The sequence below is a fragment of the Aeromonas sp. 600724 genome, from assembly GCF_049175135.1.
GTDB classification, from domain to species: domain Bacteria; phylum Pseudomonadota; class Gammaproteobacteria; order Enterobacterales; family Aeromonadaceae; genus Aeromonas; species Aeromonas veronii_A.
Map to the genome: position 1 here is coordinate 1 of NZ_JAAKUM010000012.1, position 56,399 is coordinate 56,399.

Annotated in this window: 53 protein-coding genes and 4 tRNA genes (1 of these 57 running past the window's edge); 23 read left to right on the forward strand and 34 right to left on the reverse strand. The window is 59.4% G+C overall.

Annotated elements, in window-relative coordinates:
• The first annotated feature begins 404 nt into the window (after positions 1-404).
• Complete coding sequence (locus G5168_RS12245) at positions 405-1,601, forward strand: NnrS family protein (RefSeq protein ID WP_421252273.1); 1,197 nt, start codon at positions 405-407, stop codon at positions 1,599-1,601.
• A gap of 16 nt (positions 1,602-1,617) precedes the next feature.
• On the opposite strand, the gene G5168_RS12250 is transcribed toward G5168_RS12245, so the two are convergent.
• Positions 1,618-2,187 carry a helix-turn-helix domain-containing protein gene (locus G5168_RS12250; protein WP_421252274.1) on the reverse strand — a complete coding sequence of 190 codons (570 nt, stop codon included), beginning with the start codon at positions 2,185-2,187 and terminating at the stop codon, positions 1,618-1,620.
• Positions 2,188-2,306: 119 nt separating this feature from the next.
• Here G5168_RS12250 and G5168_RS12255 point away from each other — a divergent pair, with 119 nt between their 5' ends.
• Together G5168_RS12255 and G5168_RS12260 are read left to right on the forward strand one after the other, a co-directional pair.
• The gene (locus G5168_RS12255) at positions 2,307-3,482 is read left to right on the forward strand and encodes a benzoate/H(+) symporter BenE family transporter (RefSeq protein WP_227341861.1); all 1,176 of its coding nucleotides are present in this window, start codon (positions 2,307-2,309) and stop codon (positions 3,480-3,482) included.
• Positions 3,483-3,604: 122 nt separating this feature from the next.
• A complete protein-coding gene (locus G5168_RS12260) occupies positions 3,605-4,669 on the forward strand; it encodes a DUF3103 family protein (protein ID WP_227341860.1) in 1,065 nt (354 codons plus the stop codon).
• Positions 4,670-4,738: 69 nt separating this feature from the next.
• Here G5168_RS12260 and metF read toward each other — a convergent pair whose 3' ends face one another.
• Positions 4,739-5,629: a methylenetetrahydrofolate reductase gene (metF, locus tag G5168_RS12265; protein ID WP_005340191.1), complete on the reverse strand. Its 891-nt coding sequence runs from the start codon at positions 5,627-5,629 to the stop codon at positions 4,739-4,741.
• A 329-nt stretch (positions 5,630-5,958) separates the two neighbouring features.
• Here metF and G5168_RS12270 point away from each other — a divergent pair, with 329 nt between their 5' ends.
• A complete protein-coding gene (locus G5168_RS12270; protein ID WP_421172473.1) occupies positions 5,959-6,759 on the forward strand; it encodes a GNAT family N-acetyltransferase in 801 nt (266 codons plus the stop codon).
• 73 nt (positions 6,760-6,832) lie between these two features.
• Here the strand turns inward: G5168_RS12270 and G5168_RS12275 are convergent, their stop codons facing one another.
• The 12 genes from G5168_RS12275 to G5168_RS12330 all read right to left on the reverse strand — a co-directional run bounded on the left by G5168_RS12275 (position 6,833) and on the right by G5168_RS12330 (position 21,284).
• Complete coding sequence (locus G5168_RS12275) at positions 6,833-8,332, reverse strand: ABC transporter substrate-binding protein (protein WP_421252275.1); 1,500 nt, start codon at positions 8,330-8,332, stop codon at positions 6,833-6,835.
• An 8-nt stretch (positions 8,333-8,340) separates the two neighbouring features.
• Positions 8,341-10,320, reverse strand: coding sequence for a HAMP domain-containing methyl-accepting chemotaxis protein (locus G5168_RS12280; RefSeq protein WP_421231742.1), 1,980 nt, complete (start codon positions 10,318-10,320; stop codon positions 8,341-8,343).
• 222 nt (positions 10,321-10,542) lie between these two features.
• A complete protein-coding gene (locus tag G5168_RS12285; RefSeq protein ID WP_227342973.1) occupies positions 10,543-11,139 on the reverse strand; it encodes an OmpW family outer membrane protein in 597 nt (198 codons plus the stop codon).
• A 458-nt stretch (positions 11,140-11,597) separates the two neighbouring features.
• A complete protein-coding gene (locus G5168_RS12290; RefSeq protein WP_421252276.1) occupies positions 11,598-13,274 on the reverse strand; it encodes a sensor domain-containing diguanylate cyclase in 1,677 nt (558 codons plus the stop codon).
• Positions 13,275-13,395: 121 nt separating this feature from the next.
• Positions 13,396-16,224 carry an excinuclease ABC subunit UvrA gene (gene uvrA / locus G5168_RS12295; RefSeq protein WP_421252277.1) on the reverse strand — a complete coding sequence of 943 codons (2,829 nt, stop codon included), beginning with the start codon at positions 16,222-16,224 and terminating at the stop codon, positions 13,396-13,398.
• A gap of 89 nt (positions 16,225-16,313) precedes the next feature.
• Positions 16,314-16,739 (reverse strand): curli-like amyloid fiber formation chaperone CsgH, encoded by a 426-nt coding sequence (csgH, locus tag G5168_RS12300; RefSeq protein ID WP_421252278.1) that lies wholly within the window; start codon positions 16,737-16,739, stop codon positions 16,314-16,316.
• Positions 16,739-18,190 (reverse strand): curlin, encoded by a 1,452-nt coding sequence (locus G5168_RS12305; RefSeq protein ID WP_421252279.1) that lies wholly within the window; start codon positions 18,188-18,190, stop codon positions 16,739-16,741. Before G5168_RS12305 ends, csgH begins: the two co-directional genes overlap by 1 nt.
• 34 nt (positions 18,191-18,224) lie before the next feature.
• Entirely contained in the window at positions 18,225-18,746 is a 522-nt protein-coding gene (locus G5168_RS12310) for a curlin (protein ID WP_111901629.1), read from the reverse strand.
• Positions 18,747-18,933: 187 nt separating this feature from the next.
• The gene (locus tag G5168_RS12315; protein ID WP_005355003.1) at positions 18,934-19,773 is read right to left on the reverse strand and encodes a CsgG/HfaB family protein; all 840 of its coding nucleotides are present in this window, start codon (positions 19,771-19,773) and stop codon (positions 18,934-18,936) included.
• Between the two features lie 7 nt (positions 19,774-19,780).
• The gene (locus tag G5168_RS12320) at positions 19,781-20,182 is read right to left on the reverse strand and encodes a curli assembly protein CsgF (protein ID WP_019445195.1); all 402 of its coding nucleotides are present in this window, start codon (positions 20,180-20,182) and stop codon (positions 19,781-19,783) included.
• 11 nt (positions 20,183-20,193) lie between these two features.
• Positions 20,194-20,580, reverse strand: a complete 387-nt coding sequence (locus tag G5168_RS12325) for a curli production assembly/transport protein CsgE (RefSeq protein WP_258224409.1) — start codon at positions 20,578-20,580, stop codon at positions 20,194-20,196.
• A gap of 56 nt (positions 20,581-20,636) precedes the next feature.
• Positions 20,637-21,284 carry a LuxR C-terminal-related transcriptional regulator gene (locus G5168_RS12330; RefSeq protein ID WP_042080923.1) on the reverse strand — a complete coding sequence of 216 codons (648 nt, stop codon included), beginning with the start codon at positions 21,282-21,284 and terminating at the stop codon, positions 20,637-20,639.
• Positions 21,285-21,710: 426 nt separating this feature from the next.
• Between G5168_RS12330 and G5168_RS12335 the strand changes: the two genes are divergently transcribed.
• Positions 21,711-22,298 (forward strand): single-stranded DNA-binding protein, encoded by a 588-nt coding sequence (locus G5168_RS12335; RefSeq protein ID WP_005340181.1) that lies wholly within the window; start codon positions 21,711-21,713, stop codon positions 22,296-22,298.
• A gap of 149 nt (positions 22,299-22,447) precedes the next feature.
• Positions 22,448-23,191, forward strand: a complete 744-nt coding sequence (locus tag G5168_RS12340; RefSeq protein WP_421252309.1) for a substrate-binding periplasmic protein — start codon at positions 22,448-22,450, stop codon at positions 23,189-23,191.
• A 73-nt stretch (positions 23,192-23,264) separates the two neighbouring features.
• On the opposite strand, the gene G5168_RS12345 is transcribed toward G5168_RS12340, so the two are convergent.
• Complete coding sequence (locus G5168_RS12345) at positions 23,265-23,390, reverse strand: hypothetical protein (protein ID WP_019445191.1); 126 nt, start codon at positions 23,388-23,390, stop codon at positions 23,265-23,267.
• A 460-nt stretch (positions 23,391-23,850) separates the two neighbouring features.
• Here G5168_RS12345 and G5168_RS12350 point away from each other — a divergent pair, with 460 nt between their 5' ends.
• The 8 genes from G5168_RS12350 to G5168_RS12385 all read left to right on the forward strand — a co-directional run bounded on the left by G5168_RS12350 (position 23,851) and on the right by G5168_RS12385 (position 31,544).
• Entirely contained in the window at positions 23,851-24,753 is a 903-nt protein-coding gene (locus G5168_RS12350) for a cation diffusion facilitator family transporter (RefSeq protein ID WP_421252280.1), read from the forward strand.
• Between the two features lie 146 nt (positions 24,754-24,899).
• The gene (yjbD, locus tag G5168_RS12355) at positions 24,900-25,184 is read left to right on the forward strand and encodes a DUF3811 domain-containing protein (RefSeq protein WP_005340165.1); all 285 of its coding nucleotides are present in this window, start codon (positions 24,900-24,902) and stop codon (positions 25,182-25,184) included.
• Positions 25,185-25,779: 595 nt separating this feature from the next.
• Positions 25,780-25,992, forward strand: coding sequence for a transcription antiterminator/RNA stability regulator CspE (cspE, locus tag G5168_RS12360; protein WP_005316548.1), 213 nt, complete (start codon positions 25,780-25,782; stop codon positions 25,990-25,992).
• 306 nt (positions 25,993-26,298) lie between these two features.
• On the forward strand, positions 26,299-27,657 hold the full coding sequence (locus G5168_RS12365; RefSeq protein ID WP_005356503.1) for an NCS2 family permease: 1,359 nt from the start codon (positions 26,299-26,301) through the stop codon (positions 27,655-27,657).
• 238 nt (positions 27,658-27,895) lie between these two features.
• Positions 27,896-28,966 (forward strand): dihydroxyacetone kinase subunit DhaK, encoded by a 1,071-nt coding sequence (dhaK, locus tag G5168_RS12370; protein ID WP_064341830.1) that lies wholly within the window; start codon positions 27,896-27,898, stop codon positions 28,964-28,966.
• Between the two features lie 15 nt (positions 28,967-28,981).
• Entirely contained in the window at positions 28,982-29,611 is a 630-nt protein-coding gene (dhaL, locus tag G5168_RS12375) for a dihydroxyacetone kinase subunit DhaL (protein WP_421252281.1), read from the forward strand.
• Between the two features lies 1 nt (position 29,612).
• Positions 29,613-30,329, forward strand: a complete 717-nt coding sequence (gene dhaM, locus G5168_RS12380) for a dihydroxyacetone kinase phosphoryl donor subunit DhaM (RefSeq protein WP_421252282.1) — start codon at positions 29,613-29,615, stop codon at positions 30,327-30,329.
• A 132-nt stretch (positions 30,330-30,461) separates the two neighbouring features.
• Entirely contained in the window at positions 30,462-31,544 is a 1,083-nt protein-coding gene (locus G5168_RS12385; protein WP_421252283.1) for a glycerol dehydrogenase, read from the forward strand.
• A gap of 89 nt (positions 31,545-31,633) precedes the next feature.
• Here G5168_RS12385 and dhaR read toward each other — a convergent pair whose 3' ends face one another.
• From dhaR to G5168_RS12410, 5 genes are all read right to left on the reverse strand, one after another.
• Entirely contained in the window at positions 31,634-33,535 is a 1,902-nt protein-coding gene (dhaR, locus tag G5168_RS12390) for a dihydroxyacetone kinase operon transcriptional regulator DhaR (protein ID WP_421172480.1), read from the reverse strand.
• A gap of 122 nt (positions 33,536-33,657) precedes the next feature.
• Entirely contained in the window at positions 33,658-34,518 is an 861-nt protein-coding gene (locus G5168_RS12395; RefSeq protein ID WP_421172481.1) for a patatin-like phospholipase family protein, read from the reverse strand.
• 277 nt (positions 34,519-34,795) lie between these two features.
• Positions 34,796-35,695, reverse strand: coding sequence for a hypothetical protein (locus G5168_RS12400; RefSeq protein WP_421252284.1), 900 nt, complete (start codon positions 35,693-35,695; stop codon positions 34,796-34,798).
• Between the two features lie 74 nt (positions 35,696-35,769).
• Positions 35,770-36,459: an LrgB family protein gene (locus G5168_RS12405; protein WP_252656665.1), complete on the reverse strand. Its 690-nt coding sequence runs from the start codon at positions 36,457-36,459 to the stop codon at positions 35,770-35,772.
• Positions 36,452-36,853, reverse strand: coding sequence for a CidA/LrgA family protein (locus G5168_RS12410; protein ID WP_040069042.1), 402 nt, complete (start codon positions 36,851-36,853; stop codon positions 36,452-36,454). The genes G5168_RS12405 and G5168_RS12410 overlap by 8 nt, the downstream gene beginning before the upstream one ends.
• A 134-nt stretch (positions 36,854-36,987) precedes the next feature.
• Here G5168_RS12410 and G5168_RS12415 point away from each other — a divergent pair, with 134 nt between their 5' ends.
• Positions 36,988-37,872, forward strand: a complete 885-nt coding sequence (locus tag G5168_RS12415; protein ID WP_421252285.1) for a LysR substrate-binding domain-containing protein — start codon at positions 36,988-36,990, stop codon at positions 37,870-37,872.
• Here the strand turns inward: G5168_RS12415 and G5168_RS12420 are convergent.
• The 6 genes from G5168_RS12420 to argE form a co-directional block, all read right to left on the reverse strand.
• Positions 37,866-38,750, reverse strand: a complete 885-nt coding sequence (locus tag G5168_RS12420) for a hypothetical protein (RefSeq protein WP_421252286.1) — start codon at positions 38,748-38,750, stop codon at positions 37,866-37,868. The two genes, G5168_RS12415 and G5168_RS12420, sit on opposite strands and share 7 nt — an antisense overlap.
• 111 nt (positions 38,751-38,861) lie before the next feature.
• A complete protein-coding gene (locus G5168_RS12425; RefSeq protein ID WP_421252287.1) occupies positions 38,862-39,653 on the reverse strand; it encodes a substrate-binding periplasmic protein in 792 nt (263 codons plus the stop codon).
• Between the two features lie 67 nt (positions 39,654-39,720).
• Positions 39,721-40,614, reverse strand: coding sequence for a hypothetical protein (locus G5168_RS12430; RefSeq protein ID WP_421172486.1), 894 nt, complete (start codon positions 40,612-40,614; stop codon positions 39,721-39,723).
• Positions 40,615-40,761: 147 nt separating this feature from the next.
• Positions 40,762-41,226, reverse strand: a complete 465-nt coding sequence (gene ybaK, locus G5168_RS12435; protein ID WP_005336092.1) for a Cys-tRNA(Pro) deacylase — start codon at positions 41,224-41,226, stop codon at positions 40,762-40,764.
• A 351-nt stretch (positions 41,227-41,577) separates the two neighbouring features.
• A complete protein-coding gene (gene ppc / locus G5168_RS12440) occupies positions 41,578-44,211 on the reverse strand; it encodes a phosphoenolpyruvate carboxylase (RefSeq protein ID WP_115522987.1) in 2,634 nt (877 codons plus the stop codon).
• 231 nt (positions 44,212-44,442) lie between these two features.
• The gene (gene argE, locus G5168_RS12445; protein ID WP_421172487.1) at positions 44,443-45,588 is read right to left on the reverse strand and encodes an acetylornithine deacetylase; all 1,146 of its coding nucleotides are present in this window, start codon (positions 45,586-45,588) and stop codon (positions 44,443-44,445) included.
• A 271-nt stretch (positions 45,589-45,859) separates the two neighbouring features.
• On the opposite strand from argE, the gene argC reads away from it, so the two are divergent.
• From argC to argH, 5 genes are all read left to right on the forward strand, one after another.
• The gene (gene argC / locus G5168_RS12450; protein ID WP_421252288.1) at positions 45,860-46,867 is read left to right on the forward strand and encodes an N-acetyl-gamma-glutamyl-phosphate reductase; all 1,008 of its coding nucleotides are present in this window, start codon (positions 45,860-45,862) and stop codon (positions 46,865-46,867) included.
• 22 nt (positions 46,868-46,889) lie between these two features.
• Positions 46,890-47,669, forward strand: a complete 780-nt coding sequence (gene argB / locus G5168_RS12455; RefSeq protein WP_033115912.1) for an acetylglutamate kinase — start codon at positions 46,890-46,892, stop codon at positions 47,667-47,669.
• A gap of 25 nt (positions 47,670-47,694) precedes the next feature.
• Positions 47,695-48,606 carry an ornithine carbamoyltransferase gene (locus G5168_RS12460; protein WP_421252289.1) on the forward strand — a complete coding sequence of 304 codons (912 nt, stop codon included), beginning with the start codon at positions 47,695-47,697 and terminating at the stop codon, positions 48,604-48,606.
• Positions 48,607-48,674: 68 nt separating this feature from the next.
• Positions 48,675-49,910, forward strand: a complete 1,236-nt coding sequence (locus G5168_RS12465; protein WP_033115910.1) for an argininosuccinate synthase — start codon at positions 48,675-48,677, stop codon at positions 49,908-49,910.
• Positions 49,911-50,120: 210 nt separating this feature from the next.
• Positions 50,121-51,506, forward strand: a complete 1,386-nt coding sequence (gene argH / locus G5168_RS12470; RefSeq protein WP_421252290.1) for an argininosuccinate lyase — start codon at positions 50,121-50,123, stop codon at positions 51,504-51,506.
• Between the two features lie 75 nt (positions 51,507-51,581).
• Here argH and G5168_RS12475 read toward each other — a convergent pair whose 3' ends face one another.
• On the reverse strand, positions 51,582-52,037 hold the full coding sequence (locus G5168_RS12475; RefSeq protein WP_209297383.1) for a hypothetical protein: 456 nt from the start codon (positions 52,035-52,037) through the stop codon (positions 51,582-51,584).
• A gap of 66 nt (positions 52,038-52,103) precedes the next feature.
• On the reverse strand, positions 52,104-52,385 hold the full coding sequence (locus G5168_RS12480; RefSeq protein ID WP_421252291.1) for a hypothetical protein: 282 nt from the start codon (positions 52,383-52,385) through the stop codon (positions 52,104-52,106).
• 94 nt (positions 52,386-52,479) lie between these two features.
• Between G5168_RS12480 and G5168_RS12485 the strand changes: the two genes are divergently transcribed.
• Positions 52,480-53,172 (forward strand): B3/4 domain-containing protein, encoded by a 693-nt coding sequence (locus tag G5168_RS12485; protein WP_421252292.1) that lies wholly within the window; start codon positions 52,480-52,482, stop codon positions 53,170-53,172.
• 63 nt (positions 53,173-53,235) lie between these two features.
• On the opposite strand, the gene G5168_RS12490 is transcribed toward G5168_RS12485, so the two are convergent.
• The 6 genes from G5168_RS12490 to plsY all read right to left on the reverse strand — a co-directional run bounded on the left by G5168_RS12490 (position 53,236) and on the right by plsY (position 55,591).
• Positions 53,236-54,408, reverse strand: coding sequence for a nucleoside recognition domain-containing protein (locus G5168_RS12490; protein ID WP_421252293.1), 1,173 nt, complete (start codon positions 54,406-54,408; stop codon positions 53,236-53,238).
• 106 nt (positions 54,409-54,514) lie between these two features.
• Positions 54,515-54,590: transfer RNA gene (locus G5168_RS12495), tRNA-Asn, on the reverse strand.
• A gap of 8 nt (positions 54,591-54,598) precedes the next feature.
• A tRNA-Phe gene (locus G5168_RS12500) sits at positions 54,599-54,674 on the reverse strand.
• 3 nt (positions 54,675-54,677) lie between these two features.
• Positions 54,678-54,753 (reverse strand) — tRNA-Thr (locus tag G5168_RS12505).
• A gap of 52 nt (positions 54,754-54,805) precedes the next feature.
• Positions 54,806-54,881 (reverse strand) — tRNA-Phe (locus tag G5168_RS12510).
• A 47-nt stretch (positions 54,882-54,928) separates the two neighbouring features.
• Positions 54,929-55,591 carry a glycerol-3-phosphate 1-O-acyltransferase PlsY gene (gene plsY, locus G5168_RS12515; protein ID WP_148089926.1) on the reverse strand — a complete coding sequence of 221 codons (663 nt, stop codon included), beginning with the start codon at positions 55,589-55,591 and terminating at the stop codon, positions 54,929-54,931.
• 157 nt (positions 55,592-55,748) lie between these two features.
• On the opposite strand from plsY, the gene folB reads away from it, so the two are divergent.
• Complete coding sequence (gene folB, locus G5168_RS12520) at positions 55,749-56,120, forward strand: dihydroneopterin aldolase (RefSeq protein ID WP_005356584.1); 372 nt, start codon at positions 55,749-55,751, stop codon at positions 56,118-56,120.
• Positions 56,120-56,399 carry the 5' portion of a 2-amino-4-hydroxy-6-hydroxymethyldihydropteridine diphosphokinase gene (gene folK / locus G5168_RS12525; RefSeq protein ID WP_107684303.1) on the forward strand. Its footprint extends 230 nt past the window's final position, so 280 of the gene's 510 nt are visible here — the first part of the coding sequence; the start codon lies at positions 56,120-56,122; its stop codon lies off the right edge, out of view. The genes folB and folK overlap by 1 nt, the downstream gene beginning before the upstream one ends.

Consider the following 56,399-nt stretch of genomic DNA (forward strand, 5'->3'; position numbering starts at 1 on the left):
GAAAATCAAAAATTGTTTTGATGTTCGATGCTGTGAGTGCCCACACAGATTGCTTGATTCAAATTGTTAAAGAGCGTCACGCTTGTCGCGTTGAGGAGGCGCATATTACGCTTCTCACTTCGAAAGTCAAGCGATTGTTTTCGCTTTTCTTTCGGCGCCCACTTCACTAGGAAGCTGGCTCATCAGGTTGGCGTGTTCCGCCGTGCTGGTAGGGGCGCATTATAGGGAGCGGCGCTGCGATGACAAGGGCTTTTTCAGCAAAAGAGTTCGTTCGCTCAGATATCAAGCAACCACCTCTTTTTTTGCTCAAAATGGCATCAATCCTGACTATTGCCGGATTTAAATTGAACATTTGAAAAGCCAATTTATAATTGCCATCTCAAATGTTTAATTGGAATACCCTCATGCATCAAATCCTCGATAGCCATAAGGAAGAGCAAATCGTCCCGCTGTTCCGCTTGGGGTTCCGACCCTTCTTCTTGTTCGGGGCTCTGTTTGCTGCCGTCGCCATGTTGCTCTGGCTGGGGCAGCTCAACGGTTGGCTAACCTTGCCAGGGATTGCCAACCCGATCTGGTGGCATGGTCATGAGATGCTGTTTGGTTTCGGGGCTGCCATCGTCGCGGGTTTTCTGCTCACCGCGGTGCAGAACTGGACGGCCCATCCCGTTGTTCGGAGCTGGCCATTGGCAATGGTGGTGGGGTTGTGGATGTTGCCAAGGACCTTGTTACCCTGGCTGGGTGAAGAGAATACGCTTCTGATGTTGGCAGACCTGCTCTGGTTGCCGCTTTGCACTTGGTTCCTTGCCAAGCCTATCTTGATAACCCGGCAATGGCGCAACCTCTTCTTCGTGCCCCTGTTGTTGATACTGACCCTACTCAATGGCGCCAGCTGGTTATGGCAGGCCGATTGGATCACCGTTGAGCACCTATTGATCACCACTGTGCTGTTGTTTACCACCCTGATCGCCGTGATGGGTGGAAGGGTGATTCCGTTCTTCACCGCCCGAGCAACCGGTCAGGATAAAGCTGCACCTCAGCTCTGGCTGGAGCGGGCGGCGCTCGCGACACAGTGGCTTATCTTGCTCTGCTGGCTGCTGCTCCCCACCCAGTGGCTCACCAGCATATATATAGTGCCTCTCTATATAGTGGCGGCGAGTTTGCATCTGTGGCGACAACTGCGTTGGCATCTGCCATCGACCCTTACGCATCCCCTGCTGTGGTCACTCCATCTCGCCTATCTGTTTATCCCTCTTGGCCTGCTCGCCCTTGCGGCACATAGCGCGGGTCTGCCCATCACGTTGTCGATGGCCAGTCACCTGCTCAGCGCAGGCTGTATGGGCACCATGATCCTGGGCATGATTGCGCGAGTCTCCCTCGGCCATAGCGGTCGGGCCTTGCAGGTAGGACGCAGGATCACTGGCGCATTCGCCCTGGTTATCGCTGCCGCTACAATGCGGGTGACGATTCCGCTGTTCTGGCCTGCTTATACCCTGCATGGCTGGAACCTCAGCGCGCTTGCCTGGATCGCTGCCTATGGTCTGTTTGTCTGGGTCTATACCCCGATACTGATCCGCCCCAGAGCAGATGGTCGACCGGGTTGATGACTGCGGAACATGTTCAGAGTGTTGCCACCGGATAGTGGATCAGGTTGTGAAAGATCGCCGGGGCTATGCCCAGATTGCGATAACCGTGGGGACGGTCGGCAGCAAAACGCACCGCCTCCCCTTGCACCAGTGAGCGCCACTCCCCTTCCACCAGCACCTCCATCATGCCGCTGATGACGATGACATGCTCGGTCACTCCCGGCTCATGGGGCTCGGATTCACGCTGGTAACCCGGCAACAGGGTCAGCTCAAGCAACTCGAAACCAAACCGGTTTTCATAAGGGAAGAGCGGTGCCACTTGCATGCCCTCTCCCGCTGGCTGCTGGCGAATGGCATCGGCGGTGCGATAGAGCACCTCCTCCTGCACGGCTGGTGTGGGCTCAATGAAACTGGAAAATGAGACTCGAAAACCGGTGGCTATCCTCCACAGCGTCGCCACCGTTGGGCTGGACTCTCCCCGCTCAATCTGCCCCAGCATCGCCTTGCTGACACCCGTTTCGCGCGCGGCGGCATCCAAGCTCCAGCCGCGCTCGCTGCGCAACCCCTTCAGTCGAGCAGCCAGATGCTGACTCATCTCTTGCATAACTGCCTCTTTATTACTCTTGCATGATGCGACTTGTGCGCTATAGCGCACATAGATATAGTCAAAGCTGTATTGTACGTAATAACGCACAGCGCGTCACAACGCCAAAAGGAAGTCTCATGCCCTTCGCCCTCCCCCATCTGGTCGCCGGCTTTATCGCCGTGATGGTCGGCTACACCAGCTCCGTCATCCTGATCATCCAGGCCGCCACGGCAGCGGATGCTGATACTGCCCAAGTTGCCTCCTGGCTCTGGACGCTGGGGATCGGCATGGGGGTGAGCTGCATCGGCCTCTCTCTCTATTACCGCATACCCATACTAACCGCCTGGTCCACACCGGGCGCGGCACTGCTGATCACCACGCTGGGCAACTTCACTCTGGCGGAAGCCATCGGCGCCTTTGTGATCTCGTCCCTGCTGATCACGCTGTGTGGCATCAGCGGCTGGTTCGACCGTTTGATGAAACATATTCCGGCTCCACTGGCCGCCGCCATGCTCGCTGGCGTGCTGCTCAGATTCGGATTGGATCTATTCAAGGTCGCCCCGCAAGATCCCTTGCTGCTTGGCACCCTGCTGCTGGCCTTCCTGCTGGGTCGTCATCTCTGGCCCCGCTATACCATGGTGCTAGTACTGGGAGTGGGGATGCTGATCTGCAGCGTGCGGGGGGATTTGCAAATGGGCACCCTTCACTGGCAACTCGCCAGCCCGGTCTGGACATGGCCAGCCTTCTCCCTTGATGCTCTGTTTGGTATCGCGCTGCCGCTGTTCATTGTCACCATGACATCGCAAAACATGCCGGGAATTGCCATCTTGCGGGCCCACGGCTATCAGCCTTCCACCTCCTCGCTGATCAGCTGGACTGGCCTGACTGGCCTGCTGCTCGCCCCTTTTGGCGGCTATGCCTTCAATCTGGCCGCCATCACTGCCGCCATCTGCATGGGCAAAGAGGTCGACCCGGATACCAAGCGCCGCTGGCCAGCTGCGGTATGGGCGGGTTGCTTTTATCTCCTGACCGGCTGCTTCGGTGCGACCGTCGCGACCCTGTTTAGCGCCTTTCCGGCAGCCCTTGTCACCTGCGTCGCTGGTTTGGCCCTGTTAGGTACCATCGGCAGCAGCCTGCACTCTGCCTTGCACCAGGATGAAACGCGAGAAGCTGCGCTGCTCACCTTTATCATTACCGCGTCCGGGATCAGCCTGCTCGGCATCGCGGCAGCCTGCTGGGGTCTGCTGATTGGTCTGGCGATCTATCAGTTCCAATCATATCGACAAAGGAATCAATTGAACCTCAAACCGTGAACCTCTGCACACTATCCAGATAAAATGATTCACAAGTGAAACTAATTTCCTTCTAGTGGTGCCAGGGCACCAATCTTCCCGGACATGGTGCCCTGTCAGGTTCCATGCAACGGAGAATAAAAATGAAAAATCAGGCTGTCTTGTTACTACTGGCCATACTGGGTGCCACGAGCGTCCAGGCTGCCGATACGGATCGAGAGCTGGCTCGCCAGCTCGCACTTCAGCAGAAAAACCTGCTGCCCCTACTGAGCAATCAGCAATACCAGAGCCCGCTTCCCAACCTGCTGCAGAAGGCCAGCCCGCGCCTTAAGCGGCAGGCGACCAATGCCAACCAGGCGGCCATCAGCCGACAAGGACTGGATGGCGAGGTCAAGCAACTGATGCAGTTGCGGCTGGCCAACACCGATCAGGCCGCAGCATTGCAACAGGGGGTCGAACCGCTGGTCGCCTATGTTCCGAGCGGGGATGAGAAGAGCTGGAGCGCCATTGAAGCGTTCGACAGCGCCGGTAATCCAGTCTATCTGGATGTGGACAAGGCACCGGCCCGGCCGGTTCTGGTAGTCGAAGCCGATCCCGTCAAAGCCAAGAACGCAGGCTTGAAGGTAATGCGCAAGGCGCTGGCCGATGCTGATCTGCAAAGCGCTCCGCGAGTGGCGGCCAGCACAGCGCCACTCAAGACCAGTATCCTGAAAAAGATCAGACTGAAGGATGATCAGGAGCCCTGGCTGCTCGGCGCAGCCGAAGTGTATGCAGTGGTCGCAGGGGTCAACCCCAGCCGGGATGAGCCAGTAGTCGATATTGTCGACATGCCCTACCTCGACTATGACAACACAGACTACACCCCCAACCAGATCCTGGTTTACTGGGATCGCTATCGTTGGGGTGCCGTCGATGTGGTGATGATGGAGCAGGATGACAACGTCAACTACAAGGAGCTGAGCGCCCTGCTGATTGAAGCCCTCAAACTCGGCTTTACCGCGGGTGGCGTGCCGGAAGCCCTGCCCTTCCTCGATCTCGGCGGTCGCATCGTCAAGGCACTGCCCGATTCCTGGATGACCAATAACGACGACTATCTGGATACCTTCTACACACTGGAGCAGGATCAGGTCTATCACCAGTATCCGGGGGCTGCCGGTAATGCGGTTATCGATCTTGAGCCAAAAGAGATCGCCCCGACCAGACCTTGATAATCGGCCATAACGAAAAAGCCAATGAGCAACTCATTGGCTTTTTGCTTTTATCGCGGTGACCACCGGTCAACCCTTGGGACGAACCCCCAGAGTATGGCAGATGGCATAAGTCAGCTCGGAGCGGTTCAGGGTATAGAAGTGGAAATCCTTCACCCCTTCCTGACTCAGCACGCGCACCTGATCGATGGCGATGCTAGCCCCCACCAGATTGCGAGTCATCTGATCGTTATCCAACCCCTCAAAACGCTGATGCATCCAACGCGGGATCTTCACGTTGGTAAAACCGGCAAACTTGGCCAGGGTCTGATAGTTGGAGACCGGCAGGATCCCCGGCACGATTTCGGCATCGATACCGATGGCCGCGCAGCGATCCCGGAAGCGCAAGTAAGTTTCCACATCGAAGAAGAACTGGGTGATAGCACGGTTGGCACCGGCATCGATCTTGCGCTTGAGGTTGAGCAGATCGGATTGCGCACTCTTGGCCTCCGGGTGCCCTTCCGGATAGGCAGCAACCGAGATATCGAAGTCGGCCTCTGACTTGAGCAGAGCAACCAGATCGGTGGCATACATATCCGGCTTCTCCAGCCCCTGCGGCAAGTCACCGCGCAGAGCCACAATATGGCGAATGCCGCTGTTCCAGTAGTCGCGGGCGATAGTGCGCAGCTCGTCGCGGCTGGCATCGATACAGGTCAGGTGCGGCGCCGCAATCAGGCCGGTCCGCTCCTTGATGTCCTTGATCACCTTGTGGGTGCGATCACGGGTGCCGGAGTTGGCGCCATAGGTGACGGAGACGAACTTGGGTTCCAGCACTTTCAGCCGTTCGATGGACTGCCAGAGGGTATTTTCCATCCCTTCACTATTGGGCGGAAAAAACTCGAAACTGACCGATATATCGCCATTCAAATCTGCCAAGCTCTGGTTGAGCGCCTCAACCTGACGTGCACTGTGAAATCCCATCTGCTCTTCTCCCTGTCCTGCAATCCATCTGCCTACGTCAAAACGGATGTTTGGACGTCTAAACGTCTTTATATTTATGAGCAAAACGACACAAAGTCAACAGGGATTTACCTCACATCCGATCTGACGAACTTCATATTTACAAAATTAACGGTACGTAACCGAAAAGTGCCCATCCCAAAATCGCCCCAGTCGAGTTATGATGGGGGCAGATCGTCCTGGACGTTCTGAATCTGCGTGTGATTGTTTGGCCGGAGGTTTCTCCGGCCCCTTTTCATCTATTTCCCACTCCTGCCGATAACAGAATGAGTCTTTGCAGGAGCACCATCATGGATACCCACCCCGGCTTTGCCACCGACTTGCTGTTCGATCGCTATCAGGGCGAGGTTGTTCAGCACGATCAGTTCTGGGCGGTTCGCACGCCGGATGCTCCCGGCTATTACTTCGGCAACTACCTGCTGCTCCCCAACCCACCCAGCGACCGTGACAAAGGCTGGCTGGAAGCCACATTTGATCAACTGATCGGCCAGGATCCTCGAGTGCGCCACCGCACCTTCCAATGGCCACTGGCGGCCGGACAAAACAGCCGGATCGCCGGTTTTGTCGCAACAGGTTACCAATATATGGAGTGCGTGGTACTGGCGCTGGATGAACAGAGCTGCCCACCTCCTCACGACGACATGAACAAGGTTGAGGCACGCACCTTCACTACTGCTGATTGGCCTGAGTGGCTCGACTTCGAACTCAATGAACGGGATGAGGGACACTCGGAACAGAGCTATCTTCCCTATCTGCGATCCCGCCAGGCGCTCTATCAGGCCATGATTGCCGATGGTCTCGGGGACTGGTGGGGGATCTGGAAAGAGGAACAACTGGTCGCCAGCTGTGGCCTCTTCTTTTGCGGCACACTTGGGCGCTTCCAGTTGGTACGCACGCACCATGCGTGGCGCAATCAGGGGTTATGCCGCCAGCTGCTGAGTCAAGTGGCTCGCGCAGGATTATCCCGTGCCAAACAGCTGATCATAGTGGCTGACGAGCATTACCATGCCCAGCGCATTTACCGCTCTCTGGGGTTTGCCCCGGTTGCCCGCATCGGCAGCCTCTGCCGCTGGCCCCACGAAGCACAATAAAGCGATACATGCTGGCCGCGAGCCATAAAAAAACGGGAGGCTGATGCCTCCCGTTTTTATTGATGCAGATGACCTATTGCTGTGGCTGCTGTGGCGCCTCCAGCTCGTTGGAGAGCGCCTGTTCCACCTCATCCGACGGCGCCGGTAATGGGGCAGCGGCCGCTGATGCGGGTTCTGCGGGAGTCACAGCTGGTGCCACCACGGCCGATGTTTCACTGGTCGCGGGAGCTGCGGACACCTCAGTCGTCGGCGCTGAAACTGGAGCAGGAGCAGGAGCAGGGGCAGGGGCAGGGGCAGGGGCAACCGTATCACACTGACAATCCGCGCTCTTGGCCTTGTTGCCCTGATGAGGGGCATACCAGCCCTTCAAGCCACCTTCCAGTCGATTTGCGGCAGCTTTGGGCTCCATCTTGCCAAGCAACACAGCCTGACTCACCTCGGCCAGTTCATCCCCCAACTTGGGCGTACCACGGGAGAGGATCTGGGTCGCCACCCGAATGGTCGAGTCACACTGATCGCGCCACTCCATCATCTCTTTGGCCGCCGGATTGGTGACATCGAAGAAGTGGTTGGAGAGGGAGAAGAATCCCGGCAGCGAGTTGGTATAGAGATCGGCAAATTGCGGCGTCGTCAGCCACTGCAGGAAAGCCATCGCCCCCTCTTTGTTCTTGCTGGCCGGGTTCATCCCCATACCGATATCGGTGTGGTCGGTAAAGAAACAGCCATCACCCTGTTTGGCCACCGGCGGGCGCATGACGCCAAAATCGACCTTACCGGTGAAGGGAGCAATCTCCCAGGAGCCCGCCACGTAGAAGGCGGCCTTGCCCGAGGTAAACAGCTCGTTGCTGGTCGCATAATCGCGGCTCTCGCCACCTTCACCGAGGTAGGAACGCCAGCGGGCCAGCTCGTCGAACACCTTCACATATTGGGGGTTGTCCAACCGCTCCTGCCCGCCGATCAGTGCCAGACGGCCGTCCTCCCCCTTCCAGTAGTTGGGGCCAATGTTCTGGAACCCCAGTTCGGAGGCAACCCAGCTCTCGGAACCACTCATGGCCAGCGGCACATAGCGACCGTCGGCCTTGATCTTGTCCAGCACGGCGAAGAACTGATCGCGGGTTTGCGGCAAGGTGAGCCCCAACTCACTGAAAATCTTCTTGTTATAGAAGAAGCCATGGATCACCGAGGCCATGGGTACGCAGAAGGTCTGGGCTCCGGAATCCGTCTGCCAGGGTGACTGGGCAAAACTCGGGAAGTTCTCCATCCCCGCCATCTCGGTCAGCTCGGCCAGATGGCCCGCCTTGAACAGGGCAAGCGAATCATCAAACGGACGACAGGTAATGAGATCCCCAGCCTTGCCGGCCTTCAGGTTCTCCAGCAAGGTAGGCATGTAGTTAACGTTCTGCACCGGATGAAAACTCACCTTGATGCCGGGATGCGCCGCTTCAAACGCCGGGATGATTTTCTGCTCCCACAACGCCTTGTCATCGGTTCGCCAGCTTTCAATCACCAGCTCGCTGGCCATCAGCTGGCCACACAACAGGAGACTCAGGGCTCCAATCCACTTTTTAGACATAAGCCCTCCTAGACCTTGAAATGTGCGATCAATTGCTGCTGTTTGGCGACCAGGTCGGCCAGTACTTCGCTGCTGCTGGCAGATTCACGCGCCTCCCGCTCTGTCTCGTATGCCACATCGGCAATACCGGCGATATGACGAGCGACCCCCTGACTGACGGAGATCTGCTCCTGTGCGGCATGGGCCACCTGATCCGCCATCGACTTGATGGCTCCCATCCGATCGGCAATGGATTGCAACGCCACATCCATCTCGCGGGTCTGCTCGACACAGCTCTGGGTCTGCTCCTGGCTGCGCCCCATCACTTCAACCACATGCTTGCTGGAGCTCTGCAGGTTCTCAATCATCCCCTGGATCTCTTCGGTCGAAGTCTGGGTGCGATTGGCCAGCGCCCGCACCTCATCGGCCACCACAGCGAAACCGCGGCCGGCATCGCCGGCACGGGCAGCTTCGATGGCAGCGTTCAAGGCCAGCAGGTTGGTCTGCTCGGCAATACTGCGGATCACATCGAGAATGCTGCCGATGTTGTTGCTGAATTCGCCCAGCTTGTAGGTGATGCCGACCGCCTCCTCCATGGCGCCAGCCAGCTGCTCGGTGATCCGGCGAGTGGTGGCCACTTTCTGGCGACCATTGCGCGCCTCTTCATCGGCCAGATCCACTTCCCGCTTGGTGCCATCGGTAGAGCGGGCCACCTCGGTGGCGCTCACTTCCAGCTCGGTAATGGCGGCGGCCACCTGATCGGTCTGGCTCTTCTGCTCCTGTACCCGGGACATGGCCCGTTCGCTGATCTCGGCGGCGCGGCTCGCTTCATCCACCAGATGACGGGAGCCCGCATTGATTTGAGAGAGCAGCTCGCCGGTCTTGCCCGCCAGCGTATCGATGGAGCGAGAGAGGCTGCCAAATTCGCAACTGCTGCGGTAGTTGATGCGGCGGGTCATGTCGCCGGCCGCCATGCAATCGAGCTCCTTGTTGATCATCTGCAACGGGCGCTGAATGCTGCGCGCCGTGGTATAGCCGATCACCAGTGCGGCAGCGGCCGACATCGCGGCAACCACCAGGATCCAGAAGCTGGCACTGCTGACCGCGGCATCGGCGTTGATCCGACTATCGCTAGCGATGGCACCGGCGGACTTGCCCATCTCATCGAGCAAATTGAGGCTGTTGACCAGACTGGCATCCAGCTGCTGATTTTGCGTGGCCAGCGACAGCTCCAGTTGCTGAGCCTGACGCATGGTCGCCAGCAAGCCCTGAGCGCCGAGCGCCAACTCCTGCATCCGATCCAGATTGGAGACAAAGCGCGCTTTTACATCATCGGGCACCACTACCCGCTCCAACCGCTTGCGGGCCATTTCGATGTCCTTGCTCAACACCTTTTCCAGCTCATTCAGGTCGGTTTTGGCATCGGCACGGCGGATATTCTTCAGATCGCGGGCGATACCCGAGGTAATAAGCTCCGCCTTGTTGCGCATGGAGCGCTTGCTGGCGGCCTGTTGCAGCAGCAGATCCGCCGCCCACTGGTAGGTATCCTCAAGACGGATAAATTCCATCTCCAGCTTGTGGCGCTGCTCCAGCGCACTGACCCACTGCCGATGCTGGGCCAACACCTGATCCGCCAAGCCATAAAATTGGGTGGTAGCACTCTCGACCTGCTGGAAGCGGGCACGAGCATCCGCTACATCGGTAAATTTACCCATCTCCTGACTCAGCTGGGCGAAGCGGTTCTGTTGCTCCTTGAACTGATTGGCCAGCTGCGGCAACTGGGCAGCATCTTCACTGGTGCGGTAGACCAACACCCAGCGGTTACTATCCTGCAGTGCCCCCTTGAGACCTGCGACAGCCACCACCAGCGGGGTTGCGCGGTCAGATACGGCAGAGAGGCCGTCATTTATACCCTTGATTTTAAAGGTACTGATCACACCAAGCAGGATCAGCAACAGCAGCATCAACACGAATCCGGCGATGATCCGCTGCACGATAGATAAGCCCATGGAGACATCCTCACTCATTGGGGGAAGGTAAAGTGAACATAGTCACTATCGGCAGGGGTGGCGAATAACTGAAATAAAGCGGCAGGTATTTAATTGATTTGTATCGGGTTGGATCACAGTCCAGACAAAATCAGCCATACGAAAAAAGCCCGGCACAAGCCGGGCTGAAAGAGACGTACTTTGCTATCTTCCGCGGTCCGATCAGAGCCGCAGTCAGAATCATTAGAAGCGGTAGCCAACACCCACCATAAAGGCCATCGGGTCGACCTTGGTATTAATGGTGCCAATCGCAGTATGCACATCGGTATCGATATCCATGATCCAGGCTGAACCGTTGACAAACCAGCGGTCAGTGATCGCCATATCGATACCAACTTGTCCGGCAACACCCCAGGAGTCATCGACTTTGACATCGGTTCCTGACAGTGCACCACGACCCTCTTCATCAAAGAAGGTGGTGTAGTTCACGCCAATACCGACATACGGGCGAACCTTGCTTTGAGCATCGCCAAAATAGTACTGACCCATCAGAGTCGGCGGCAAATGCTTGATCTTGGCAACTTCAGCGCCACCCAGTTTGACTGAATGAGAGAAGGGGGTTGCAGCCAGCAATTCGACACCCCAGTTATCAGTAATCATGTAAGAGAGAGTCAATCCCAATTGCATGTTGTCATTAATTTCCAGCTCTACAGGCGTGCTGCTTTCCTGCGGCGATACAAATGCCAAACCACCACGAACCAGAATGTCGCCAGCCTGATGGGCCATGGCGAAAGGAGAGGCCACTGCAGCGGCAATCATCAGAGGAAGTAATTTTTTCATCACGTAATCCCTTTTTTTGTTTTCATTTGATGCTGTAAGCCCGCTGACTATATGCCCTTGTAAATGCAAAGTTATTGACTTGAAGCAAAGGTTGCGCGGAAATAAATCGATTGGTGTGACATCTTTGCGCGCCATCCCAATCTCCTTGAGCCCCCAGACAACAAGCCGGAATACCTGTTGCGACAGGTTGTAACTAACCCCATTCAGCGCCAAAACAAGCAAGCAAACCACACCTTATCGCTCGGCAGAGTGGCTATTAATTGTTGTTAATATGGGCAAACCAGCGTATTTTTTGCGCCATGCAAGTTACTGGGAAGTAATGGTTTATTTATGAAAAATGAGTCGAAATGGCAAAAGGTGGGGGCCTTTCTCGCGGCCGTTTGGGGGATCGGATCCTTTCTCTTTATCCTGCTCGGTTTTATTGTCGCCCTAGCCTATCTGGTATTGGTCCGGCAGGGCTAATCCGGGCTGACAGTATGTTGCAACGCAAGACTATTCCCTTCGACAAGTTGCTCCGGGGTCTGTTCCATCACCTCCCGAACAGACAGAGTGCCCGAATAGCCACAGCATCGATTACGGCCCCTCAGTTTTGCCTGATAGAGCGCCAGGTCGGCCAGCTTGAAACTGTGGCTCCAGAAGGTATCGGGGCACGCCGGATGCAGAGGATACCGACAATATCCCGATGAAACCGTTAACCATAGCGGCCTCTCCTCCGAACCGAAACGGTGCTGAACAACACGAAGCCTCAGATAATCGGCACGCTGTACCAACTCTTGCTCATTATCCACCTGCAACAGGAGTAAAAACTCCTCCCCTCCCAACCGGATAACGGGCTCGGCGTCACTCACCACCAGCTTGTGCAGCAGTTCTGCCAGCTGCTGCAACACCAGATCACCCATATCATGACCAAATCGGTCGTTGATCCGTTTGAAATGATCGAGATCGAGCAGCAACAGCTGACAAGGTTTGGCCCAGTTGGCCTGCAACCAACCATCGAGATAGCGACGATTGAAACAACGGGTCAAGGGGTCGGTGAATGCAGCCACCTCCATCTGGCTGGATTTTTCCAACAAATCATCGTGTTGCTGACTGACCTTGCCGGCCATCTCCCTGAACTTGCCGCTCAGGGTCGCCATCTCGGCGCTGCTGTCGATATAGGGGATCAAGGTGGCATCTGGCCGATCGCCAAAGCGTTGCAGCGCCGACACCAGCTGCTGCAACGGAGTAAGCACAATGCTGTTGAGCCGATACATGGCGATCATGACGCAGATAAAACTGATAAACAGCATGCCGATAAAGGTCCAGAGCGCCCCCTCCATGACGCCACTCAAGATCTTTCTCTCCTCCTCAATCACCAGAGTCAGCACCGGCTGGTTATCGCTGTTGAGCAGTCGCACCTCTCCCCTGAGCCGGGTGAGCCCAAGGTCGATCAGGCGATACGTTATTTGCGGTTTCAGTGGTTTGAAGGTAGCGGTGACATCCAGATTGGCGTGGGAGATCGCCAGAGGCAGTGCGGTACGCTCCGATACCTGCTCGAGATAGGCCTTGTCGAGCCAACGTACAACCAGCAAGAAACCGTTGAACGGTGCCGACTCGTCACTGTTTCTGATCGGCTGCCACGAGTACATCAGCGGCCCCCACTGGGAAGCACGGATCCCATGCAGATTGATGCCCCCTTGCGCCACCGAGCGCGCCCTTAACTGCTTTTTCAGTTCATCAAGGAAGTAGGGAAACTGGTCCGGATTGATCCCCGGCGCATCGGGTAGCAGGGTGCGCGTCCAGATTTCGTAGCCGGTGAGATCCATGAAGCTCATCAGGTTGAGACTAAAATCCCGCATCGGCATATCACTGAACAGGTTGGATTCGATGTACGCCCTACTTTTGTTGTCCATAAAACGATGACTGTCATCCCAGATGCCCCAATCCCGACTGAATGCATCCAGAGCGGCCACATCCGCCTGCACCGCCTTGGTCACGCGCAGCAGATGCTCCTTCATTCGCTGTTCTTCAATCCGGCTGGCAGCCGGGATCTGGGCCCACGCCAGCAGGACCAGCAATAGCAGGATCGCCCCCAGCCAGATGGGGAACATGGAGTAAGCCAACTGATGATCAATTGTGCGCGGAGCCTGAGCCATAACCCGATATATCCATTACCATGATGCTGAGATGCCAAGCCTGCCCACACTTGACGAGCTTCCCCCTATGCTCCCGATTTTTATAACAAAAAGGGGCCAAAGGCCCCTCGATTATAACGGCTTATCGCGCCAAAAGTGGCCGCAAAAAACGAGCTGTATGAGACTCTTTATTGGCGCAAATCTCCTCCGGCGTCCCCGTCACCAGAATGCGGCCACCACCGGCGCCTCCCTCCGGTCCCAAATCGACGATCCAGTCGGCAGTTTTTACCACATCAAGGTTGTGCTCGATGATGACGATGGTGTTACCGCGATCCCGCAGCTGGTGCAGCACCTTGAGCAGTTGCTGGATATCGTGGAAGTGCAGCCCGGTGGTCGGCTCATCCAGAATATATAGAGTCTGACCGGTATCCCGCTTGGAGAGCTCGCGCGCAAGCTTGACCCGCTGCGCCTCGCCGCCCGACAAGGTAGTAGCAGACTGGCCGAGACGGATATAGGAGAGGCCCACGTCCATCAGGGTCTGCAGCTTGCGCGCCACCGCCGGCACCGGGTCGAAGAACTCGCGGGCATCTTCCACTGTCATCTCGAGGATCTCGTGGATGTTCTTGCCCTTGTACTTCACCTCCAGGGTCTCGCGGTTATAGCGCTTGCCCTTGCAGACATCGCACGGCACGTAGACGTCCGGCAGGAAGTGCATCTCCACCTTGATGACCCCATCCCCCTGACAGGCCTCGCAGCGGCCCCCCTTCACGTTGAAGGAGAAGCGGCCCGGCTGGTAGCCGCGTGAACGCGCCTCCTGAGTGCCGGAGAGCAGCTCGCGGATCGGGGTAAACAGGCCGGTATAGGTGGCCGGGTTGGAGCGCGGGGTACGACCGATGGGGCTCTGGTCGATATCCACCACCTTGTCCAGATGCTCCAGCCCCTCGACGCTGCGATAGGGCGCCGGGGTGGACTCGGTGGCCTTGTTAAGCTCGCGGTGGGCGATGCGGAACAGGGTGTCGTTGATCAGGGTCGACTTGCCGGAGCCGGAGACGCCGGTAACGCAGGTCATCACCCCGATGGGCAGATCCAGGTTGACGTTGCGCAGGTTGTTGCCGCTTGCCCCCTTGAGTTTCAACCACTTGCCGGTGAGCGGCGTGCGCTCGGCCGGAATGACGATCTGCTTGCGACCGGAGAGGTAGTCACCGGTCAGTGATTCCGGATTATCGATAATCTGCTGGGGGGTGCCCTGCGCAACAATCTCGCCACCGTGCACGCCCGCCCCCGGGCCGATATCGAGCACATGGTCGGCGAGTCGAATGGCATCCTCATCGTGCTCCACCACGATCACTGTGTTACCGAGATCGCGCAGATGAGTGAGGGTCTTGAGCAACCGCTCGTTGTCGCGCTGATGCAGACCGATGGAGGGCTCGTCGAGTACATACATCACCCCCACCAGACCGGCACCGATCTGGCTGGCCAGTCGAATGCGCTGCGCTTCCCCACCGGAGAGGGTCTCGGCACTGCGCGACAGGCTCAGGTAGTTGAGACCGACGTTCACCAGGAAGCCGAGCCGCTCGACGATCTCTTTCAATATCTTCTCGGCAATCTGGGCACGCTGGCCGGTGAGGTTCAGCCCCTCGAAGAAGGCCAGTGCATCGCCGATGGACTGCTCGGCAATGGCCGGCAGGTTGCGGTTGTCGACGAAGACGTGGCGCGCCTCCTCCCGCAGCCGGCTGCCACCGCAGCTTGAGCAAGACTTGTTGGCGATGTATTTGGAGAGCTCTTCACGCACCGAATTGGACTCGGTTTCCCGGTAGCGCCGCTCCATGTTGTGCAGGATCCCCTCGAACGGGTGCTTGCGCACCACCACGTCGCCGCGGTCGTTCATGTAGCGGAACTCGATCTCGGTGCGACCGGAGCCACGCAGGATCACCTCCTGGGTCTTGAGCGGCAGATCCTCCCACGGCGTCTCCAGATCGAATTTGTAGTGCTCGGAGAGAGATTTCAGCATCTGGAAGTAGTAGAAGCTGCGCTTGTCCCAGCCACGGATGGCGCCGTTGGCCAGGCTGATGGCCGGATCGCCGATCACCTTGGCCGGGTCGAAATATTGCTGCACGCCCAAACCATCACAGGTGGGACAGGCACCGGCCGGGTTGTTGAAAGAGAAGATGCGCGGCTCCAGCTCCGACATGGAGTAGCCGCACTCTGGGCAGGCGAAGTTGGCGGAGAAGGTCATGGGAGCAACCCCCTCCTCCCCGTCCATCGGCACCACCAACACGATACCACCGGATAGGGTCAGCGCCGTCTCGAACGACTCGGCCAGACGCAAGGCAAGGTCATCGCGCACCTTGAAGCGGTCCACCACCACCTCGATGGTGTGCTTCTTGTGCAGCTCCAGCGCGGGAGGGTCGGATAGATCGCACACCTCGCCGTCGATACGGGCACGGATATAACCCTGCGCCGCCAGATTCTCCAGCAGCTTGGTGTGTTCCCCCTTGCGGTCACGCACCACCGGGGCCAGCAGCATCAGCTTGCTCCCCTCCGGCTGGGCCAGCACCTGATCCACCATCTGGCTGATGGTCTGGGCGGCAAGCGGAATGGCATGGGTCGGGCAGCGCGGCTCACCGACCCGGGCGAACAGCAGACGCAGGTAGTCGTAGATTTCGGTGATGGTGCCGACGGTCGAGCGCGGGTTATGGGAAGTGGACTTCTGCTCGATGGAAATGGCGGGCGAAAGCCCCTCGATATGGTCGACGTCCGGCTTCTCCATCAGGGAGAGGAACTGGCGAGCATAGGCGGAGAGGGACTCCACATAGCGGCGCTGCCCCTCGGCATAGAGGGTATCGAACGCCAGAGAGGATTTGCCCGAGCCGGAGAGGCCGGTGACCACGATCAGCTTGTCGCGGGGCAGGGTCAGATTGATGTTCTTGAGGTTGTGGGTGCGAGCACCCCGGACCACGATCTTTTCCATCTTGTTGCACGCTCGATACAGAAACCTGAGCGAGTCAGTATGGCATAGAGACTACTGGATGAATAGACAGTCATGAGATGAAATGCGCATCATCCGGCGCACGCCATCTGCTCTTTTTTCTCCACCAGCAGCCGCTCGTTTTGCCATATCCGGGCGGTGACCTCGACCCGATAGGGGCAACGCAAACCCAGCCCTATTTTGCCAACCGCCATGACCACTCCAGCCTGCAGCGACAGATTACGGCTCTGGCGCTGAGTCGTGCTCCCGGCTGCCCCTTCGCTGCGCACCAGCAACCTGACACTCACCGTCACGTCGCGCTTACTGAACAGCGTCGGTGCAAGTGACAGCCCCTGCTCGCTCTGAATCATATTGAGGGACAAGCGGATCGACGGATCGGGTTCTATCTCGGTTTCCCTTGCAGTTACTGGTGAAGGAACGCGATAAACCAGCATCAACCCACAGAGCAGCACCAATAAAAGAGGGGCCCGCAGGCCCCTGAATCCGGAGATAACCATCAGTTGCTACCAGAACCCTGATAGACATAGGCACGGTTATCGCTGCCCAATACGGTCACATTGGCTGTATTGAAGCTTTCGTTTTGCACCACATCAACGGTGTTGCGCCCCCCACCAACCCCAGCATTGACGTAGACATTAGCCTCGTGCTCAGCGCCGTTCTGGGTCACGGTGAGTTTGTTCTCGCTACCCAAGTAGGACTCAACCTTGGCATTGTTCAGCTCACCATCCTGGCTCACTTTGACCACAGACTCAGAGTGAGACGCATCGGCATAAGCCCAGTTGTCAGTACCTTTCTGAGCAACGACCAGCTGGTTGTCCGAGCCCCAGGTCCATGCGCCTTTGCCTTCACCATCACGAGCAGATGCAACCTGGTTGCCAGTTCCGTTCTGGTCGATATCGATGGTATTGCCGCTGCCTGCTTGTTGCACTGCATTGGCATAGTTGTCATTACCTACCTGATCAATGGTGACCGCACCATCGGTACTGCTGGCTAACTGGTTGACCACGGCCTTGTTGTCATCACCTGTCTGGTTGACCAAGGCATCATTGCCAGTACCTTGCTGGTCGGTCTCAATCCGGTTGCGATTACCATCCTGTGTCAGGTCAGCAAACTCCCCGGTTCCAGACTGTTTGGCCAACAGGCCGTTGCCATTCCCGGCATCAGACCCTTGCTGCAGAGTCACCACTTCACCGCGGGTTCCACTTTGCTCAACAGTCGCTACGTTGGCACTATCGTATTGAGTGACGTCTGCATTGTTCAAAGAACCACTCTGAGTCACCACTGCAGATGTTCCTTCCGCCGGTGCATAGTCATAGTTACCGGTTGCCTGCAGCACCTTGGTGATATTGCTCTCTCCACGTTGTACCACTTCGGCGTTGGCTCCATCAGCCGCTGTCTGGGTCACGTCAGCCTGGTGAGCCCCCCCTTCTAGCTGCTGTACACTCGCCCGAGCGAAATCGGATATCTGGTTATTAATGACAGCCCGATTACCATCCGAGATTTGAGTGATCCTGGAGTCAGCTAAGTCACCATTATCTTGCTTGATCTTGGCGTCGTTGCGATCCCCATCCTGCACAACCCCGGCAACCGCACCGCCATTCTCAAATTGCTGAATCACATCAGCAAAGTTGTCGTTCCCCTTTGTATCGATGGAGGCTTTGGAGAGGTTAGTGTCACCTTGTTGCAAGATGTAACCCTCGTTACTGTCACCTACCTGCCGAGTATCGGCATCTGACTGGCCGGTATTCTTTTGAGTGGTAACAGCTGTGTTGTTGTTACCAGCTTGATCGATGTTAGCCTTGTTATCGACGCTTCCCACCACCTGGTTAATGGTGGCGGTATTGCCGCTCTGGGCCTGGTTCACCGTAGCCTGGTTGCCAGTAGATGCCGCCCAAGCGGTGCTGGTCGCCAGAAGAACTGCCGAGGCAATGATGGTACGTTTAAACATGATTTCCCTCTCGTGCTAATGGTTGAGCCTAGGCTCAGTTGGTTTGAACGACATTTACTTGCTGATTGGCTCCCGTCTGAATAACGGTTGCCGCCAATCCATACCCGTTTTGCTCGATGCTGGCCTGATTGCCATCACCCAGCTGGATCGCCCGGGCCTGATTGTCTGCCCCTTGCTGACTGATCCAGGCTTCATTGCCGCTGCCTTGTTGCAGCAGCCAAATCCGGTTATTGATGCCCGCCTGATAGAGCTCGGCGCTATTGCCCTCGCCCAGTTGCGCGCCATTGACCCAGTTCTCATCTCCCACCTGGGAGAGCGCCAACTCATTAGCCCACCCCTGTTGCAGCAGGCGCGCCTGATTCAGCTCCCCTTGCTGGGTGAGGTGCAGTTGCTGCTCGCTACCGAGTTGCCACAACAGCGCCTGATTCCCATCGTTCTGCAGACCGGAATCCAGCTCGCTTGCCATCGCCAGCTCGTCGAAGACGGCAGGCTCTGCGGCGAGTTGCGGGGCGCCCGATATCAGCAGGAAAAAGAGAGCACTCAACAGGTGTTTCATCGCGCCATCGCCTTGTTGGAAAACGCCCACAGTATCCCTGTCAGACCAGAGGCGGCCTATCAGGCACTCCGCTGATTCGAGGATGAAAAGCGCCGCCCTGTCGCTGAGCAGAAAGTCTTAATTCGTATTCAATGGAGGCCAAAAAAAATGCCCTCCACCTGGGAGGGCATTGTGCGAGCGGGAAAACTCAAAGCAGCGGGGCATTGTCTTGCAGGTACTCCTGCAGGATCGGATTGTCGATATCCCGCTGGTCAGCCAGTTGCCACAGATTGTCCCGCACGCCATTGGCTATTAGCCGGATCACCCCGGACTCGATAGCCGACATGACACACATCTGTACCGGTTCATTGGTGCTGAAACCGGCCTCGGCCTCCAGCAGGCGCTTGTACTCGACGAAACGGAATACCCCGGCCTGCACCTGTTGCGACAATACGGTCTTGGAGGTGGTGACACTGTTCAGGATCCGGCCTGAACGGATATCGACGGCGCGCAGATTGACCGTCACCTGATCGACCCGATACTCCCCGCTGGCGCCGATGCCAAAATACTTGGCCCCCGCCCCGCCGGTTCGTACATTGCTGTCATAGGCGACGATCCCCCCCTCGATCAGGATGTTGGCGGCAACCAGCGAGGGCAGTTGATTGGCATTGTTGCCGGGAACGTTGGGCTTGTTCTGGGCCGCCCGCACAATCTTGCGCTCGGTCAGCAGGTTCTGTAGCCCTTCCCGCTCCAGCGGCACAAACCATTGAGAGTCCCACAAGGCCGTGCTCAGCATAGCCACCCCGCCCTGGGTAACTGCCGTGGAGAAGTTGGAGGCCGGTGCAGGCAGGTACTGACCGGTCTGATCGCGAAAATCGTAGACGGCCGCGACAATTTTCCCTTTTGGCTTGGGCAGACTGATCAGCTCCTTGTAAGAGACGGATCGCGGCATCAGGGTTGCCTTCTCATCGGCAACGGGCGAGCCGATATGGGTCGCACAGCCAGCCAGCGCAAGCAGGGGCACTATCAATAACAGTTGTCGTTTCATCGCGCCCTCAGTCGGCAATCAGGCCATTCACTTCGATCATGGTGGTCTGGTTGGTCACCCGGTCGGTGATCGAAACCACCAGAGTGCCATCTTCATCCACCACATTGATGGCAAAATCATCGGTCACCAGACTGCCGCTCTGGCTGCCATCCTTGCCGATATCGGCCAACAGCTGGCTGATCAGGCGGGATTGCAGGTTGGAGGTCAGGCGATCCAGCGCCGAGGTGCCGCTGCTACCGCTGCCACTGGCGGGATCCTTGTAATCATTCTGCGCATTGGCGGTGCCAAGCAGATGACTGCTGTTGAGAGGGTTACCCCCAAAGCTGGGGTTGACGGGGCGATAGACAAGCTCCGACGCATGGAGCGTTGGCGCTATCAGTGCAGCAACTAGCCATAACCGGGCACGCATGAGAAATATCCTTATAGTTCATCATGTTCCAAATCGAAGGTATCCATGAACAGGGTCGCGATCTTCTGCTGTTCGAGGGTCTGCCTGACCTGTGACCAAGCCAGTTTGGCGCTCTGCTCCTGCTGATTGCGGCCGGGAGAGAGCGCGGTTTTAAAAATCACCTTCCGGTTATGAGTGATCCAGATCAGGCTGCCCCAGCGGGCTGTCGGGCGCTCATGAATCGTCAGATTTTCTCTGGCATCCGGGTCTTCATCGCTGCGCAACCGGGTAAATTCGTTATAAAAGCCCTGACCGAAACGGGTAAAAGTGCGATCCAGCACCAGACCATCCACATCTAGCCGATCACTCTCCTGCTCCGGCTGCACCGACTCCAGCGGTGCATCAGCCTCGCCCGCCACAACGCTCGTGCAGCCCCAGAGCAGCGCGAGGCAACACGTAAGAGAGAGCGCTTTCATCAGTGAGAGTCCGGAGCATCGAGATACTCTTTGGCCCAGCTCACCGCCTGGATCCGGTTCTTCACATTCAGCTTTTTAAAAACGTTATAGAGGTGGGATTTGACGGTGTGCTCGCTGACAAACAGGCTGTCGGCGATCTCGACATTGGAGGCGCCCGTCATCAGATAACGGATGATCTCCTGCTCTCTGGCGGTCAGCAGGGTGTCGTTACGCAGCAGATAACTGTTGCCCTGGCGATAGTATTCGACCAGCTCGCACAGCAGGTGGCGCGGCATCCAGTACTCGCCCAACAGGATTTTCTGCAACCCGGCAACCAGCCGGTCGAGCGGATCCTGACGGAAAAACAGACCGCAGATCTGCGGCCACATCAGCAGCAGGTCGCGATCCGTCGCAGTGGGAGCATTGAGCAGCACGGTGGTCGCCATGCCAAAGCGTTCGGAGATCGCCCGGTTCCAGCCCAGTGACTGGCCAGAGCGGATATAGTCGAGATCGATGAGAAACAGCGTGCCGTCACACTGGTTATCTAGCTGATTAATCTCGTGGATTAGCTGGACGGGACGGCTCAAATGAGAGATGAGGTATGCAGCAAATGTGCTGGCCTGCACATTATTTTCAGTGACCAGTGCGATCGGGCATGCGGCTTTCATTGTGTGCTCTTCCTTGAACCTGTAAACCACCTAATCTGGCCGACTGAGTCTACCAAGGAGGTATGGGAGCACAATATTAAAAAAGTATGAGAATGGATCTCATAAATATCGTAACCATATGTTTTTAGTCGATTTAAAAACAGATTCCAATTCGCCAATCAGCCAGCATAACAGGAATATATGGCAGAAATGTGATGCCGGACGCGCCGGAAACAACTGCAACCCGACCATCACGACAGCAGGAGCCAACAGTTACCTTTGGCACATCAAGCAGGTTAAGGATGCTGCCAATCCGCTTCGCAACTGTTACTATGACCGTCACATGCGTCTGCGGGACATTGCGCCCCGCACACAGCAGCTAATCAGGTATCTAGTCGTGTTGGACCAGGTTTCGACCTGGCCTGTAAATAAGGTGGAAGAGAGATTATGGCCAGTCGAGGCATCAATAAAGTCATTCTGATCGGTAACCTCGGGCAAGACCCGGAAGTACGCTACATGCCGAGTGGCGGTGCTGTGACCAACATTACTCTGGCTACCTCCGAAACCTGGCGCGACAAGCAGACCGGTGAGCAGAAAGAGCGTACCGAATGGCATCGCGTCGTCTTCATGGGCAAGTTGGCCGAAGTGGCTGGCGAGTACCTGAAGAAAGGCTCCCAGGTCTATGTGGAAGGCAAACTGCAAACCCGCAAATGGCAGGATCAGAGCGGCCAGGAGCGCTACACCACTGAAGTGCTGGTCGACAGCTTCACTGGCGTGATGCAGATGCTGGGTGGCCGTCCGCAAGGCGGTCAGGGTATGGGCCAGAACATGGGTGGCCAATCCCAGGGTAACTGGGGTCAGCCGCAGCAGAGCATGCCTGCCCAGCAGCCGATGAATCAACAGCGCCCGGCACCGGCTCCGCAGCAGAACATGCAGCCGCAAGGCGGTTATGGCCGTCCTGCCCAGCAGCCGCAATCTGCGCCGCCGGTATATAACGAGCCGCCGATGGATTTCGACGACGATATCCCGTTTTAAGAACAGAATATTGAAAAGGCCCTGATAACTCAGGGTCTTTTTTTATGCACTCAGGCTGAACCTCTCAGCCCGAAAGGGATATAACGCTTTTTGGTTGCCTCCCCTACAGTGATGGATATTCTCCACAGGAACGCTTTGTGAAAAGTGCAATGAAACTGCTCACCCCTTTATTGCTAATGCTGACCAGCATGCTCTCCGGCCAGTTGCAGGCAACGCCACTCAAGGTCGGGGTCAGCTTTGCCATCCCCCCTTATGTCATCGAAGGCGAGAATCGCGGCATTGAGCTGGATCTGCTGAAAGCGGCGTTCGCTGGCAGCGGCTATGAGCCCAGCTTTGAATTTCTGCCACTGGAGCGTACCTTCCGCCTGTTCGATTCAGGAAAGCTGGATGCCATCATCAACGTCAGACCCGGTATGGTTGATCCCCATTTTCTGTCCCAGCCCGTTATCACCTTCCATAACCGGATCTTCACCCTGCGCAGCACCCACATCAATACTCTGGACGACCTGCATTCAAAACGGGTCACCGCCTTTCAACGGGCAAGGATCATTCTGGGGGGCGCGTTCGCCACCATGGCCAACCAGAATCCCCACTATGAGGAGGTAGCCAAGCAGCAGGTGCAGGTACATCAGCTAATGCGCGGCAGGGTGGATGCAGTCGTACTGGAGGAGCGGGTGTTCTACTACTACCTCGACCAGCTGATCGCCACCGCCCAGGCAGGCGAGCACTACGAGCGCAATCAGGTCAGGCAAGCAGACCTCTTCCCGCCCACCGTCTATCACTTTGCCTTCCGAATGGCCGATGCCCGTAATCTGTTTGATAAGCGCCTTGAGGCGATGCGTCAGGATGGTCGTTATCACCAGATTTTCGCGGCTTACGGCGCCACGCCGTGAGCCACAAACATAAAAGCCAGCCGGTAAGGGCTGGCTTTGTACTGGCTCCGAAGGAACAGCTGTAGGGGGAGCGTTACTTCATTGCGCTGCCGTTTTTCAGTTCTGCTTTCTGACGTTTGGCTTCGCGTTTCTCTTTCAGTGACATCTGCGGTTTTTTCTTGGCATCTTTGCCGTTGTGATGTTCTTTGTTACTCATCATCAAACTCCAAAAATGTTACCCAGACAGTTGGTTCCTCATGGGAGCCAGCATGCCATCCGAATCATCAACTTCAGTACGCTTGGTGGGATGGTGCAAGACCATCACCAGACCCAGCATACCCTCCAGCGGCATCCGGATCCAGCCTCATTCTCGTCCAAAAAATGTCGCGCACAGCCCCCTGAGCGCAGAGGCCAAAGGACCTCGACAGGAAAGACCAAAAAAGAGTAATTCGCATTATTAAACGTTGTCACGCTTATATTAAGCCATCGTTACCTAGATATTTTCACGGATAAATATAAATCCCTCTCATTATTTATTGCCGCACAAGAGGTCACCATTTTAATAAGCATTCGCAATATCACCGGAAACATCAGGTTACAACACCGAATAGGTTATTTCCGGTCAGCCGGATATAATGTGCGCCGCACCGAAATATCCGTTTTTATTCAGGAAGCTGTACATGAACAGAAAAACCAGAGCCGCCATGGTGTCGGTCTGCTCCAATATCAGTCTGATCATCATGAAAATGGTGGCCGGTTTCGCCAGCGGCTCGGTCAGTATCATCTCGGAGGCGATCCACTCCGCCATGGATCTGGTGGCGGCCCTGATCGCCCTGTTCGCGGTGAAAAAGTCCGATCTCCCGCCCGATGAACGCCACCCCTATGGTCACGACAAGATTGAAAATGTCTCCGGCGTCATCGAAGCACTGCTTATCTTGCTGGCCGCGGGCTGGATCATCTTCGAAGCTGTCGACAAGCTGATCACCCCCAGCCCCATCGAGAGCATAGGCTGGGGCGTGCTGGTGATGATGATCTCGGCGCTGGTCAACAGCGGTGTCTCGGCCTACCTCTACAAGGTGGCCCGAGAGGAGGAGTCGGTCGCGCTGGCTGCCGATGCGCTTCATCTCAAGGCGGATGTGCTCACTTCAGCCGGGGTCGCCGTCGGTCTTGGCGGGATCTGGCTGGCCGGTCTGTTCGGCTACTCCCTCGCCATCCTCGACCCGCTGGTCGCCATTGCGGTCGCCATCTTTATTGTCAGAGAGGCGATCAGCATGCTCAACGAGGCCTTCCAGCCGCTGATCGACCAGAGTATGAGCCCGGAAGAGCTGGCGATGACCAGCCGCATCATCACCGAATGCTGCCCTGCCGCCAGCGGTTTTCACGATCTGCGCAGCCGTCGTGCCGGTCGTCGCCGCCATATTGACTTCCATCTCACACTGCCCCCGGAGATGAGCATCGGTGAAGCACACGATATCTGTGATCGCATCGAACACGCCATCATGGAGCAACTGCCCCACGCCATTGTGCTTATCCACGTCGAGCCGGAGGAGCAAGAGCTGCCCTCACCGCTCGCCATAAATTGAAATGTGGCAAACAGGCGGGAAAGTGGCAGCGAAATAACGGAAAGTTGGCACAAACCCGCATTTTTACTGCCGGAAAGCCGATTGCATAAGAAGTGATCGGCACAACTGTGTTAGGGTGTCTAACCACCCTGCCGCAGGAGCGCGCCGTGAAAAAGCTGGAAATGAAAGATCTGACCGAGGCCGAAAAAGCCGAGATAGCCTTGTTATTGCAAAAGGCACAAGCCAATGCAGACCACCAGCTGACCAACGGAGAGCGGAACAAGATCCGTGAAGAGGGTCGCCTGAAAATTGTGGCCGACCGCGCCGAAGCGGCCAAGGCAGCCTCCAAGCTGGCTCGCGAGAAAGCCAAAGAGCGCGCCAAGAACCAGGTGCTGCCGGAAACCTTCAGCTGGATTGATTCGGTCAGCAACAAGTTTCGCAGCAAACGCTGATCCCTTCTTGCAAAACGCCCGCTGGCACTTGGTGCCAGCGGGCGTTTGCATGTCTGGGCAATGCTCGATGAGCCAAATTTGGCGCCGCCATTGATTTGCAGCTCAGAAGCTAATCGCAGCAGCAAAGAAGTGATTTACATTGCGCGTTAGAGAAAACGCCAACTGACAATCCCCATCTATCGCCAGCTTTTCATTTTTTCTCATATTTTTTGCCAGAACTGGCTACATAGTCAGGACAAAAAAGCCGAATCTGACTTGCCACAGGGTGATATGAGTCCTCACTGATTTTTCTATGCCGTTGAAATGCATCATGTTTACTATAAAAAATGATATTTTTGGCTGTTACAAAACATTAATATCGAGATAAAGTTTGCTTTAAAAATGAGAGCGTGTTTTAATCTTTCTCGATGGTTCGGCAGTTCAGACCTGATTATGTTAGGCAGTCATTTTAGTAAAGCAGTGATTAGCATAAGCGTTATCCTCGGATAATTCTTATCAAATAATTCTCCTTCTTTAGTGCTCCCCATACGTATTGCTGACGAAAAATCAAAAATTGCCATTTAGGTGGCATTCAACACTATTTAAGGAAATTATTATGTCTAACAAAATGACTGGTACCGTTAAGTTCTTCAACGCTGAGAAAGGTTTTGGTTTCATCTCCCCGGCTGACGGCAGCAAAGACGTGTTCGTACACTTCTCCGCTATCCAGTCCACCAGCTTCAAAACCCTGGACGAAGGTCAGCGCGTTGAGTTCACCATCGAGCAAGGCCAGAAAGGCCCGGCTGCTGCCAACGTAGTTGGTCTGTAATTCAAGCCGGAGCATGCTGCTGATGGCTCATGCCAACTGCTGACAGCTCTGCAAGAATTAAAAAAAACCCGCTTCGGCGGGTTTTTTGTTGTTCCCCGCTTTTTTCCTCACTGCTCTCCCCTCCCCCGACAGCTTGATCCCTCCCTTACATGCTCTCACCGCTTGAGTCTTAGAATGAGCTCCGAATGGACTCAAAATGTAAAATAGTGACGAAAAAGTCAGGTTATCCGCTGTATTTGCCGCGAATTCTTGCTATTTTGCGCGCCACCAACGCAAACGATTTCCTTCACACTTTCAGGATTAGTTATGGCAAAGCAAGATATGGCCGCCCAAACAGGGACAGGCGGCTTTCTGGACTCTTATTTTTCCATTTCTGCGCGCGGCAGCAGCGTGCGTCAGGAGCTGGTCGCGGGGCTGACCACCTTCCTGGCGATGGTCTACAGCATCATAGTGGTGCCGAACATGCTGGGCGCAGCCGGCTTTGAGCAGGGCCCGGTGTTTGTGGCCACCTGTTTGATCGCCGCCTTCGGCTCCCTGCTGATGGGCCTGTGGGCCAAGCTGCCGATGGCTATCGGTTGCGCCATCTCTCTCACCGCATTTACCGCATTCAGCTTGGTGCTGGGTCAGGGGCTGAGCATTCCGGTCGCCCTGGGCGCCATCTTCCTGATGGGTGTGCTGTTTACCCTGATCAGCGTCACCGGCGTGCGCCAGTGGATCCTGGACAACCTCCCCTCCGGCATCGCCCACGGTACCGGCATCGGTATCGGTCTGTTCCTGCTGCTGATCGCCACCAACGGCGTTGGCATGGTGATCAAGAACGAAGGGGCCGGTCTGCCGGTACAGCTCGGTGAAGTGACCGCCTTCCCGGTGATCATGACGGTGCTGGGTCTGGCTGCCATCTTCGGTCTGGAGCGTCGCAAGGTGCCGGGCGGCATCCTGATGGTGATCATCGCCATCTCCATCCTCGGCCTTATCTTCGACCCGAAAGTGACCTGGCAGGGCTTCTTCGCCATGCCGAGCCTGACTGGCGAGAAAGGCTCGCTGGTAGGCAGCATGGATCTGCTGGGCGCCCTCAATCCGGTAGTCATTCCGACCGTACTGGCGCTGGTGATGACAGCCGTGTTTGACGCCACCGGTACCATCCGTGCCGTGGCCGGTCAGGCAGGCCTTATCAACGAACGTGGCCACATCATCAGCGGCGGCAAGGCCCTGACTGCCGACTCCGTCAGCAGCATGGTGGCGGGCGCCGTCGGTGGTGCTCCGGCTGCCGTCTACATCGAATCTGCCGCAGGCACCGCGGCCGGTGGCAAGACCGGTCTGACCGCCGCGCTGGTCGGCGTGCTGTTCCTGCTGATGATCTTCCTCTCCCCGCTGAGCTATCTAGTACCAGCCTACGCCACCGCACCGGCGCTGATGTATGTCGGTCTGCTGATGCTGGGCAACGTCACCAAGCTGGACTTCAGCGACTCGGTCGATGCGCTCTCCGGCATGCTGTGCGCCGTATTCATCGTGCTCACCTGCAACATCGTGACCGGCATCATGCTGGGCTTCGTGGCGCTGGTCGTTGGCCGCATCTTCGCTGCCGAGTGGAAGAAGCTGAACGTCGGCACCGTTATCATCGCCGTGGCGCTGGTTGTCTTCTACGCCGGTGGCTGGGCCATCTAACCCGTCCGCATATTCCGGTTATAGCCAAGGGCCCTGCGGGGCCCTTTTTCATGGCTGTGAGTCAGCTAACAGTTTCCCGCTCGCTAGCCCTGCGTTGTTTCAGATTGAAACACTCATCCCCCTTCTGCTGTTTCAAATCCGAACCAAATCGCCCGTCATTTTTATCCCTTTTTCTGTCGTTAGACTGGCTCCATCAACCATTTGCCCACCCGTGCGGTGGCAAGCCAAGGAGTGAGCCATGAAGAAACTGATCAATGCCGTCGATGCCGTGGTCCGTGAACAACTGATGGGGATGGCAGCCGCCCACCCCGAGCTCAAGGTACGTATCGAACCCCACTACATCACCCGCGCCGACTCCCCCGTGATGGGCAAGGTGGCGCTGGTCTCCGGCGGTGGCAGCGGCCACGAGCCGATGCACGGCGGTCTGGTGGGCAAAGGGATGCTGGATGGCGCCTGCCCCGGCGAGATTTTTACCTCCCCGACCCCGGATCAGATGTACGAGTGCGGTCAGGCCGTTGATGGCGGCGCGGGCGTGCTGTTTCTGGTGAAGAACTACACCGGCGACGTACTCAACTTCGAGACCGCGGTCGAGCTGCTGCACGGCGACGGGGTCAAGGTGGGCTTTGCCCTCATCGATGACGACGTGGCAGTCAAAGACAGCCTCTACACCGCCGGTCGCCGTGGCGTCGCCACGACCGTGCTGTGCGAGAAGCTGGTCGGTGCCGCCGCCGAGGCGGGCTACGATCTGGCGCGTTGCGAGGCGCTGGCCCGTCGCATCAACAACCAGAGCCGCACCATAGGCGTGGCCATGCATGCCTGCACCGTGCCGGCCGCTGGCAAGCCCTCCTTCACCCTGGCGGACAACGAGATGGAGTTCGGCGTCGGTATCCACGGCGAGCCGGGCATCGAGCGCCGCCCCTTCACCGACCTCAATACCCTGGTGGACGACATGTTCAGCGAGCTGGCGGACAATACCCCCTATGGGCGCACCCTGCGCCACTGGGATCGCACCAGCGGCAGCTGGCAGGAGGAGCACACCTTTATCGAACCGCTCAACAAAGGCGATCGGGTCATCGCGCTGGTCAACAGCCTCGGCGGCACACCCATCTCCGAGCTCTATGGCGTCTATGGTCGCCTCGCCACCCTGTGCGAGGAGGCGGGCATCCATCTGGTGCGCAACCTCATTGGCCCCTACTGCACCTCCCTCGACATGACCGGCATCTCCATCACCCTGCTCAAGGTGGATGACGAACTGATGACCCTGTGGGATGCCCCCGTTCACACCCCCGCCCTGCGTCGCGGCTGCTAAGGAGTGCCGATAGCCATGCTAAGCAAACACCAAATCGTCAACTGGCTGCTCGACTGCGAACACATCTTTACCGAGCAGCGTGACTACCTCACCGCTCTGGATACCGACATCGGCGACGGCGACCACGGCCTCAACATGCAACGCGGCTTCGCCAAGGTAGCCGAGAAGCTGCCGGCGGTGGCGGACAAGGATATCGGTCAGGTACTGAAAACCACCGGCATGACCCTGCTCTCCTCGGTCGGCGGCGCCAGCGGCCCGCTCTACGGCACCTTCTTTATCCGGGCCGCAGCCAGCAGTGACGCCTGCCAGAGCCTCAGCCTCAGCCAGCTGTGCAAAATGCTGAGCGACGGGGTCGAGGGGATCGTCTCCCGCGGCCGTGCCGAGCCGGGCGACAAGACCATGTGCGATGCCTGGTGGCCGGCACTGGCCGCCCTGCAACATGCGCAGCAGCAAGAGCTGCCCCTCAACGAAGCGCTGGACAAGGCGGTGGCAGCCGCCGCAGCCGGTACCGAGGCCACCATCCAGATGCAGGCCCGCAAGGGGCGCGCCAGCTATCTTGGCGAGCGCAGCATCGGCCATCAGGATGCCGGGGCTACCTCGACCCTGCTGCTGCTGACCGCCCTGCGTGACAGAGCGAGGTTGTGACATGATCGGAATCGTAGTGGTCTCTCACAGCGCCCAGCTGGCGGCCGGATTGAAAGCGCTGGCCGACCAGCTCGGTAGCCCGGCCCGCCTGCTGCTGGCGGCCGGGGTCGATGACCCCGACCACCCCATCGGCACCGACGCCATCGCCGTGATGAGTGCGATTGAAGAAGCGGATGACGGCAGCGGCGTGCTGGTGCTGATGGACTTGGGCAGCGCCCTCCTGAGTGCCGAGACCGCCCTCGAACTGCTGCCCCCGGAGCTGAGCGCGAGGGTGCGGCTCTGCCCCGCACCGCTGGTCGAGGGTACTCTGGCCGCTGTGGTGGCGGCCGGTTCCGGCCTGATGCTGGACGAGGTGGCCGCCGAGGCGCTCGGTGCCCTTGGCCCGAAACAGGCGATGCTGCCTGCCAGCGCAGCGCAGACCGCCACCGAGACGGCCCCCGTTGTCGACGATGGCTGGCTGCGCTGTGAGGTGGTGGTGGATAACCCCCACGGTCTGCATGTGCGCCCCGCCGCTCGACTGGTGGCCGCCCTCCAGCCCTTTGCCGCTGAGCTCAAGCTGCAAAAAGGGGACAAAGAGGCCAACCCCCGCAGCCTGACCCGGCTCGCCATGCTCAACGTGCGTCAGGGCGACCAGCTCACCCTGCTGGCACGCGGCGAGGATGCCAGCGCCGCCTTGGCCTGCTTCCAGCAGCTGGCCGACGAGCGCTTTGGCGACTGACGCCGCACACCATTGTTTCAAGGGGCTGCACTCGCTCGCTGAGCCTGTGCAGCTTCATTCAAGACGAAGGAGTCCCCGGCACAGCCGCCCCTTCGCCCCGATTCTTAATTCATAAAGAGAGAGGGATAAAATATGGACCGCATTGTCATCAGCCCCAGCAAATACGTACAAGGCAACGGGGCCCTCGCCAATATCGGCAACTACGTCAAAGCGCTCGGTAGCAAGCCGCTGATCCTGGCCGACGCCTTCGTCACCAAGCTGGTCGGCGATACCGTGGCTACAAGCTTCCACGGCGCCGGTATCAAGCCCGAGTTCGACTGCTTCAACGGCGAGTGCTCCCGCCCCGAGATCGACCGTCTGCTGGCCCGCTGCCAGCAGACCCCGTTTGACGTCATCATCGGCATCGGCGGCGGCAAAACGCTGGATACCGCCAAGTCGGTCGCCTTCTACCAGAAAGTGCCGGTGGTCATAGTGCCGACCATCGCCTCCACCGATGCCCCCACCAGCGCGCTGGCGGTCATCTATACCCCGGAAGGGCAGTTCAGCGAATACCTGATGATCCCGACCAACCCCAACATGGTCATCATGGATACCGGGGTGGTCTCCCGCGCCCCGGTACGGCTGTTGGTCTCCGGCATGGGGGATGCGCTCTCCACCTACTTCGAGGCGCGCGCCAACAAGGTCTCCGGTTGCCAGACCATGGCCGGTGGCGCCTCCACGCTGGCGGCGCAGGCCATCGCCGAGCTCTGCTACAAGACTCTGCTGGCCGACGGCTACAAGGCCAAGCTGGCGGTGGAGCAGGGGCTCTGCACCAAGGCAGTGGAGAACATCATCGAGGCCAACACCTACCTGAGCGGTATCGGCTTCGAGAGCAGCGGACTGGCTGCCGCCCACGCCATCCACAACGGCCTGACCCAGCTGGCCGAGTGTCACCACCTCTACCACGGTGAAAAAGTGGCGTTCGGTACCCTGGTGCAGCTGGTGCTGGAGAATGCGCCGATGGCGGAGATCGAAACCGTGCTGGGCTTCTGCCGCTCGGTGGGCCTGCCAACCAACCTGCATATGATGGGGGTCAAGGAGCTGGATATGGCGCGCCTGATGGAGGTGGCCAAAGCCTCCACCGCCGAGGGCGAAACCATCCACAATATGCCGTTCAAGGTCACCGCCGAGGATGTGCTGGCGGCCATCGTCACCGCCCACCAGCTGGGGCTGTAACCACGCCACGACGGACCTAGCCATATAAGACGGCCCCGCATCTGCGGGGCCTTGTCATTTTCTGCTGGCCGGTTCGCAATGGCTCGCCGTCAGCCGTGATAGTCGGCGGGATCGATCTCGAGCAGTTTGAGCCGTCGCCACAGTGTGGTGCGACTGATACCCAGATGCTGGGCCATCTGGCTCACCTGCCCCTTGCAGGCATGGGCGCAGCGCAAGATGGCTTGCCGCTCCAGCTCCGCCAGCGTGAGCAGCGGTTGCCCCACCACCTCGTCGGCCACCCGCTGATAGCCGTGCCGAATGGCGGCGGGCAGCGCCTCGGGCGGGATCGGCCCCTGACCGGCATGAAGCAGCGCATGCTCGACGGCGCTGCGCAGCTCCCCCAGATTGCCGGGCCAGGGATAGGCGAGCAGACAATCGAGGGCCGCCGGACTGAACTGGCGCACCGGCTCGCGCCCCTGCGCTGCCAACTGCTGGCTGATCAGGCCCGGCAGATCGGCCGCGCGCTCCCGCAATCCCGGCAGCCACAGCTCGCACGCCTGCAAGGCATAGAGCAGCTGGCGGCCAAACAACCCCTCCTGCACCAGCTGCTCCAGCGGGGCGCTGCTGGTGGCGATGATCCGCACCTTGAGCGGCAGGATGCGGGCCGAATCGAAGCGCTGGATGCGACCGGTCTTGAGCAGTTGCAGCAGCGCCGCCTGCATGGGGGCAGAGAGGCACTCCACCTGCTCCAGTACCAAAGTGCCGCCGTGGGCCAGCTCGAACTTGCCCGCCCGCTCCTGCCCCGCCTCGTCGGAACCCATCAGCTCCAGCGCCATCCGCTCGCTCGGCAGCGCCTTGCAGTTGAGGGTAATAAGCGGCCCGGCGGCCCGTTCGCTGCCAAAGTGGATCGCCTCCGCCAGCTGGGCCTTGCCCACCTCCTCCTCGCCGCGCAGCAGGATCGGCCCCTGACTCTGGGCCGCCTGCCGGGCGTAGCGCAGCAGCTTGCGCATGGCGCTCGACTCCCCCACCAGCGCCGACAGCTCGGGCACCGTCTGGCGCAGCTGATGGATGGCCCGCAGCCGATCGACCGGGTGCAGCAGGGCGATAAAGCTGACCCCTTCCGGCCCCGGCAGCGGCTTGAGGCTCACCAGCGCATTGATAAACTCCCCCTCCTGCGCGCCGAGCCGCTCCAGCGTCACCTCCACATGACTCAGTGGCGTTTGCCCCCTGATGGCCAGCTGCAACCGCTGGGGCAACAGCAGGTGCTGCTCCAGCGGCTGGCCGAGACAGAGTGCGGGATCGAGCCGCAGCCGGTGGGCTGCCAGCGCGTTGAGGTAGCGCAGCCGCCCCTGCGGATCCCAGGCCAGCACGCCGTCATCCATGCCGTCGAGCAGGGCGTAAAGTTCGCTCAGGTGGTGCTGGGACTCCTGCATCAGGGTCTCCATCTGCAGCAGATGGGCCAGCTCGCGCCCGGCGCTGACGGTGAGCGCCAGATCGCCGGCGCTCGCCTCCTCCACCTTGCAGATCTGGGCGATGATGGCGACCTGACGACCATTGCTGTTGTAGACCGGGCTGGCGCAGCTGTGCCACGGGTGGAGGGTCTGGTTGAAGTGCTGGGGGCCGCTGACACAGAGCGGCACGCCCTCCAGCGCCGCCAGATTGATGGCATTGGTGCCGATGCGCCCCTCGCTGAAAAAGGCGCCGGGGCCAAACCCCAGCGCCGCCAGCTCGCGCAGGGTATCCGGGTGGCCGGTTTGGGCCAGCAGGCAGCCACTCTCGTCGGTGAGCAGCAGGGCGCAGGGGCGCCCCTCCATAAATTCGTAGAGATCCTCGAGGGCCATCTCGCCGGTGGTGAGCAGATCCCGCTTGCGCTGGCGCAGGCTCTGCAAGGTCTGCCCCTTGGCGCTGTGGGGCGGATGCCAGAGGGTGGCACTGGTCTGGTGGGCGCAGCGCAGCCAGGATGCCTGCAGATAGTCAGGCCAGGCGAGCAGCGGCTGAAGGTCAGATGGCATGGTCACAGCAATATCCGGCAAGATGTGAGCCGACCATTTAACCACGCCAGCGCCCCCGATTCAGTGACCTGCCTCAGAGGGTGGCAACCCCGTCCCAGTTGTGTAAAACCGTCAGGTTGCCACTAGGCTGCACGTACAGTCCTGACTGCTCGCAACACGCTCTGGCGCCCCTGCCAGTAGCCCTGCAGATAGCCGGACTCCAGCTTGACCGGATCCTGAGTAAAACGGGAGACCATGAAATCGGCCGGTGGCGCGATCACCTCGATTTCGCAATCGGCAGGGGGATTGGCGATGAAATCGAGCGCCCGGTTGTAGGCGCGATCCCGCTCCAGCATAGCTTGCGCCAGTGCAGGCTGGGTTTTCAGCAAGGCTTTGACCATCCAGCAGAAACGGGCCGGCTTCTTGCGATAGCCCCGGGGTTCCGACAGCACCACTGTCATCCGCCGTGCACCGCGCCGATAGGCCTCGATCACCGGAATGGAGTCGCTGATGCCGCCATCGGCCATGGGGCGACCATCGACACAGGGGGTATCATGCTGCACCACCGGCAGGGCGCAGGTGGCGGTCAGCACCTCATCCATGTTGTCGGGCCGCACCGGCAGATAGATGGCCTTGCCGCTCGCCACATCGGTCGCCACCGCATAGAAGGGAATGTCGCGGGCACAGAAGGTGTCGAGATCCAGCGGGAAGCGATGGCGACTGGCCTGCCATAGCCAGCCGATGTCCACCAGATCGCCCCCTTTGACGAAACGCAGGGGATCGAGAAACCGGGAGCTGCAAGCCAGCTCGGTGATGATGTGGTGACTGCGGCGCGGCTGCTCGCTCAGGTAGGAGACCAGATTGGTGGCACCGGCCGAGACGCCCATGACGAAATCAAACGGGTAGTGGTGACTTTCGACAAACGCATCGAGCACGCCGCTGGCAAAGATGCCGCGCATCGCACCCCCTTCGACAATCAGGGCGCAAGAGTGGGGATTAAACATAACAAGGCTCCGTCAGCTGTAATACCTGCCGGGATCGATCCCGGCCCAGTGATGGACGCCTTCATGCAGAACATCAAGACGCCGCAGCAGGACGATTCAGGCTCACTCGCACAAGCCAGAAGCGGGCAGGAGCAAACCTGAACCGTGAAGCGACCCCCAGTATATGCAGCGCACCAACCTTCAAAAAATGAATTTAAATAATAAAAAACATGCCTTTTGGGCATGAATTAGCACATCAGCAGAGACGGCCCTTTATCCGCTAACAGCACCATCAGGATCAAGGCAGCCCAGGCCCGAACGTCCCGTCGACGGGGTTGTAGTGGTACGCCCGATAGTCAAAGCCCACCTTATCAAGGCGCGGATTGGCCAACTCGAACAACAGGCGCCTGGGGAGCTGCGCCTGCTCGAGGGAAGGTTTGAAGTGGCGCAGCCAGAGCTGTTGCAACGAGCCATCTCGCCACGCCAGCTTGAGCCCGACCGAGAGGCGGCGGATGGCGGCCTGATTATCCTTGTGGGTGTAGAAGAGGTGGAGGAAGGGATAGTGCAGCGCCACTCGCCGATCCACGGTGAGGCCGGGCAGATCACTGTGCTGCTCCTGCTCGATAAAGAGCTCGTTGGCACCGCGGCAGAAGAGATCGATGCGGCCACGAGCCACCAGCTTGAACAGCCGCTCGTAACCGTCGATCTCCTGCACCTTGAATCCCCCATGACGCAGGATCTCCGCATCCTGCCAGCCACGCCCCTGCCCGTGCAGAAATTGCTGCAGCTCGGTCAGGGTATTGACCCTTGCCACTGCATCGGCCTGCTGCGGACTGACAAAACAGATGCGATAACCGAGGATGCCCAGCTCCACCGGAAAACGGACGTAATCCAGCGCTCCGCTCTCTGCGGCCGGACGCAAACTGTCGGCCACAAACAGATTGGGGTATTGCTGAGTCTGCACAATCTGTCGCATCCGGATACGGTTCATCGGCGGCGCGGTTCGCAGCTCGTAGTCACCGAAGCTGTCGCGGGTCTTCTCCAGCGCCAGCTGCAACAGATCGCGAAAATAGAGGGTACGCAAGTCCCGATCGCTCTCGGGGCTGATATGAGTGATGACGTCGCTCGCCCTTAGGGGAGTGGCAAGGAGAGAGAGGCTGCACAACAGCAAGCAGGAAGCGAGGCGATGAAAGGTCATACTGCTCATCCCGGAAATACACGCTCACTAGAGTGTAGCGCCGGGATGAGCCGCCTTCTAAAGGGAAGTCCGGCCTACCAGAACATCCGGCCCAGCAGGGGCGCCAGCAGCACGGTCACCATACCGGCAATCATCATCACCATGCTGGAGACTACCCCCTCTTCGTTACCCATCTGATAGGCCTTGGCGGTGCCGGCACCGTGGGCCGAGGCGCCAAACCCCGCCCCCTTGCCGAGACGGCTGCGAATGGCCAGCACGGTCAGCACGCTCTCCCCTACCGCCATGCCGATGACGCCGGTCAGCACCACAAACAGCGCGGTGAGGTCGCTCTGACCGCCGATGGCGCGGGTCGCCTCCACCGCAAACGGCGTGGTGATGGATCGCATCGCCAGACTGCGTTGCAGCATGTCGGAGAGAGCCAGCCAGCGAGCCAGCAGTACGGTACTGCCCACCGCCATAATGACTGAGGCGACCACCCCGACCGACAGCGACAACCAGTGGCGACGAATGAGCTGGCGGTTCTCGTAGACCGGCACTGCGAAGGCGACGGTGGCGGGGCCCAGCAGCCAGAGCAGCCAGTGGGATTCCGCCATGTAGTCCTGATAGGGGATGTGGAACAGCAGCACCACGGCCACCAGCAGGGTCGGCGCCAGCAGCAGCGGCATCAGCGGCAGAATGCGCTTTTTGCCATAGAGCCATTTGCTGGCGTAGTAGAAGAGCAGGGTGAGGGCGAAACAGATCAGCCCGAGCAGGGTATCAGACATGACGGCGACTCCGGCGGGCCAGTTTCAGTTCGAGGCGGTAAACCCGGTCCACCACCAGCGCGGTAGTACCGAGCACTAGCGTGGTGCTCACCAATAGCACCACCATGATGCGCCACCCCTCTTGCAGCAGCAGATCCTGATAGTTGACCACCGCGACTACGGCGGGCACGAAGAAGAGCAGCATCTCGGCCAGCAGCCAGCGAGCCCCCGCGCTGAACCACTCGGCCTTAACCACTCCGAGCAGGATGCAGGCCAGCAGCAACAACATGCCGGTGAGGTTGGCGGGCAGCGGCAGATGGAGGGTACGCACCGCGGTATCGGCCAGCAGCCAGATGGCTGCCAGCAACACAATCTGGAAGGGAGTCTGTAACCAGCGCAAGCAGAGGGCTTTCATGATCATCGTCTTTCTGTGAACCGGCTCACAGTATAGAGTTGAGAAAAACCTGCCAGAAATGAATTAAAATTATCGAATTCATGCCGCATACGCATACTTCATCCCGTACCCACCAACACGAGTCGAGAGAGTCCATGGATATTCGCGCCCTGCGCTATTTTGTCGAACTGGTGCGGGAAAAAAGCTTCACCCGCGCCTCTGAAAAGTTGTTCGTCACCCAGCCCACCATCAGCAAGATGATCCGCAATATCGAAGAGGAGCTGGGCCAACCCCTGCTCAACCGGGAAGGGCGCCGCTTCACCCTGACCGACAGCGGCCAGGTGCTGTTCAACCGGGCCCAGACCATCTTGGCAGAGATGCAGCAGCTGGGGGCCGAACTGGCGGATCTGCAGAGCCTGCAACACGGTCGCCTCACCCTCGGCATTCCCCCCATGGTGGGTCACGTCTACGCGGATCTGATCCGCGCCTACCGCACCCGCTATCCCAAGGTGGAGCTGACCCTGGTGGAGTACGGCGGTCGCCGCATCGAACAGGCGGTGCTGGAGGGGGAGCTGGATCTCGCCATCACCATGCTGCCGACCAAAGAGGGAGGCGCCATCAGCGCGCTGGAGCTGGATCAATATCCGATCCGGGTAGTGCTGCCTGATCAACCCTGCTGGCATGGCGAGGCGCCGCTGCGGCTGGAGTCTCTGCAGGAAGAGCCCTTCCTGCTCTATACCCAGGCGTTTACCCTGAGCGAGCGGTTGGAGCAGGCGTGTCAGGAGGCAGGCTTTGTGCCGCAGGTGGCGGCGCGCAGCAGCCAGTGGGATTTTCTCACCGCCATGGTACGCAGCGGCATGGGGGTCGCCTTCTTGCCGGAGCCGGTCTGCAACCGGCTGACCCCGGATGGTCTGGTGCTGCGGCCGCTGGAGCCCGAATTGAGCTGGCGACTCGGGGTGATCTGGCCGAGCGAGCGCTATCTCTCCCGCACTGCCGAGGCCTGGCTGGCACTCTGCCGCCAGCGGCAGGCACCTCAGTAATCGCCGAAGCGATCGGTTTGCGGATTGTAGAAGTAGGGGCGGTAATCGAAGCTGATCCCGTCGAGGAAGGGGTTATCCAGACGCAACATTCGGCGCTGGGAGAGCTTGGCAAAGGCGATGGCCGGGCCAAAGCTCTTGCGCCACAGCGCCTGTAGCGAGCCATCCTGCCACGCCAGCTGCAACCCCCGCTCGACCCGCTGCAGTGCCTCGCGATTGTTGGGATTGGTGTAGAAAACCCGGGGCAGCGGGTAGTAGATCAACAGTGCGTCATCCACCAGCAGATCCGTCATCTCCTTGTGGGTCAGCTGCTCGCTGCGCAGCTCGCTCACCCCGCGGCAGAAGAGATCGAAGCGACCCCGCGCCACCATCTTGAACAACTTCTCGTACCCCTCCACTTCCACCACCTCCATCCCGGCGTAACGCAGGATATCCACATCCAGCCACCCCTTGCCCTGCCCAAAGGTGAACTGGCGCAGCCCCTTGAGGTCGGTCACTTTGCTCACCGCCGCCTTTTGCTGCGGGCTGACAAAACAGATGCGGTAGCTGACGATGCCCAGATGGATGGGAAAACGGACATAGGCGAGCCCCAGATCCTCGCGGGTGCTGCTGTAGCTGTCCATTACAAAGAGGTTGGGATAGTTGTCGAGCTGCATGCTGACCCGCTCGCGCGCCTTGGTCATGGGCGGCGCAGGCTCCAACAGATAGTCGCCAAACTGGTCGCGGGTCTTGTCGAGGGCGAGCCTCAGCAGCTCCCGATCATAGGTGGTACGCGGATCCCGCTCGCTCTCCGGGCTGATATAGGTAAACCGGGTGGCCGCCTGTCCGGTCAGCGACAACATGCAGAGCAGAGCGGCAGCCAGCAGATGCAGGGGTGACATAAACCGCGCCTTGGCTGAAGGGGTTCTTTCAGTGTAGCCCCTAGCTTGGCCGCTCGGCCCTGCCACCACCCCGCGCTCTCCTCCCCTTTTCGGCCAGTCGCATCCATCAGCCTACTCCCCCACCGGAGGTGTGCTTCTGAGCGATGTTGCATAACGCTGATAGGCAGCAGAGTCGCGCACCTGCTCGATAGCATCCCACACCTGCCGGCTTTGTCGGGGATGGGCCTGATAGAAGCGGTTAGAGAAGACCAGATAGTAGGGCTTCTCCACCAGCACCGGCGACAGCCGCTCGATGCGGGCCTGCAACTCGGGATGAGCCACCAGAATACTGTCGGCCACCTCGGTCTGGATGGCGGTCGCCTGCGCCCGATCCATCACCAGCTTTTTCAACATGATCAGCGGGTCACAGCTGGAGTCATCCACCTCGGCTCCCGCAGCCTGCAACAAGTCGACGATGGAAAATCCGGACTGGGCCGCCACTACGCCCTTGACCCTGAGGGTGGAGCCATCCCACTGGCTTTTGCCACCCTTGAGCTGGTAGAGACTGTAACTCTCGGTCAGCAGCCGCTTGGCGGGGTCGGGTTTGCCCTCACGCATGGGATAGACCCCCACCCTGGTCGCCCGCTCGACGCTATAGCTCATCTTGATGACCGCATCCATCTGGCCACTGCTCACCCGAGAGAGGCAGCGCTTCCACGGCAGCGGCGTCAGCACGATCTCGGCATTGAGGGCGGTAGCAACCGCCTTTAGGTGATACTGGACAATCCCCTCCCCCGATTGCAGCAGCCAGGGGTAGGAGTCACTGTTTTCGAGGCAGGTACGCAGCGTAAAGACCGGGGCTGCACCGCCGGTGGCAGGCAGCAGCAACGCGATGAAGAGCAAGGAGAGGGCAGATGCGTGCATGGGCCATCTCCTTTGCGGCAATGATCTCTCCCTTACTCTATCAGAGCTGCGCACCTGATAACCCGGCTCAGGGTTGTGAACCGAAATCATCCGTCAGCGGGTTGTAAAGGTAGGGGCGATAGTCAAAACCGTCCTTGGGTAACTGCGGATTGCCGAGCCGGACAATCTGGCGAGCCCCCAGATTGGCAAACACCAGCGAGGGTTGGAAGTGATGGCGCCAGAGCCGTTTGAGCGAACCATCCTGCCAGGCCAGTTGCAGACCGCGCTCAAGGCGCTCGCGCTCCTGAACGTAGCGGGCATTGCTGTAGAACACGTGGATCAGCGGATAGAAAAGGGCCAGATGGCGATCGACCGTCAAACCGGCCACCTTGCCCTGATGAGATTGCCACTCCGGCAGGATCTCGTTGGCCCCACGACAGAAGAGATCGATGCGCCCTCGTGCCACCATACGAAACAGCGACTCGTAGTTATCCACCTCATGTACCGTCAGCCCGCCGTTGCGCAGGATCACCGCATCCTGCCAGCCGGTGCCCACCCCTTGAGTGAAGTGGCGCAACTGATCCAGGGTGTTCACCCGCGCCAGCTCGGCAGCACGATCCGAGCCGACAAAACAGACCCGATAGCCGAGGATCCCCATATCGATCGGGAACGGGATCAATGCCACCTGATCCGCCACCGCCTCCCCCTGATAAGGCCAGCTGTCGAGAATAAAGAGGGCGTTTTTGCCCTGCTCCTGCACCTCGATCCGCATCCGCGCCTTGTTCATCGGCAGGGAGTCCAGCAACTCGTAGTCGCCATATTCGGGGCGAGTCTTCTCCAACGCCAGCTGCATCACCTCACGGTAATAACGCATCCGCATATCCTGACTGTTTTCAGGGCTGAGCAGGGTAAAACGGGTGGCAGCCAGCAAGGCAGAGGGGAGGGATAAACAGAGGCAAAGCAACAGAAGTCGGTACATCATGGCTGAACTCATACAACGGGGTTCACCTAGTATAGACTGGCACACTCCCCGTTGAGCACGGGGCAATCACGGCTTGCGCGTCCGATCACAGGTAGGGCAATCCGGGCCGCCACAGGCCCGGAGGGCAGGTTCACACCGTGCCCGGCACTACTCTTCGCCGATAGGTGCGGCGATCCACTTCATCAGCGTCAGCATATCCTGCGGCGCCACGCCGACCGAGAGGCCGCGCTTGCCGCCGCTCACCAGGATCTCGTCAAACTGCAGCGCCGACTCGTCGAGCACAGTGGGCAACAATTTCTTCTGGGCCAGCGGGCTGATGCCACCCACCTTGTAACCGGTCAGCTTCTCCGCTTCCGCCGGTTTCATCATCTCCACCTTCTTGAGACCAGTCGCCTTGGCCAGCTGCTTCAGACTGCACATGCCGGATGAGGGAACGATGGCCACCACCGCCTGCTTGTCGTGATGGGCGACCAGGGTCTTGAACACCTGTGCCTCCGGCAGCCCGAGCTGGGTCGCGGCATGCTTGCCGAAATCGTCGTGGGCTTCGCATTCGTAGGGGTAGAGCTTGTGGGGGATTTTGAGCTTCTTCAGCAGGTTGATGGCAGGAGTCATTATGGTTGCCTTGAATCGAATCGCATAAAAACAAGGCCAAACAGTCTGCGCCTGCGTGGCGAGGGATGCAAGCCGGAGGGGAAATATGTACCCATCACCGATAATACGTAGGGTGCAATTAACAAGGTGAATTGTGCCACTTGCCCTATGAAACACAGGACGAGACTAGGCAAAGAGCATTTTCGAGCGGTGCAATGCGCTGTGCTTATTGCACCCTACAAAATACCGCCCAAAACATGGGTGAGGCTCCCATCGAGCCGAATTCTGCCGGGCAACAAAAAAACAAAGGGCGCCTTATTGGCGCCCTTTGGCTTGATAGATATAACTAAAGCCTCTTGCTTGGGCTGGCTATCAACCCGTATTGCGCATACCTGCGGCAATGCCGGCGATGGTGACCATCAGCGCCTTGTCCAGCTCGGGGTGCAGGGTCTCCGGGTGGTTGCGGGAGCGGTTGAGCAGCTCGGCCTGCAGCACGTTGAGCGGGTCTGTGTAGGGGTTGCGCAGCTTGATGGACTCCTTGATCCACGGCTGATCCTCCAGCAGATCCCCGCGCGGGCTCAGTTTCAGCACCACCTCGATGGATTCGGCGAGCTCCTGACGCAGCTGTTTGCCAAGGCCCCACAGCTCCTGCGGCACCAGACGGGTGTCGTAGTACTCGGCGAGCCAGACGTCCGCTTTGAGGAACACCATCTCCAGCATCTCGAGGCGAGTGCGGAAGAAGGGCCACTGGGCGCTCATCTCTTCCAGCACCGCCAGCTTGCCGCCGTCGATCGCCTGCTGCAGCGCCTTGTGGGCACCGAGCCAGGCCGGCAGCATCAGCCGGTTCTGGGTCCAGGCGAAGATCCACGGAATGGCGCGCAGGCTCTCGACGCCGCCGTTGGGCTTGCGCTTGGAAGGACGGGAGCCGAGCGGCAGCTTGCCGAGCTCCATCTCCGGGGTAGCGGCACGGAAGTAAGGGACGAAGTCCGGATGACCGCGCACAATGCTTCGGTAGTGATCGCAGGAGTCGGCGGCCAGCTGTTCCATCACCTCGCGCCAGCACTCTTTCGGCTTGGGCGGTGGCAGCAGGTTCCCTTCCAGCACGGCGCTGGTGTAGAGCTCCAGACTCTTGATCGCCACTTTCGGCAGACCGAACTTGAAGCGGATCATCTCCCCCTGTTCGGTGGTACGCAGACCGCCGCGCAGGGATCCCGGCGGCTGGGAGAGGATGGCCTGATGGGCAGGCGCACCGCCACGGCCAACGGTACCGCCACGGCCATGGAACAGGGTGAGGCGGATGTTGTTGGCTTCGGCCAGCCCCACCAGGGATTCCATGGCGGCGTACTGGGCCCAGCCAGCGGCCATCATGCCCGCATCCTTGGCAGAGTCGGAGTAACCGATCATCACGTACTGACGGCCCTGAATGTAGCCGCGATACCAGTCCACCGAGAGCAGGCGCTCCATCACGGCGGTGCCTGCCATCAGGTCATCCTGGGTTTCAAACAGCGGGGCGACCGGCATGCGGAACTTGCAGCCCGCCTCTTTGAGCAGCAGTTGCACCGACAGCACATCGGACGGCGCACCGGCCATGGAGATGATGTAGATGCCAAACGCATCGGGGTCGTGCTCGGCGATGACCTGACAGGTATCCAGCGTCTCGCGCACCTCGGCGCTCGGCTCCCAGTCGTGGGGGATCAGCGGGCGGCGGGAGTTCAGTTCGTTGAGCAGGAAGGCCTGCTTGTCATCCTCGCTCCACTCGGCGTAGTCACCCAGACCCAGATAACGGGTCAGCTCGGAGAAGACCAGACCGTGACGTTCGCCATCCTGACGGATATCCAGCTTGACCAGATGGATGCCGAAACAGGCGACCTTGCGCAGCACGTCCAGCAGCATGCCATCGGCGATGTTGCCCATACCGCAGGCGTGCAATGAGTGGTAGCAGAGCTCCAGCGGCTCGCGCAGCTGGGCGGTAGTCTTGACCAGATCCTGGCTCTCGCTAGCCTGGCCTTGCACCTTGGCGGTGAGGTGCTCCTTGGTTTCGCGCAGCGCTTCACGCAGCTCGCGCACCAGCGCGCGGTAGGGCTCGGGGTGATCGCCAACGCGAGCACGCACGGCGTCGGTACAGTCGGACATGGAGAGCTCGGAGGTGAGCTCCTTGATGTCTTTGTAGAACAGGCTCACCGCCATCCAGCGGCCCAGCTCCAGCACTTCGGCAGTCACCTTGGCGGTAACGAAGGGGTTGCCGTCGCGGTCACCGCCCATCCAGGAGGTGAACTTGACCGGCGCGGCATCCAGCGGCAGCCGCACACCCAGATGGTGTTGCAGACGCTCGTCCAGATTGCGCATGAATTCGGGAATGGCGGGCCACAGGCTGTTCTCCACCACCGCAAAACCCCACTTGGCCTCGTCGACCGGCGTCGGGCGCTGTTCGCGGATCTCGTTGGTGTGCCACGCCTGATTGATGAGCTGTTCGATGCGATTGAGGATCTTGTCCCGCTCGCGGGGCAGCAGGTCGGAAAGCTCCAGCGCCTCGAGGCAGTCGTTGAGCTGTACGTGCTTGTGGATCAGGGTGCGACGGGTCACCTCGGTGGGGTGAGCGGTCAGCACCAGATCGATATCCAGCTCGCGCACGGCCTGAATGATGGCCTCTTGCGACAGGTTGGAGGCTTTCAGCTTGTCGAACATCTGCTCCAGCGGATCCGGGGTGCAGACCTGCTCTTCGCAGCGACGGGAGATGGTGTGGAACTGTTCCGCCACGTTGGCCAGATTGAGGAACTGGCTGAAGGCGCGGGCCACCGGCAGCAGTTCATCATCGCTCAGGGTGCGCAGGGTATCGAGCAGACGTTCCCGGTCTGATTCATTGCCCTTGCGGGAGGACTTGGCCAATTGGCGAATGGTTTCGATCTTGTCGAGAAAGGCCTGACCCTGATGATCCTTGATGGATTTACCCAGCAGCTGACCCAGCATACCTACGTTGGCGCGTAGTGCGGCGTACTTTTCGTTCATTCCACATCCTTATCTTGTTGGTGCCTGACACCCATCCGGGGTGCTAGACGACCTCACTTATTGTTGTGCGATTACAACATATGCTCCGTCATCTTAGGGTGACAATCTACCCAGATTGTCTGCGCAAGGTCAAATAACAGGCCGATTCAGAACATGTATTTCCATCACCACTCCACAACCGGCTTGTTATGTAACTTACTTACAGTTTTTACGCCCCTTTCACCGCTGCCGCTACAGGCAAAAACGTCTGATCAGGTGCTGCAACACTGAGGTGGTTGGCTTGACGAAAGACAGGTCCAGATACTCATCCGGCTGGTGCGCCTGGGTGATATGACCGGGGCCCATCACTATGGTCTGGCAGCCAAGCTGCTGGATAAACGGCGCCTCGGTGCAGTAGTTGACCGACTCGGCGGCGCGACCGCTCGCCTTCTCAGCTTCGCGCACCAGCACAGAGTCGTCGGCGCAGGCGTAGGCGGGAATGGGCTCATGCAGATGCTGCAGATGCAGGCAGCCCGGCTGGTGGATCTCGATGGGAGAGAGCGCCTCTTTGAGCATCCCCATCAGCTCATCCGGCCCCACCTGCGGAGTGGGTCGCAGGTCGATATGTAGCTCGCAGCAGCCGCAGATGCGGTTCGGGCTGTCGCCGCCCTGGATGTAACCCAGGTTAAGGGTCGGCTGCGGCACGGCAAAGCGGTGGTCGGCGTAGCGATCTTTCAGATCCTGCTGCAAGCGCAGCACCTGCCCCATCGCCTTGTGCATGATCTCCATGGCGTTGACGCCGTTGGCGGGATCCGAGCTGTGACCGCTCTTGCCGGTAATGCGGATCGCCTCCGACATATGCCCCTTGTGGGCCACCACGGGCACCAGTCCGGTCGGCTCGCCAATCACGGCGTAGTCGGGTTTGAGCTCCGCCGCCGCGGCGATGGCGCGGGCCCCCGCCATGGTGGTCTCTTCGTCGGCAGTGGCGAGAATGCGCAGCGGCTTGGTCAGCTTGGTGAGGTCGATCTCTTTGAGCGCCTCGACGATAAAGGCGAAGAAGCCTTTCATGTCGATGGTGCCGAGGCCATAGAGGCGATCGCCCTCTTCCGTCACCTTGAAGGGATCCTTGCTCCAGCCCCCCTCATCGAACGGTACCGTATCGGTGTGACCCGCCAGCAGCAGACCGCCCTCCCCCTGACCGATCGTCGCCACCAGATTGAACTTGCCCGGCAGATCGGGGAGCGCCGTCACCTCGCACTGAAAACCGAGCTGACCGAACCAGTCGGCCAGCAGCCGGATCACCGCCTCATTGCTCTGATCCCACTTGGGATCCGTGCTGCTGATAGAGGGAATCGCAATAATATTCTTATAAAGTGAAAAAAAATCCAGATTGGCCATCAGCTCCTCCTTGCGTCCCCGGAATGTTTCTGTTAGAAAATACAAATGCAAAGTGAGTGCATGAATATTCTTTAATTTTACCTGAATATCTGGCTCATCAACAAAGGCTTCTAGTTGTAAGGGAAAGTTAATGTTCTGTCACCTGATCTATAACCGACGACACACACCCGCCTGAATTGCCCCTCCGCACTTGTGCAAAGGGGCGCTCGAACACCCTTGTGCACTGCAGCGTCATGCTGTGAATCTCGAACTCTGACTTGGAATATTCAACATGCTTAACACCGTTATCGTCGGTGCCAGTGGCTACGCGGGAGCCGAACTGGCCGCACTGGTACAGAACCATCCACAACTCAAACTGTTCGGCCTCTATGTCTCCGCCGGCAGTCAGGATGCCCACAAGCGCTTCTCTTCCCTGCATCCCCAGTGGGTCGGCGCCCTCGATCAGCCGCTGCTGCCACTGGACGAGGATGGTATGACCCGGATCCTGACCCAGGCTGATCTGGTGCTGCTGGCCACCGCCCACGAGGTGAGCGCCGAGCTCGCCCCCAAGTTTCTCGCCAAGGGGCTGCCGGTGTTCGATCTCTCCGGCGCCTTCCGGGTCAAGGATCAGGGCTTTTACGACAGCTTCTACGGCTTCACCCACCAGAGCGAACAGTGGCTGGATCAGGCCGCCTACGGTCTGGCCGAGTGGAATGCCGATGCCATCGCCACTGCCCAGCTGATTGCGGTGCCGGGTTGCTACCCGACCGCATCGCTGTGCGCCCTCAAGCCGCTGCAGCAGGATGGACTTATTGCCAAAGGGTGGCAGCCCATCATCAACGCCGTCTCCGGGGTCTCCGGTGCCGGGCGCAAGGCAGCCATCAACACCAGCTTCTGCGAAGTGAGCCTTAACCCTTACGGCACCTTCAATCACAGACACCAGCCGGAGATCGGCCATCACCTCGGCAAGGAGGTGCTGTTCCAGCCCCACCTTGGCAACTATGTGCGCGGCATTCTGGCCACCATCTATGTGCAGCTGGCGGACGGCGTCACCCCCACTCAGGTGGATCAGGCCTTCCTCAAGGCTTATGAAGGCAAGCCGCTGGTGCGCCTCACCGGCCAGATGCCCTCTATTCGCGGCGTCACGGGCACCCCTTACTGCGACATTGCCTGGCAACAGCAGGGCAACATGCTGGTGGTGGTCTCTGCCATCGACAACCTGCTCAAGGGCGCCGCCTCGCAAGCCATTCAGTGCATAAATATCAAATTTGGATTTGAACCGGCCACCGGCCTGATTTAAGGACTTAGGAAGGATCTCGGACATGGACAAACAGACGTTGGTAATCAAGCTGGGCGGCGCCCTTATCGAGAACGACGAGGCGCTGACCGCCCTGTTCGCCACCCTCAAAACCTTTCTCGACGATCAGCACCGTCCGCTGGTGCTGGTGCACGGCGGTGGCTGTCTGGTGGATGACCTGCTCAAGGGGCTGGGTCTCACCTCTACCAAGAAGAACGGCCTGCGGGTAACCCCCTTCGAGCAGATCCCCTTTATTGCCGGGGCGCTGGCAGGGACCGCCAACAAGCAGATGATGGCCAAGGCGATCGCCACCGGTATTCCGGCTGTGGGGCTCTGTCTGGCAGATGGCGGCCTCTGTCAGGTGACCCAGCTCGACCCGGATCTCGGTGCAGTCGGCGAGTGCAAGCCGGGCAACCCGGCGCTGGTGGCGGGGATCCTAGGTCAGGGCTTCCTGCCGGTAGTGAGCTCCATCGGCATCACCGCCGAGGGGCAGCTGATGAACGTCAACGCAGATCAGGCGGCCACCGCCATTGCCGAGGCGCTCGGTGCCGATCTGGTGATGCTCTCCGACGTGAGCGGCATCCTCGATGGCAAGGGCAAGCTGGTGCCCCAGCTCGACAAGCTGACCGCGCTGGATCTGATGGAGAAAGGGGTAATCCGCGATGGCATGGCGGTCAAGGTAGAAGCGGCCCTGCACGCCGCCCAGACCCTCGGCAAGCCGGTCTGTGTCGCCAGCTGGCGTTACCCGGATCAGCTGCTCAAGCTGCTGGCTGGCGGCGCGGTTGGCACCCAGGTAGCCATTTGATCTCCACCGGAACAAGGAACATCCGATGCAACATCTTCTGAAAGACAGTGATCTGAACAAAGCCCAGATTGAAGCGCTGATTGTGCTGGGCAAAGCAGTGAAAACCGACCCGAAGAAGTACAGCCAGGCGCTGGCCGGCAAGAGCGTGGTCACCCTGTTCGAGAAGCCCTCCCTGCGTACCCGGGTCACCTTCGACATCGGCATCGCCAAACTGGGCGGCCACAGCGTCTATCTGGATCAGCAGAACGGCGCGCTGGGCAAGCGGGAGTCGGTGAAGGATTTCGCCGCCAACCTGTCGCGCTGGTGTGATGCCATCGTCGCCCGGGTGTTCGATCACCAGACCCTGATCGAGCTGGCAGAGCATGGCACAGTGCCGGTGGTGAACAGCCTGTGCAACCTCTACCACCCCTGTCAGGGGCTGGCCGACTTTATGACCATTGCCGAGCACTACGACGACCTGTCGAAGGTGAAGCTTGCCTACCTCGGTGATGGCAACAACGTCAGCCACTCTCTGCTGCTGCTGGGGGCAACCCTCGGTACAGACGTCACCCTGATCTGCCCGAAAGGCCACGGCCCGGATACCCAGATTTTCCTGCAGGCGCAGGCTCTGGCGGCCAAGTCGGGGGCGACTATCCACATCAGCGATGACGTGGCGGATATCGAAGGGTTCGACGTGGCCTACACCGATACCTGGGTCTCCATGGGTGACAACACCCCGATGGATCAGGTCAAAGACCTCTTTATGCCTTATCAGATCAACCAGGCCTTGCTCGAGCGCACCGGCATCCAGCACGTGCTGCATTGCCAGCCGGCGCACCGCGAGCTGGAGATCACCTCGCAGGTGATGGATGGCCCCGCCTCACTCATCATGGACGAGGCCGAAAACCGGATGCATATCCAGAACGCCGTGTTGCTGACCCTTCTCGGCGGCAAGTAACGCGGTACTCAACCTGAATCACGACACCTTTATTGAATCATCATCGAATCATCATGGAGAGAAGTAAAATGAGCGGAATCAACAAGATCGTACTGGCTTACTCGGGTGGACTGGATACCTCGGCCATCATTCCCTGGCTGAAAGAGCACTATGACGCCGAAATCATCGCCTTCGTGGCCGACGTCGGTCAGGAGCGCGACGATCTGGAAGGGATCGAGCAAAAAGCCATCGCCTCCGGCGCCACCAAGTGCATCATCAAGGATCTGCGCGAAGAGTTCGTCAAAGAGTACGTCTACCCGACCCTGAAGACCGGCGCCGTCTATGAGGGCACCTATCTGCTGGGCACCTCCATGGCCCGTCCGGTGATCGCCAAGGCGATGGTCGAGGCCGCGCTGGCGGAAGGGGCCGATGCCATCTCCCACGGCTGCACCGGCAAGGGCAACGATCAGGTGCGTTTCGAAGGTGCGGTCGCCGCGCTGGCGCCCCAGCTGAAAGTGATCGCCCCGTGGCGGATCTGGGACATGCGCTCCCGGGAAGATCTGCTCTCCTATCTGGAGACCCGCAACATCCCCTGCAAGGCGACCCTGAAGAAGATCTACAGCCGCGACGCCAACGCCTGGCACATCTCCACCGAGGGTGGCGAGCTGGAGAGCACCTGGAACGAGCCCTCCGAAGCGGTCTGGCAGTGGACCGTACCGGCCGAACAGGCACCGGATCAGCCGGAGTACGTCAAGCTGACCGTGGCGCAGGGTGAAGTGGTGGCCGTTGACGACCAGCCGCTCAGCCCGCACCAGATCCTGATGACCCTGAACGAGCGTGCCGGCAAGCACGGCGTGGGCCGCATCGACATCACCGAAAACCGGATGGTTGGGATGAAGTCCCGCGGCTGCTACGAAACCCCTGGCGGTACCGTGATGGTCGCCGCGCTGCGCGCCGTGGAAGAGCTGGTCCTGGATCGCCCGACCCGCGCCTGGCGGGAGAAGCTGGGTGCCGAGTTCTCCCATCTGGTCTATGACGGTCGCTGGTTCACCCCGCTGTGCAAGGCGATCCTCGCCTCTGCCAACGCCATCGCCGAAGATCTGGATGGTGAAGTGGTGCTGAAGATGTACAAGGGTCAGGTCACAGCGGTGCAGAAGAAGTCGCCGAACAGCCTCTACTCCGAAGACTTCGCCACCTTCGGCGCCGATGAAGTGTATGACCAGAGCCATGCCGAAGGCTTTATCCGTCTCTACACCCTGGCCAGCCGGATCCGCGCCATGAAGGAGCAGCATCAGGCCATCGGTGGCGACCACACCCACGGTTAAGCAAGCGCGATAACCCGTTGATTCCGTTGAGGGGGCATGGCCCCCTCTTCTACAGGTAGAGGGCATGGCCCCTGACCCATCATCGGCGGGTGTGACAAGAGCGGCAGCGCCCCGGCCGCTTCTGTGAGATAACAGGCTCGCAGAAAAACAGGGCACGATTTCAAGCTCGGCGGCCAGGGCGCCGCCGACAACGCATTCAAGGAGAGCAGTATGGCACTTTGGGGTGGACGCTTCAGTCAGGGAGCCGATAGCCGGTTCAAGCAGTTCAACGATTCGCTGCGGTTCGATTACCGCTTGGCGGAGCAGGATATTCAGGGCTCCATGGCCTGGGCCCGAGCGCTGGTGAAAGTGGGTGTCTTGACCGCCGATGAGCAGGGCAAACTGCAACAGGCGATGGAGGTGCTGCTCGCCTCGGTGCAGCAGGATCCCCAGCAGATCCTGAGCTCGGATGCCGAAGATATCCACTCCTGGGTCGAGAGCCAGCTGATTGCCGCCGTCGGCGATCTCGGCAAAAAGCTGCACACCGGCCGCTCGCGCAACGATCAGGTCGCCACCGACCTGAAACTCTGGTGCAAGGCGCAGGGCGAGCTGCTGCTCGGCTCCATCACCGCCCTGCAACAGGGGCTGGTGGCCTCTGCCCGCGCCAATCAGGCCGCCGTGCTGCCGGGTTACACCCACCTGCAGCGGGCCCAACCGGTCACCTTCGCTCACTGGGCGCTGGCCTATGTGGAGATGCTGGAGCGGGACTACTCCCGGCTGCAGGATGCCCTCAAGCGCCTCGACACCAGCCCCCTCGGCTGCGGCGCGCTAGCGGGCACCGCCTATGCCATCGACCGTGAAGCGCTGGCGCTCGACATGGGCTTTGCTGGTGCCACCCGCAACAGTCTGGATTCGGTCTCCGATCGGGATCACGTGGTGGAGCTGATGCATGTAGCATCCCTCTCCATGACCCACCTGTCGCGCTTTGCCGAAGACCTTATCTTCTACAACACCGGCGAGGCGGGTTTTGTCGAGCTCTCCGATGCGGTCACTTCCGGCTCCTCCCTGATGCCGCAGAAGAAAAACCCGGATGCGCTCGAGCTGATCCGCGGCAAGACTGGCCGGGTAGTCGGCGCCCAGATGGGCATGCTGATGAGCCTCAAGGCGCTGCCGCTGGCCTACAACAAGGACATGCAGGAAGACAAAGAGGGGCTGTTCGATGCCCTCGACACCTGGCACGACTGCCTCGATATGGCGGCGCTGGTATTGATCGATCTGAAGGTCAATGGCGAGCGCACCATGGCAGCGGCGCAAGGCGGCTACGCCAACGCCACCGAGCTGGCGGACTATCTGGTGGCCAAGGGGATTCCGTTCCGTGAAGCACACCATATCGTCGGCGAAACCGTGGTATTCGCCATCAGTGTGGGCCGCCCGCTGGAGGAGCTCTCCATCGGCGAGTTCCAGCGCTTCAGCCCGGTGATCGAGTTCGACGTCTACCCCAATCTGGAACTGGAAGCGACGCTGGCCAAGCGGGTCGCCAAAGGCGGCGTTGCCCGCGAGCAAGTAGAAGCAGCCCTGACTACCGCCGAACAGTGGCTGGCCAAGCGGGTGGGTTAAGCCAACCGGCTTGTGATCCAAAGTTGAAAGCAAAACGGCAACCCAAGGTTGCCGTTTTTTATTGCCTGCCACCGTTCACGCGCTGGCATTTAGCAGCTTGCCAACCCCCTCCCCCTTGCCATTGGGCAGGGTCTGCTTAAAGGCTCCGAGCAGCTGATCGAGGTTGAGATTGCTGGCACCGAGGGAATCCTTGAGGGTATCGAGCTCGCTTTGCAGCGCATCGAGGCGTGTACTCTGGGTGCCGCTCGCCAGCTGGTTGCGGGCGCTGTCGATGGCAGCCGGGAGGGATTGGCCACCATTCTCCTGCCCCAGGGTCTGCATCAGCTCCCCCATAAAGTGGTTGATGGCCGAGCGGTTCTGTTCGCTATCGGCATCCTTGATACCAAGTCGCTGGAACAACCCCTGGACGGTCGGGGCAAGGTGCTCCTCCTGTACGGCAGGCTGCACGGGCTGGGGTTTGCTACTGCTGCCAAGCAGCTGGCTGCCCAGCTTGAGGGCGATCGAGGCAAGGGGAAGCAGGCTGCTGATCATGATATCTCTCCGCGACAACGACCCTTGATGGTGTTGCCAGGAGGAGTGCATAAGCGGGGCCAGAATTTAGTGCACAGCGCAGGGCAAAACCAACCCATTGAGCCACCGAGTGATTTGAATCGCCGCCTTGTGTTCGGGCACTGCAACTGAAGTCATAACAAGAGAGCCGGGCGGCCAGCGGCTGCCGCTGCAGATCGAAGCGGCAAAGGGGCATTGCCGCAGTAAACCGGAGGAGGCAGGGATCCTCTTCGCTATATGCCGGTACATGCCCGCCATCCCCTCGATCACGTCATTTTCATTCATGAAACTTATGGCGATTAAGATCATGTAAATTTTCTTATCTAACATGTTCGCGCAAGATGGCTCTCAAACCGGATTCGCCGTCACCGCTATGCTGGCCGGCAGCCACCTTCTCCCTGCCTTTTTCGTTTATGGAGTCGTTATGTCCCTGATCACCCCCCATATCTCCCCCGAAGTCAGCCAGTTGGCTCCCGGCTTTCGCGCTCTGAGCATCACGGTGCAGGCCGCCGCCGTGGTCGACCCGAACGTGGGGGCGCGTGCGCTCGATGAGGCCTGCACCGCCATGCTGACCGCCGATGTGCCGTGGGCAGAGGCGCATCTCGCCGCCTGGGGCGAGCTGTTCAGAAAATTTGGCGCCAAGCCACAGCGGACTCCCTGTTCCGCCGAGGCTCTGAGAAAGCGGGTCGCCCGCGATGGCAACCTGCCCGCCATCGATCCCGTGGTCGATCTCTACAATGCCATCAGCATCCACTATGCCATCCCGGTCGGGGGCGAAAACCTGCTCGCCTATGAGGGGCTGCCGCGACTGGTGGTGGCCGATGGCAGCGAGCAGTTCGATACCATGAAGGGGGGCGAACCCGCCCACGAATCTCCGGAACCCGGCGAGGTGGTCTGGCGGGATGACAAGGGGGTCACCTGTCGGCGCTGGAACTGGCGGCAGGGAGTGCGCACCCGACTGAGTGTCGATTCGGGCCAGATGTGGTTCATTCTGGAGAGCCTGCCCGAGATGCCGCTGGCTGCGCTGCATGAGGCGGGGGAAAAACTGGTCGCCGGACTGCAGGAGATGATGCCGGAAGCGGTGATCGCGCGGAGCCTGATCGGCCATAACGAATAGGCGATTTTCGTCAGCAGGATACAGAGAGGGGCGCTGCGGCGCCCCTCTCTCTTTTCACTCTGCTCAGCCCAGCAGCATATAAAGCTGGTGCGCTGCCACCCCGGCGCACAAGCCGCCGATGGTGTGGGCAACAATGGCGCGGGAGGTGAGATGGCGATAGCCGAGGGCATCGAGCATGGCGGTGTGGGTGCTCAAAAAGCCGCTCCAGCACATCCCCATGGCGGTAAACACCGCGACCTCGTTACCGGTGATCCACCCCTTGGCAATAAAAGGGGGCACCAGCGACATGGCGGCACCGACTGCGCCTAGCGAGGTAGCCGGGAAGGCGACCAGCTCCGGCTGCTGGAAGCCAAACAGCAGGTCAAATAGCCAGCTTACCTTGGCGGCCAGCACCGGCAGCAAGGCGACCCCTTGAAACGCTTCGCCGGTATAGCCCTTCTCCCCCGGACCGAAGGTGAGCAGCATGACGAAGGTGCTGATAATGAGCACGCCCGGGATCACCGCCATTCCCAGCTCCACACCGGATTTGCCGCCATCGAGCAACGAGTTGAGGATCCGCAGCCAGCCCGGCGCAGCCTCTTTGCTGACCCCGACCTTGTGCCCCTTGGCATCAGTCGGCTCATAGTCCAGCACCTCACCCACCAGCGGACGGATCATTCGCTGCATCAGTCGGGTAGAGACCACCGAGCCAACCAGAGCGCCGAGCAGACCGATCAGCGCTGCGCTGGCGGTAGACTCGCCGCCCGGCAGTTGCAGGGTCGCCATAAAGGTCACCACGATCAGGCCCATGCCGAAGGCGGTACCGAAGTTGGTCAGAGACACCAGCTGCCATGGGGTGAAGCCCTTGCGAAAGCGGCTGTCCTTGGCGAGGCTGATCACCGCCGGGTTATCGGAGAAGAAAGTCATCAGCGCCGCCAGCGCAGTGCGCCCCGGCAAGCGGAACACCGGCTTCATCAGGGGTGCCAGCAGCACCTCCAGCAGCCGGATCACTCCGAATTCGCTCAGCAGCTGGCTGAGAGCGCCGGAAAGTACGGTGATCCCCATGATGAAGAGCACGGTATTGAGCAGCAGCTGGTGGGCGGTATTGAACAGGGTGTTGACCATGGCGGAGAGGCCCATCTGGCTGCCGAGATAGCCAAACAGGCTGCCGAGGATCAGCAGCACCAGCACGGGCTCAAGCCACTCGCGGATGGTGGCCAGTCGCCCCTTTGAGTCTATAACTACTTGATTTTCCATATCTATCCTGCCGTCATTCTGTGCGTGTGTGATTGTTGTTATGGTAAAAACTCGGTATTGAACCAAAGAAAAAAAGCCCTTGTCTTGCGACAAGGGCTTTTCGGTTTGGCTCCTCCTGCTGGGCTCGAACCAGCGACCTGCGGATTAACAGTCCGTCGCTCTACCGACTGAGCTAAGGAGGAATTATTAGTGGTGCCCAGAGACGGAATCGAACCGCCGACACGGGGATTTTCAATCCCCTGCTCTACCGACTGAGCTATCTGGGCAAATGGTGCCGGCTACCGGAATCGAACTGGTGACCTACTGATTACAAGTCAGTTGCTCTACCTACTGAGCTAAGCCGGCACACTTTAAACCATTGTGCATGAACAAATTTTTATTTCATGGCACCAAAATTTGGTGCCCAGAGACGGAATCGAACCGCCGACACGGGGATTTTCAATCCCCTGCTCTACCGACTGAGCTATCTGGGCGTGGGCGCTATTAAACGGATTTTAAGGCGGATGGTCAACGGGAAATTTTACTTTTTGTCTCGTTCGTCTCTTTTTTGCTCAACATCACCCGTTTTTCCCACTTCCTCGCCACTGGCACAACCTTTTCGCCGCCAGACTCTGGGTTCTTCCCCCTTGAGCAGGCGGGAGATGTTCTCGTGATGGCGGATCAGGATAAGGCAGGAGAGCAGCGAGACAGGGAGGGTGTATTCGGGTTTGAGCAGGTAGGTAAAGAGTGGCGTAAGCAGCACGGTAATGATAGAGGCCAGCGAAGAGTAGCCGCTTGCCAGCAACACCAGCAGCCAGGTGCCGATGACAGCGCCCCCCATGGTGAAGCCGAGCGGCATCATGGTGCCCAGCGCCGTCGCCACCCCCTTGCCACCGCGAAAATGAAAGAAGATGGGATACATGTGGCCAAGACAGGCGGCCACCCCGATAAAGCCGAGGTAGACCGGCTTTATCTGCAGATACCAGGCAAGATAGACAGGCGCCGTTCCCTTGAGTACATCGAGCAGCAGCACAACCAGCGCCGCCAGCCGGCCACCGAGGCGCAGCACATTGGTTGCCCCCGGATTGTGGGAGCCATGATCCCGCGGGTCGGGCAGACCGCTGCAGCGGGAGACCAGCACAGCACTGGATAGTGAACCACCCAGGTAGGCCAGAATAATCATCAAAATCGTCAGGGCCGTCATCTTGGTCGTTTTTACCACGATATGAATGGGGTATGATGCGGGCCACATACGCTGGCATGGGCCCATGCCCACCCAGAGCGCCTCGGCAAGCCTGTTGCCCGGCCAGCATCCCTGCGCTGTCATCACAGCCCATCAAGAGTAAAGAAGAAGTACAGTCATGGACAAGGTGTTTATTCGCGGACTCGAGGTTTTGACCACCATAGGTGTATATGAGTGGGAGAAAGGCATTCGCCAGAAGCTCCGTTTTGACCTCGAAATGGGGTTCGACAACCGCCCCGCCGCCGCAACCGACGACATCAATCTGGCACTGGATTATGCCGACCTCTCCAACAAGATCTGCGAGCATGTCACCGGCAAGGTAGTCGAGCTGGTCGAGACCATGGCCGAGCAGGTCGCCATGCTGGTGCTCGCCGACGAGCGGGTGCAGTGGGTCAAGGTCACCCTCACCAAGCCGGGTGCCGTACCCAATGCCGCCGGTGTCGGCGTCGAGATCCTGCGCCACCGCACCCCGGCGGCGAGCAGCAACTGATGACCACTATCTATATCAGCCTTGGTTCCAACATCGAGCGGGAGCGCCATATCCGCGCCGGGCTCGATGCCCTACACGCCGAATTTGGCGAGCTGCGGGTCTCCCGGGTATTCGAGAGCGAGGCGGTCGGCTTCAACGGCCGCCCCTTCTACAACTTGGTGGCGGCGGCCGAGACCGATCTGCCGCTGACCACCGTCTGCCAGCGACTGCGGGCCATGGAGTTCGCCCACGGCCGCGAGCCGGATGCCAAGAAGTTCGCCCCGCGTACCCTGGATCTCG

What these genes read in the sequence shown, in the direction of transcription:
- G5168_RS12245 (WP_421252273.1), top strand. Translation starts at nt 405, where the DNA reads ATGCATCAAATCCTCGATAGCCATAAGGAAGAGCAAATCGTCCCGCTG.
- G5168_RS12250 (WP_421252274.1), bottom strand. Translation starts at nt 2,187, where the DNA reads ATGCAAGAGATGAGTCAGCATCTGGCTGCTCGACTGAAGGGGTTGCGC.
- G5168_RS12255 (WP_227341861.1), top strand. Translation starts at nt 2,307, where the DNA reads ATGCCCTTCGCCCTCCCCCATCTGGTCGCCGGCTTTATCGCCGTGATG.
- G5168_RS12260 (WP_227341860.1), top strand. Translation starts at nt 3,605, where the DNA reads ATGAAAAATCAGGCTGTCTTGTTACTACTGGCCATACTGGGTGCCACG.
- metF (WP_005340191.1), bottom strand. Translation starts at nt 5,629, where the DNA reads ATGGGATTTCACAGTGCACGTCAGGTTGAGGCGCTCAACCAGAGCTTG.
- G5168_RS12270 (WP_421172473.1), top strand. Translation starts at nt 5,959, where the DNA reads ATGGATACCCACCCCGGCTTTGCCACCGACTTGCTGTTCGATCGCTAT.
- G5168_RS12275 (WP_421252275.1), bottom strand. Translation starts at nt 8,332, where the DNA reads ATGTCTAAAAAGTGGATTGGAGCCCTGAGTCTCCTGTTGTGTGGCCAG.
- G5168_RS12280 (WP_421231742.1), bottom strand. Translation starts at nt 10,320, where the DNA reads ATGGGCTTATCTATCGTGCAGCGGATCATCGCCGGATTCGTGTTGATG.
- G5168_RS12285 (WP_227342973.1), bottom strand. Translation starts at nt 11,139, where the DNA reads ATGAAAAAATTACTTCCTCTGATGATTGCCGCTGCAGTGGCCTCTCCT.
- G5168_RS12290 (WP_421252276.1), bottom strand. Translation starts at nt 13,274, where the DNA reads ATGGCTCAGGCTCCGCGCACAATTGATCATCAGTTGGCTTACTCCATG.
- uvrA (WP_421252277.1), bottom strand. Translation starts at nt 16,224, where the DNA reads ATGGAAAAGATCGTGGTCCGGGGTGCTCGCACCCACAACCTCAAGAAC.
- csgH (WP_421252278.1), bottom strand. Translation starts at nt 16,739, where the DNA reads ATGGTTATCTCCGGATTCAGGGGCCTGCGGGCCCCTCTTTTATTGGTG.
- G5168_RS12305 (WP_421252279.1), bottom strand. Translation starts at nt 18,190, where the DNA reads ATGTTTAAACGTACCATCATTGCCTCGGCAGTTCTTCTGGCGACCAGC.
- G5168_RS12310 (WP_111901629.1), bottom strand. Translation starts at nt 18,746, where the DNA reads ATGAAACACCTGTTGAGTGCTCTCTTTTTCCTGCTGATATCGGGCGCC.
- G5168_RS12315 (WP_005355003.1), bottom strand. Translation starts at nt 19,773, where the DNA reads ATGAAACGACAACTGTTATTGATAGTGCCCCTGCTTGCGCTGGCTGGC.
- G5168_RS12320 (WP_019445195.1), bottom strand. Translation starts at nt 20,182, where the DNA reads ATGCGTGCCCGGTTATGGCTAGTTGCTGCACTGATAGCGCCAACGCTC.
- G5168_RS12330 (WP_042080923.1), bottom strand. Translation starts at nt 21,284, where the DNA reads ATGAAAGCCGCATGCCCGATCGCACTGGTCACTGAAAATAATGTGCAG.
- G5168_RS12335 (WP_005340181.1), top strand. Translation starts at nt 21,711, where the DNA reads ATGGCCAGTCGAGGCATCAATAAAGTCATTCTGATCGGTAACCTCGGG.
- G5168_RS12340 (WP_421252309.1), top strand. Translation starts at nt 22,448, where the DNA reads ATGAAACTGCTCACCCCTTTATTGCTAATGCTGACCAGCATGCTCTCC.
- G5168_RS12345 (WP_019445191.1), bottom strand. Translation starts at nt 23,390, where the DNA reads ATGATGAGTAACAAAGAACATCACAACGGCAAAGATGCCAAGAAAAAA.
- G5168_RS12350 (WP_421252280.1), top strand. Translation starts at nt 23,851, where the DNA reads ATGAACAGAAAAACCAGAGCCGCCATGGTGTCGGTCTGCTCCAATATC.
- cspE (WP_005316548.1), top strand. Translation starts at nt 25,780, where the DNA reads ATGTCTAACAAAATGACTGGTACCGTTAAGTTCTTCAACGCTGAGAAA.
- G5168_RS12365 (WP_005356503.1), top strand. Translation starts at nt 26,299, where the DNA reads ATGGCAAAGCAAGATATGGCCGCCCAAACAGGGACAGGCGGCTTTCTG.
- dhaK (WP_064341830.1), top strand. Translation starts at nt 27,896, where the DNA reads ATGAAGAAACTGATCAATGCCGTCGATGCCGTGGTCCGTGAACAACTG.
- dhaL (WP_421252281.1), top strand. Translation starts at nt 28,982, where the DNA reads ATGCTAAGCAAACACCAAATCGTCAACTGGCTGCTCGACTGCGAACAC.
- dhaM (WP_421252282.1), top strand. Translation starts at nt 29,613, where the DNA reads ATGATCGGAATCGTAGTGGTCTCTCACAGCGCCCAGCTGGCGGCCGGA.
- G5168_RS12385 (WP_421252283.1), top strand. Translation starts at nt 30,462, where the DNA reads ATGGACCGCATTGTCATCAGCCCCAGCAAATACGTACAAGGCAACGGG.
- dhaR (WP_421172480.1), bottom strand. Translation starts at nt 33,535, where the DNA reads ATGCCATCTGACCTTCAGCCGCTGCTCGCCTGGCCTGACTATCTGCAG.
- G5168_RS12395 (WP_421172481.1), bottom strand. Translation starts at nt 34,518, where the DNA reads ATGTTTAATCCCCACTCTTGCGCCCTGATTGTCGAAGGGGGTGCGATG.
- G5168_RS12400 (WP_421252284.1), bottom strand. Translation starts at nt 35,695, where the DNA reads ATGACCTTTCATCGCCTCGCTTCCTGCTTGCTGTTGTGCAGCCTCTCT.
- G5168_RS12405 (WP_252656665.1), bottom strand. Translation starts at nt 36,459, where the DNA reads ATGTCTGATACCCTGCTCGGGCTGATCTGTTTCGCCCTCACCCTGCTC.
- G5168_RS12410 (WP_040069042.1), bottom strand. Translation starts at nt 36,853, where the DNA reads ATGAAAGCCCTCTGCTTGCGCTGGTTACAGACTCCCTTCCAGATTGTG.
- G5168_RS12415 (WP_421252285.1), top strand. Translation starts at nt 36,988, where the DNA reads ATGGATATTCGCGCCCTGCGCTATTTTGTCGAACTGGTGCGGGAAAAA.
- G5168_RS12420 (WP_421252286.1), bottom strand. Translation starts at nt 38,750, where the DNA reads ATGTCACCCCTGCATCTGCTGGCTGCCGCTCTGCTCTGCATGTTGTCG.
- G5168_RS12425 (WP_421252287.1), bottom strand. Translation starts at nt 39,653, where the DNA reads ATGCACGCATCTGCCCTCTCCTTGCTCTTCATCGCGTTGCTGCTGCCT.
- G5168_RS12430 (WP_421172486.1), bottom strand. Translation starts at nt 40,614, where the DNA reads ATGATGTACCGACTTCTGTTGCTTTGCCTCTGTTTATCCCTCCCCTCT.
- ybaK (WP_005336092.1), bottom strand. Translation starts at nt 41,226, where the DNA reads ATGACTCCTGCCATCAACCTGCTGAAGAAGCTCAAAATCCCCCACAAG.
- ppc (WP_115522987.1), bottom strand. Translation starts at nt 44,211, where the DNA reads ATGAACGAAAAGTACGCCGCACTACGCGCCAACGTAGGTATGCTGGGT.
- argE (WP_421172487.1), bottom strand. Translation starts at nt 45,588, where the DNA reads ATGGCCAATCTGGATTTTTTTTCACTTTATAAGAATATTATTGCGATT.
- argC (WP_421252288.1), top strand. Translation starts at nt 45,860, where the DNA reads ATGCTTAACACCGTTATCGTCGGTGCCAGTGGCTACGCGGGAGCCGAA.
- argB (WP_033115912.1), top strand. Translation starts at nt 46,890, where the DNA reads ATGGACAAACAGACGTTGGTAATCAAGCTGGGCGGCGCCCTTATCGAG.
- G5168_RS12460 (WP_421252289.1), top strand. Translation starts at nt 47,695, where the DNA reads ATGCAACATCTTCTGAAAGACAGTGATCTGAACAAAGCCCAGATTGAA.
- G5168_RS12465 (WP_033115910.1), top strand. Translation starts at nt 48,675, where the DNA reads ATGAGCGGAATCAACAAGATCGTACTGGCTTACTCGGGTGGACTGGAT.
- argH (WP_421252290.1), top strand. Translation starts at nt 50,121, where the DNA reads ATGGCACTTTGGGGTGGACGCTTCAGTCAGGGAGCCGATAGCCGGTTC.
- G5168_RS12475 (WP_209297383.1), bottom strand. Translation starts at nt 52,037, where the DNA reads ATGATCAGCAGCCTGCTTCCCCTTGCCTCGATCGCCCTCAAGCTGGGC.
- G5168_RS12480 (WP_421252291.1), bottom strand. Translation starts at nt 52,385, where the DNA reads ATGTTAGATAAGAAAATTTACATGATCTTAATCGCCATAAGTTTCATG.
- G5168_RS12485 (WP_421252292.1), top strand. Translation starts at nt 52,480, where the DNA reads ATGTCCCTGATCACCCCCCATATCTCCCCCGAAGTCAGCCAGTTGGCT.
- G5168_RS12490 (WP_421252293.1), bottom strand. Translation starts at nt 54,408, where the DNA reads ATGGAAAATCAAGTAGTTATAGACTCAAAGGGGCGACTGGCCACCATC.
- plsY (WP_148089926.1), bottom strand. Translation starts at nt 55,591, where the DNA reads ATGACGGCCCTGACGATTTTGATGATTATTCTGGCCTACCTGGGTGGT.
- folB (WP_005356584.1), top strand. Translation starts at nt 55,749, where the DNA reads ATGGACAAGGTGTTTATTCGCGGACTCGAGGTTTTGACCACCATAGGT.